Source organism: Citrobacter sp. Ce006 (genome assembly GCF_030336535.1).
Lineage (GTDB): Bacteria > Pseudomonadota > Gammaproteobacteria > Enterobacterales > Enterobacteriaceae > Citrobacter > Citrobacter europaeus.
In genome coordinates, this window is the sequence record NZ_JAOWDO010000073.1 from 762495 (window position 1) to 820165 (window position 57671).

Annotated in this window: 52 protein-coding genes, 1 tRNA gene and 1 other RNA gene (1 of these 54 only partly in view); 23 read left to right on the forward strand and 31 right to left on the reverse strand. The window is 51.9% G+C overall.

Translation table 11 applies throughout. The features are described 5' to 3' along the window. Positions 1-299 precede the first annotated feature (299 nt). Complete coding sequence (locus OGV94_RS22260; protein WP_043018649.1) at positions 300-650, forward strand: glycoside hydrolase family protein; 351 nt, start codon at positions 300-302, stop codon at positions 648-650. A gap of 18 nt (positions 651-668) precedes the next feature. Here the strand turns inward: OGV94_RS22260 and OGV94_RS22265 are convergent, their stop codons facing one another. From OGV94_RS22265 to OGV94_RS22280, 4 genes are all read right to left on the reverse strand, one after another. Further along, positions 669-1271, reverse strand: coding sequence for a helix-turn-helix transcriptional regulator (locus tag OGV94_RS22265; RefSeq protein WP_043018650.1), 603 nt, complete (start codon positions 1269-1271; stop codon positions 669-671). Between the two features lie 360 nt (positions 1272-1631). Then, positions 1632-2480, reverse strand: a complete 849-nt coding sequence (locus tag OGV94_RS22270; protein ID WP_286524417.1) for an EAL domain-containing protein — start codon at positions 2478-2480, stop codon at positions 1632-1634. Between the two features lie 51 nt (positions 2481-2531). Then, positions 2532-4469, reverse strand: coding sequence for a methyl-accepting chemotaxis protein (locus OGV94_RS22275; protein ID WP_286514335.1), 1938 nt, complete (start codon positions 4467-4469; stop codon positions 2532-2534). Between the two features lie 135 nt (positions 4470-4604). After that, positions 4605-5045, reverse strand: coding sequence for a winged helix-turn-helix domain-containing protein (locus OGV94_RS22280; RefSeq protein WP_043018653.1), 441 nt, complete (start codon positions 5043-5045; stop codon positions 4605-4607). Between the two features lie 567 nt (positions 5046-5612). Here OGV94_RS22280 and OGV94_RS22285 point away from each other — a divergent pair. Next, positions 5613-6407 (forward strand): winged helix-turn-helix domain-containing protein, encoded by a 795-nt coding sequence (locus OGV94_RS22285; RefSeq protein ID WP_286524420.1) that lies wholly within the window; start codon positions 5613-5615, stop codon positions 6405-6407. After that, positions 6394-6858 carry a YqeJ family protein gene (locus tag OGV94_RS22290; protein WP_286524427.1) on the forward strand — a complete coding sequence of 155 codons (465 nt, stop codon included), beginning with the start codon at positions 6394-6396 and terminating at the stop codon, positions 6856-6858. The genes OGV94_RS22285 and OGV94_RS22290 overlap by 14 nt, the downstream gene beginning before the upstream one ends. A gap of 15 nt (positions 6859-6873) precedes the next feature. Here the strand turns inward: OGV94_RS22290 and OGV94_RS22295 are convergent, their stop codons facing one another. After that, complete coding sequence (locus tag OGV94_RS22295; RefSeq protein WP_043018655.1) at positions 6874-7632, reverse strand: SDR family NAD(P)-dependent oxidoreductase; 759 nt, start codon at positions 7630-7632, stop codon at positions 6874-6876. Between the two features lie 119 nt (positions 7633-7751). Here OGV94_RS22295 and OGV94_RS22300 point away from each other — a divergent pair, with 119 nt between their 5' ends. The 3 genes from OGV94_RS22300 (at position 7752) to OGV94_RS22310 (ending at position 11397) form a co-directional block, all read left to right on the forward strand. Continuing rightward, complete coding sequence (locus OGV94_RS22300) at positions 7752-8651, forward strand: LysR family transcriptional regulator (RefSeq protein WP_043018656.1); 900 nt, start codon at positions 7752-7754, stop codon at positions 8649-8651. Between the two features lie 47 nt (positions 8652-8698). Continuing rightward, positions 8699-9724 carry an inner membrane protein YhjD gene (gene yhjD, locus OGV94_RS22305; RefSeq protein ID WP_047408025.1) on the forward strand — a complete coding sequence of 342 codons (1026 nt, stop codon included), beginning with the start codon at positions 8699-8701 and terminating at the stop codon, positions 9722-9724. A gap of 350 nt (positions 9725-10074) precedes the next feature. Continuing rightward, positions 10075-11397, forward strand: coding sequence for an MFS transporter (locus OGV94_RS22310; protein WP_003023312.1), 1323 nt, complete (start codon positions 10075-10077; stop codon positions 11395-11397). A gap of 43 nt (positions 11398-11440) precedes the next feature. Here the strand turns inward: OGV94_RS22310 and OGV94_RS22315 are convergent, their stop codons facing one another. Together OGV94_RS22315 and pdeH are read right to left on the reverse strand one after the other, a co-directional pair. Further along, entirely contained in the window at positions 11441-13501 is a 2061-nt protein-coding gene (locus OGV94_RS22315; RefSeq protein WP_043018658.1) for an AsmA family protein, read from the reverse strand. Positions 13502-13578: 77 nt separating this feature from the next. Beyond that, positions 13579-14346: a cyclic-guanylate-specific phosphodiesterase gene (gene pdeH, locus OGV94_RS22320; protein WP_043018659.1), complete on the reverse strand. Its 768-nt coding sequence runs from the start codon at positions 14344-14346 to the stop codon at positions 13579-13581. A 230-nt stretch (positions 14347-14576) separates the two neighbouring features. Between pdeH and kdgK the strand changes: the two genes are divergently transcribed. Further along, on the forward strand, positions 14577-15506 hold the full coding sequence (gene kdgK, locus OGV94_RS22325) for a 2-dehydro-3-deoxygluconokinase (RefSeq protein ID WP_172862489.1): 930 nt from the start codon (positions 14577-14579) through the stop codon (positions 15504-15506). A 49-nt stretch (positions 15507-15555) separates the two neighbouring features. On the opposite strand, the gene OGV94_RS22330 is transcribed toward kdgK, so the two are convergent. The 4 genes from OGV94_RS22330 to OGV94_RS22345 form a co-directional block, all read right to left on the reverse strand. Continuing rightward, on the reverse strand, positions 15556-17049 hold the full coding sequence (locus OGV94_RS22330) for a M16 family metallopeptidase (protein ID WP_043018661.1): 1494 nt from the start codon (positions 17047-17049) through the stop codon (positions 15556-15558). A 222-nt stretch (positions 17050-17271) separates the two neighbouring features. Beyond that, positions 17272-18558 (reverse strand): C4-dicarboxylate transporter DctC, encoded by a 1287-nt coding sequence (gene dctA, locus OGV94_RS22335; protein WP_003827429.1) that lies wholly within the window; start codon positions 18556-18558, stop codon positions 17272-17274. A 157-nt stretch (positions 18559-18715) separates the two neighbouring features. Beyond that, a complete protein-coding gene (hmsP, locus tag OGV94_RS22340; protein WP_047408009.1) occupies positions 18716-20722 on the reverse strand; it encodes a biofilm formation regulator HmsP in 2007 nt (668 codons plus the stop codon). Positions 20723-20947: 225 nt separating this feature from the next. Beyond that, positions 20948-21055, reverse strand: a complete 108-nt coding sequence (locus OGV94_RS22345; RefSeq protein WP_043018663.1) for a type I toxin-antitoxin system toxin Ldr family protein — start codon at positions 21053-21055, stop codon at positions 20948-20950. 426 nt (positions 21056-21481) lie between these two features. Between OGV94_RS22345 and megL the strand changes: the two genes are divergently transcribed. Together megL and OGV94_RS22355 are read left to right on the forward strand one after the other, a co-directional pair. Beyond that, positions 21482-22678 (forward strand): methionine gamma-lyase, encoded by a 1197-nt coding sequence (megL, locus tag OGV94_RS22350; RefSeq protein ID WP_043018664.1) that lies wholly within the window; start codon positions 21482-21484, stop codon positions 22676-22678. 117 nt (positions 22679-22795) lie between these two features. Next, the gene (locus OGV94_RS22355) at positions 22796-24094 is read left to right on the forward strand and encodes an aromatic amino acid transport family protein (RefSeq protein WP_043018665.1); all 1299 of its coding nucleotides are present in this window, start codon (positions 22796-22798) and stop codon (positions 24092-24094) included. Positions 24095-24129: 35 nt separating this feature from the next. Here OGV94_RS22355 and OGV94_RS22360 read toward each other — a convergent pair whose 3' ends face one another. The 7 genes from OGV94_RS22360 to OGV94_RS22390 all read right to left on the reverse strand — a co-directional run bounded on the left by OGV94_RS22360 (position 24130) and on the right by OGV94_RS22390 (position 31360). Continuing rightward, positions 24130-25332, reverse strand: a complete 1203-nt coding sequence (locus tag OGV94_RS22360) for a sigma-54 interaction domain-containing protein (RefSeq protein WP_221922599.1) — start codon at positions 25330-25332, stop codon at positions 24130-24132. A gap of 176 nt (positions 25333-25508) precedes the next feature. Next, positions 25509-26513 carry a dipeptide ABC transporter ATP-binding subunit DppF gene (gene dppF, locus OGV94_RS22365; protein WP_043018667.1) on the reverse strand — a complete coding sequence of 335 codons (1005 nt, stop codon included), beginning with the start codon at positions 26511-26513 and terminating at the stop codon, positions 25509-25511. After that, complete coding sequence (gene dppD / locus OGV94_RS22370; RefSeq protein ID WP_005133837.1) at positions 26510-27493, reverse strand: dipeptide ABC transporter ATP-binding protein; 984 nt, start codon at positions 27491-27493, stop codon at positions 26510-26512. Before dppD ends, dppF begins: the two co-directional genes overlap by 4 nt. 10 nt (positions 27494-27503) lie before the next feature. Beyond that, the gene (dppC, locus tag OGV94_RS22375; protein ID WP_043018668.1) at positions 27504-28406 is read right to left on the reverse strand and encodes a dipeptide ABC transporter permease DppC; all 903 of its coding nucleotides are present in this window, start codon (positions 28404-28406) and stop codon (positions 27504-27506) included. 9 nt (positions 28407-28415) lie between these two features. Continuing rightward, positions 28416-29435: a dipeptide ABC transporter permease DppB gene (gene dppB / locus OGV94_RS22380; protein ID WP_003837733.1), complete on the reverse strand. Its 1020-nt coding sequence runs from the start codon at positions 29433-29435 to the stop codon at positions 28416-28418. A 166-nt stretch (positions 29436-29601) separates the two neighbouring features. Beyond that, the gene (dppA, locus tag OGV94_RS22385; RefSeq protein WP_043018669.1) at positions 29602-31209 is read right to left on the reverse strand and encodes a dipeptide ABC transporter periplasmic-binding protein DppA; all 1608 of its coding nucleotides are present in this window, start codon (positions 31207-31209) and stop codon (positions 29602-29604) included. Then, complete coding sequence (locus tag OGV94_RS22390; RefSeq protein ID WP_162267364.1) at positions 31124-31360, reverse strand: hypothetical protein; 237 nt, start codon at positions 31358-31360, stop codon at positions 31124-31126. The genes dppA and OGV94_RS22390 overlap by 86 nt, the downstream gene beginning before the upstream one ends. 563 nt (positions 31361-31923) lie before the next feature. Between OGV94_RS22390 and OGV94_RS22395 the strand changes: the two genes are divergently transcribed. Continuing rightward, positions 31924-33291 carry a hypothetical protein gene (locus OGV94_RS22395; protein ID WP_221922598.1) on the forward strand — a complete coding sequence of 456 codons (1368 nt, stop codon included), beginning with the start codon at positions 31924-31926 and terminating at the stop codon, positions 33289-33291. A gap of 323 nt (positions 33292-33614) precedes the next feature. After that, positions 33615-34976 (forward strand): hypothetical protein, encoded by a 1362-nt coding sequence (locus OGV94_RS22400; protein ID WP_221922597.1) that lies wholly within the window; start codon positions 33615-33617, stop codon positions 34974-34976. Positions 34977-35022: 46 nt separating this feature from the next. On the opposite strand, the gene OGV94_RS22405 is transcribed toward OGV94_RS22400, so the two are convergent. The 5 genes from OGV94_RS22405 to OGV94_RS22425 form a co-directional block, all read right to left on the reverse strand. Continuing rightward, positions 35023-35155: non-coding RNA, RtT sRNA (locus OGV94_RS22405), on the reverse strand. Positions 35156-35189: 34 nt separating this feature from the next. Beyond that, positions 35190-35266: transfer RNA gene (locus OGV94_RS22410), tRNA-Pro, on the reverse strand. A gap of 91 nt (positions 35267-35357) precedes the next feature. Further along, positions 35358-37052 carry a kdo(2)-lipid A phosphoethanolamine 7''-transferase gene (gene eptB, locus OGV94_RS22415; protein WP_100193732.1) on the reverse strand — a complete coding sequence of 565 codons (1695 nt, stop codon included), beginning with the start codon at positions 37050-37052 and terminating at the stop codon, positions 35358-35360. Positions 37053-37263: 211 nt separating this feature from the next. Then, positions 37264-38466 carry an L-lactate MFS transporter gene (locus tag OGV94_RS22420; RefSeq protein ID WP_043018673.1) on the reverse strand — a complete coding sequence of 401 codons (1203 nt, stop codon included), beginning with the start codon at positions 38464-38466 and terminating at the stop codon, positions 37264-37266. A gap of 251 nt (positions 38467-38717) precedes the next feature. Further along, positions 38718-39419 (reverse strand): autotransporter outer membrane beta-barrel domain-containing protein, encoded by a 702-nt coding sequence (locus OGV94_RS22425; protein WP_075145504.1) that lies wholly within the window; start codon positions 39417-39419, stop codon positions 38718-38720. A 159-nt stretch (positions 39420-39578) separates the two neighbouring features. Between OGV94_RS22425 and tag the strand changes: the two genes are divergently transcribed. After that, positions 39579-40148, forward strand: coding sequence for a DNA-3-methyladenine glycosylase I (tag, locus tag OGV94_RS22430; RefSeq protein ID WP_003846107.1), 570 nt, complete (start codon positions 39579-39581; stop codon positions 40146-40148). After that, a complete protein-coding gene (locus OGV94_RS22435; protein WP_047407975.1) occupies positions 40138-40578 on the forward strand; it encodes an N-acetyltransferase in 441 nt (146 codons plus the stop codon). The genes tag and OGV94_RS22435 overlap by 11 nt, the downstream gene beginning before the upstream one ends. On the opposite strand, the gene OGV94_RS22440 is transcribed toward OGV94_RS22435, so the two are convergent. After that, positions 40547-42880 carry a molybdopterin guanine dinucleotide-containing S/N-oxide reductase gene (locus tag OGV94_RS22440; RefSeq protein ID WP_100193735.1) on the reverse strand — a complete coding sequence of 778 codons (2334 nt, stop codon included), beginning with the start codon at positions 42878-42880 and terminating at the stop codon, positions 40547-40549. The two genes, OGV94_RS22435 and OGV94_RS22440, sit on opposite strands and share 32 nt — an antisense overlap. Positions 42881-43039: 159 nt before the next feature. Between OGV94_RS22440 and OGV94_RS22445 the strand changes: the two genes are divergently transcribed. The 6 genes from OGV94_RS22445 to ghrB all read left to right on the forward strand — a co-directional run bounded on the left by OGV94_RS22445 (position 43040) and on the right by ghrB (position 48956). Then, positions 43040-43702 (forward strand): OmpA family lipoprotein, encoded by a 663-nt coding sequence (locus OGV94_RS22445; RefSeq protein ID WP_043018678.1) that lies wholly within the window; start codon positions 43040-43042, stop codon positions 43700-43702. Between the two features lie 104 nt (positions 43703-43806). Then, positions 43807-44823, forward strand: a complete 1017-nt coding sequence (locus OGV94_RS22450) for a LacI family DNA-binding transcriptional regulator (protein ID WP_047407969.1) — start codon at positions 43807-43809, stop codon at positions 44821-44823. A 99-nt stretch (positions 44824-44922) separates the two neighbouring features. Then, the gene (locus OGV94_RS22455) at positions 44923-45672 is read left to right on the forward strand and encodes a sugar phosphate isomerase/epimerase family protein (protein WP_043018680.1); all 750 of its coding nucleotides are present in this window, start codon (positions 44923-44925) and stop codon (positions 45670-45672) included. A 3-nt stretch (positions 45673-45675) separates the two neighbouring features. Beyond that, on the forward strand, positions 45676-46614 hold the full coding sequence (locus OGV94_RS22460) for a sugar kinase (RefSeq protein WP_043018681.1): 939 nt from the start codon (positions 45676-45678) through the stop codon (positions 46612-46614). Between the two features lie 64 nt (positions 46615-46678). After that, positions 46679-47959, forward strand: coding sequence for an MFS transporter (locus OGV94_RS22465; protein WP_003827389.1), 1281 nt, complete (start codon positions 46679-46681; stop codon positions 47957-47959). Positions 47960-47981: 22 nt separating this feature from the next. Continuing rightward, positions 47982-48956 carry a glyoxylate/hydroxypyruvate reductase GhrB gene (gene ghrB / locus OGV94_RS22470; protein WP_087050767.1) on the forward strand — a complete coding sequence of 325 codons (975 nt, stop codon included), beginning with the start codon at positions 47982-47984 and terminating at the stop codon, positions 48954-48956. 58 nt (positions 48957-49014) lie between these two features. Here ghrB and OGV94_RS22475 read toward each other — a convergent pair whose 3' ends face one another. Further along, entirely contained in the window at positions 49015-49725 is a 711-nt protein-coding gene (locus OGV94_RS22475; protein WP_016154915.1) for a DUF3053 domain-containing protein, read from the reverse strand. A 380-nt stretch (positions 49726-50105) separates the two neighbouring features. Here OGV94_RS22475 and OGV94_RS22480 point away from each other — a divergent pair, with 380 nt between their 5' ends. From OGV94_RS22480 to cueP, 3 genes are all read left to right on the forward strand, one after another. Further along, entirely contained in the window at positions 50106-50396 is a 291-nt protein-coding gene (locus tag OGV94_RS22480; RefSeq protein WP_005133819.1) for an HTH-type transcriptional regulator, read from the forward strand. Between the two features lie 279 nt (positions 50397-50675). Continuing rightward, entirely contained in the window at positions 50676-50888 is a 213-nt protein-coding gene (gene cspE / locus OGV94_RS22485; RefSeq protein ID WP_000014594.1) for a transcription antiterminator/RNA stability regulator CspE, read from the forward strand. 186 nt (positions 50889-51074) lie between these two features. Next, positions 51075-51614 carry a copper-binding periplasmic metallochaperone CueP gene (gene cueP / locus OGV94_RS22490; protein WP_043018683.1) on the forward strand — a complete coding sequence of 180 codons (540 nt, stop codon included), beginning with the start codon at positions 51075-51077 and terminating at the stop codon, positions 51612-51614. 66 nt (positions 51615-51680) lie between these two features. Here cueP and glyS read toward each other — a convergent pair whose 3' ends face one another. The 3 genes from glyS to OGV94_RS22505 form a co-directional block, all read right to left on the reverse strand. Beyond that, on the reverse strand, positions 51681-53750 hold the full coding sequence (gene glyS / locus OGV94_RS22495) for a glycine--tRNA ligase subunit beta (protein ID WP_043018684.1): 2070 nt from the start codon (positions 53748-53750) through the stop codon (positions 51681-51683). A gap of 9 nt (positions 53751-53759) precedes the next feature. Further along, positions 53760-54671 carry a glycine--tRNA ligase subunit alpha gene (gene glyQ / locus OGV94_RS22500; RefSeq protein WP_001168551.1) on the reverse strand — a complete coding sequence of 304 codons (912 nt, stop codon included), beginning with the start codon at positions 54669-54671 and terminating at the stop codon, positions 53760-53762. Positions 54672-54766: 95 nt separating this feature from the next. Beyond that, positions 54767-55075, reverse strand: coding sequence for a YsaB family lipoprotein (locus OGV94_RS22505; protein WP_193145673.1), 309 nt, complete (start codon positions 55073-55075; stop codon positions 54767-54769). Between the two features lie 172 nt (positions 55076-55247). On the opposite strand from OGV94_RS22505, the gene OGV94_RS22510 reads away from it, so the two are divergent. Further along, entirely contained in the window at positions 55248-56243 is a 996-nt protein-coding gene (locus tag OGV94_RS22510) for an acyltransferase (protein WP_193145675.1), read from the forward strand. Positions 56244-56283: 40 nt separating this feature from the next. On the opposite strand, the gene yiaA is transcribed toward OGV94_RS22510, so the two are convergent. From yiaA to xylB, 3 genes are all read right to left on the reverse strand, one after another. Continuing rightward, positions 56284-56721: an inner membrane protein YiaA gene (gene yiaA, locus OGV94_RS22515; protein WP_075145496.1), complete on the reverse strand. Its 438-nt coding sequence runs from the start codon at positions 56719-56721 to the stop codon at positions 56284-56286. Beyond that, positions 56722-57090 (reverse strand): inner membrane protein YiaB, encoded by a 369-nt coding sequence (yiaB, locus tag OGV94_RS22520; RefSeq protein WP_047407954.1) that lies wholly within the window; start codon positions 57088-57090, stop codon positions 56722-56724. A 167-nt stretch (positions 57091-57257) separates the two neighbouring features. Next, positions 57258-57671, reverse strand: partial view of a xylulokinase gene (xylB, locus tag OGV94_RS22525; RefSeq protein WP_193145677.1) — the 3' portion only. The gene runs 1041 nt beyond the window's last position; the window shows 414 of its 1455 coding nt (coding positions 1042-1455); its start codon lies off the right edge, out of view; it ends in the stop codon at positions 57258-57260.

The following is a 57671-nucleotide window of genomic DNA, read 5'->3' on the forward strand; positions in this document are numbered from 1 at the left end:
TTTTTATAAACGCAGCGCTGTGACGCCGACCAAAACATATTCATATAGTAAATAAAAGTGTTTTACAGTGACTTCCGCACAATCATTGCAAATTATTCAGGGGATAAGCCAGTGCCTGTACTGCACACCTCGCGTCTCATCAGTCAACCGCTGCAAGATGATGACTGGATTTTTGGCCTGTTAAAACATGAATATCAGCCGCCCGCGCCATAAGGCATATTGCGGTAAAAACTGGCTGGGTGGCAACTGGCGTAACGCTGAGCATTACTTAGAATAGGTCTCTTTGCACAGAGATTATTATGCCGCTGCGTTCGACGCCTTTCACGCCCGCCTGTGTCACATTTATTAAGCAATGGCAGGGCCTGTCGCTGGAAAAGTATCAGGACAAAAAGGGAATTTGGGTTATTGGCCACGGGCATGAAATCACCGCAAACGAAACCTTTGCTACCCCAATAACAGCGATGCAGGCAGAAACATTGCTGCTCGCGGATATGCGTATCTGCGAGGCATTTATCCATAAGGAAATGCCGCAAATAAAAGACAGGTTTCAGCTGGAAGCATTAATTATATGGATATTCAGCGTGGGGATTGCCCGATTTTGCGCTAAAGAAATCTGGCCGGTGGCTATTTCACAGCCAGAAACATTCTGACTGTGAAATATGTGCCCACTACATGGCGTCGTTTAACATCATTGCCGCCTGGGTACGGTTTTTTACTTCCAGGCGCTGATACAGCGATTCAAGATGGGCTTTTACCGTTCCGGTGCTGATATTTAACAATCGACCAATTTGTTTATTAGATTCTCCGGCGGCCAGCATCGTCAGAATCTCCCGCTGACGCGCGCTGAGCAATCTGATATTTTGCCCACCGCTTTCGGTAGCAGTTATGCAATCTCTGGGGATAAACATCATCCCCATCGCGACGCTATTGAGAGCCAGCGTGAAGGTTTCCGCGTCCGAATCACGCGGAACAATGGCCAGCACATTTAATTGCGTGACCTCCTGCAGCCACTTTTTACGGCAATCCGTTGCGGTTACCAGCACTTTTACCGTCGCAAAGCGTTCTGCTATCTGTTGCAGCAAGCTACGGCAGAACTCTGCATCAAGGTCGCCATCCAGCATAACCAACGCATCAGGGCTGTCTTCCAGCATCTGCCAAAGGTCATCTGCCTGACTGACACCCTGAACATCCACTCCTGGAATATGCTCTTGCAAACTTACATTCATTCCATGAATAAATATTGACTGCCTGTCAAACATTATTACCTGCATTATTTATCTCCGTCTGAATAAGATATTAGCCTTAACACGCGGAAGGGTATTACCCGAGGGGTAAAATAAGAAGTCACCATTTGGCGGAGGCCATTTTACCGATAGACGGAAAAGAAAAAAGGAGAAGTTATGAATAGTTACAGCTCAAACCAAAGAATCACACAAAGGATCAAAAACGTGGTCCAATATTAAGAAAATCCTTAATACTGGAGGTTCAAAATCGGAACGTTAATATTAATTTTCAGAGTCTATATTCTTAGCTAAAAATAAGGAACTCACAATAACAGACAAATATGTTACAAAACGAAATGTCGCATCAAATGATCATCACCTGTGGTTTACCCGGGCAGCATTGCCGTATCAATCGACGCTAAAGATTGCGGGTGATTGCATTACTCCAATCAGCTCTTCAGGCGGAACGGGTCTGCATAAATAATACCCTTGTAAAAAATCACAGCGTTTTACGCGCAGATAGTCAGCCTGAGCCCGATTCTCAACGCCTTCGGCAATCATGCGCAGATTCATCTTTTGCGCCAGCTCAATAAGCGTATCGATAATCCTGGTATCACCTCCCTCGCCAATCTGGCCGACAAACAGTTTGTCTATCTTGATGAACTCCGGTTCCAGCGCGTGGAGGTAACACAGATTCGAGTATCCCGTCCCAAAGTCATCTAACGCCACGGCGATATTGGATTTTCTCAACGAGGCAAACCACTCGCTTAACTGAGGGGTAAAGTGCAGAGGGCGGCTTTCGGTAATTTCGATAACCAGTTGAACCTGACCCGGGGCAAGTTTTTGCATGAGCGCCACGGCGTCCGATTCAAAGCGCGGATCGAGGCAGTTTTCGGGGCTCAGATTCAGGTTAAGGTAAAGTCCTTTGGGGAAAAGAGGGAGTCGTGGCTGCAGATCGGCAATGACCTGCTGGATAAGTTGATGCGTCAGCGAGGCAATCAGGCCCTGCTCCTCCGCCAGGGGAATAAATACATCAGGGGGAATAATGCCATACTGAGGATGCGTCCATCGGGCGAGCACCTCAATACCTGCTATTTTACCCGTCTGGCTGTTAAAAATGGGCTGATACACCGGTCTGAACTGGCGCTGAGCAATGGCTGTCTTCAACGCTTTTACCGGCGCACAGGTAAGGAAACGGGCCAGCAAGCCACTGGCGTCAGAGAATAATGTCGGGAGTTGCCTGGTTATGGTAATCATCACGAGCCTCAAGCGTGCGGCAGCCGGTCCAGAACAGCCGCACGGCAATCATCAGAACTTGACCCAGTCGTCCTGGTCGTTAGAGGAAGGACGTACCATCGAGGTCGGCCTGACGGTGTTCCCACCTTTTACCTTGTGGTTTCGCGCAATGGCGCTTTGATCGTTCGACACGCGGAAGATTGACACCACTTTTTCAAGTTGTACGGCCTGTTCCTCCAACGAACTGGCCGCTGCTGAAGACTCTTCAACCAGAGCGGCGTTTTGTTGGGTGGTGGTATCCATCTCCGCCATGGCCTGCGCAATTTGCGAAATCCCGCGGCTTTGTTCATCGGTCGCGGCGGCAATTTCATTCATGATATCGCGCACCTGAGACACGGAAGTCTCAATCCTGGTCATCGCAACGCCCGCGCTCTCCACCAGGTGAAAACCGTTATCCACATACACCACGGACTCATTAATCAGGTTTTCAATCTCTTTTGCTGACTGAGCGCTGCGTTGGGCAAGCGTACGCACTTCAGCCGCAACCACGGCGAAACCTTTCCCCTGATCGCCCGCACGGGCAGCTTCTACCGCGGCATTGAGCGCCAGAATATTAGTCTGGAAAGCAATACTGTTAATGACGGTGGTGATTTCAGAAATACGGTGCGAACTGTCGCGCACGCTCTTCATGGTCTCAATCACCTGCAGTGAGATCGTGCTTCCTTCCGTCGCGTTCTGTGAGGCTTCATCCGCCAGCAGTCGCGCATGGTTAGCATTTTCAGCGTTCAGCGCGACGGTCGAGGTGAGCTCTTCCATACTGGCGGCAGTTTCCACCACCGCGGCAGACTGTTGCTCAGTGCGGGCCGATAAATCCATATTCCCCGCCGCAATTTCTGAGGACGACCTGGCAACACTATCCACGCCGTCACGCACATCGTTAATAATGTTTTTCAGGTTGCTGTTCATGGTGGAAACCGCCTGCATGAGCAGGCCCGGCTCATCACGACGCGTACTGGTCAGGGTGCTGGTTAAATCCCCCCTGGCGATAAGCTCCGCCACGCGCAGGGTTTCGTTCAGCGGACGAGTAACGGATAAGGTAATCCCCATTGCCAGCAGGACGCCCAGCGCGATACCAATAACGGCGACTATGCCCATCTGCAGTTGGACGCTCTCTACCGTATCGGTGACCTTTTTCTGCTGCATGCTAAATAAGGTCTGAATCGCCTGGGTCAGCGTGACCGCTTTGCCGGTCAAGGTATCGGAGAGCGCTGCCTGTTGATCCCAAACGCTTTTGTAATTGACCAGCTCAGCCGCTACGCTCTGCATGTTTTCACGCCCGGACTGCAACCAGACCTTTTGATCTTCAGAAGCAACCAACAGCAGTTGCCCGGTATCGGACTTTGCCGTCTCCAGACGTTTGCGGATCCCATTCATTAACTCATCTGTCGGATGCTGTTTATACAGCGACATCTGTGAGTCAATGTCACTCATGATAAATGCGATTTGCGCCGCAACAAGCGCATGTTGGGCGTCCAGCGTACCATTCCGGCTCAGCGTTGAAGCCAGCTCAGAGTTATCGCACAGTCCCTGGGTATTCAGTTTTTGTTCGCTGATTTTCTTTTCAGAAAGCGCTTTCGTAAAGGGTTCAAGGCTCGCAACGTAGCTATTGACTGCATTTACCGTATCGTCCAGCGCCTTTTTCCCCTCCTGGGACCAGGACAACGTATCCATCTCAACGGCAATACCCTGCATGCGTTTGGTGGCGGCGTTGATTTGATCCAGATATTTCTGGTCCAGCGTATACTGAAAATTCGTGCGTCCCAGGCGTACCTCGGACAGCGCGTTAAACAGATCGGTGGTATGTCCGTTTTTTCTCACTTTGTCCTGGATATTTGCCAAACCAAGCAAGCCCGAAACCAGAATAGCAAGCGTAACAAGCAGGACGATTGAAAATCCAAAGAATAATTTCTTACTGACTTTTAAATTGGTAAACCGATTAATTATGCCCATATATTACCCCAGAGTCGGTATATACCGAACAACAATGCTATTTAACGAACATTAATAGAAAATAGATATAGAAAAGGTAACGATAAAAAAAAGCCCCTCACACCTGCGTGCTCAGGGCAAATACCTGGGTTGACATCACTCACTCAGGTTATCTGTCTTCTCCCTTTTTTTAACGGCGTGAGTCGGGAGTTCGCTCACTCTATAATAAACGGGGATGACATCAGGATAATTGATAATATACCCCCGCCCTCTTATATTAAGAATAAAATCCCTGGGTAACCCCAGCAGGCTAAGTTTATTATTAAGATTGTGCAGAACCTGCCATAATCTTTGCGTGGAGGGGCTCAGACTGTGCGCCTCCCAGATTTTTTCAAATAACTCTTCTTTCGTTACCGGCTGGCTCCTGGCATTCATTAATAAATACAGGAAAAGCCTTAACATTGTTTCATTAAAATAAATTGACGCAAAAGCGAGGCTTTTCTCGGTATGGCTACCTGTAAGCCGATACAGTCGGCGATTAGAAATGTCAAAATGAATTTCATCACCGATCATAAATCCATATAGACGATAGCCCATATCTTATACCCACGTTAAATGAAGACTAACATGCACCTCTACATATAAGCGTTGAGATAATCCATACCGTTTATGTGGTGGATTATATGGCTGCTATGAATGCTTTCCAATCCACAACCCGATGTACTATAAGGAACCGGTCGTTTAGCATTCGTTTATGGTAGATTAGAAGTTATAAATTAAATTCACGGTTTATTATTCTTCATATGTGAAATTTTCAGAGTATGTACCCTGTTTGCGCATAAGCGATCGAACACTCAACTTTTAATGTCGAATTTTTATAATTCTAAAGAATTAAATCCTTAACCCCCTGACTCGCTGTATCGTCTGCTCCCTTTATCACATTGACGCCACGATAAGAGCAATCGGCCACAAGAAGCAGTGATATTTTTTGATTTATAATGAATCATAGCGCACAACTTGAGGGGAAACGCGTGAAACACGCTGACAGATATAACGATAATTATTTGATTTACAAACTAAAAAATCTGAATCAGAAGTTTTGCGCGCAAGCCAGTTAAACATCGCGGACAATCCGGCCCCTGAACGGCCGCAAATGGTCATGTCATGAATAAAGTGTTTCTGATAAACGAAACGGTAATATTTGAACCGGAACTTCGCCGCCTTGGGTCATTAGCGAGTTACCCGGAACGCGTGGTCACTCTGCATGGCCCGGTAAATGAATGCCTGGCGCAACTACTTGAACACAATGGAGAAGTGCTTACACAACGTTATCTTTTCTCTGCCGTATGGGAAAAGCAGGGAGCGGTTGTCACGACCAATGCGCTTTATCAGACGATTTCATCCATTCGCAAAGCGCTGAAGACGGCGGGTCTGGCTGATGATGTGGTAAAAACGCTGCCCAAGGCGGGCTTTAAGTGTATTGCCCGGGTTGTTGCGGGTGAGCGGGACAATTTTATTAAACCGCAGAAAATATCTGCCGACCCCGTTTTAATCGCACCATCATCTGAACAAACAGAAGCATTTGTCGAGGCCACTAAAACATCACCAAAGCGTTTGTGGCCGTACTGGGTAGCTCTCCTGCTGTTTATTCTCTCCTGCAGCGTCCTTTATCAGACCTGGAAATATGAAGTGCCCATTTTTGCTCGCTATCACCCTGTTGGCCAAATGAACGGATGCACGGTTTTCTCTTCCTGGTACGATCGTGACAAAAGCCAAAGCGCATTTGAAGCGTTGTCCGGTCGCTATCCATTCAGTTGTCATGAAGGCGAAAATGCTTATTTAACCCTCAACCATGCGCAGCGTGGTGTAACGGTGTTAATTTGCGATAATAACCCACAAAAGAGCGCCACACGTTGCCGCTCCATTTATTACAAGCAGCAATATAATGAAAATAAATAAGGGTCTTCTAATCTGGTCGCTAATTGCTCTGGCGATTGCGGCACCGCTATTGGCCGCCATTTATATTCAACATCAGCGAGCGAATTTTAGCTGTGAGATCCACACCGCCATTGTGTATGACAATTCGGTACTGGATATGATCCTGGACTTTAATCTTAATAACGGTAATGGTAACTATGAAGCCGTGGGGGAATATACAAAAGATGGCGCTCAGTCTCAGTCCGTCAGTAATAAAGTGACGTTTAAATACTGGCATGAGGATGGGGAAGTGATCATGGTTTCTGATGAAACAAATCCACTCCCGAAGAAGAATGAACTCTTCAGAACGTTTATCCCCGATTTCTTTCAGCACCGCGATCGCGGGATCAGATTTCAGATAATACCGGCAAACGCCACCAGCTATATTTTTAACTATGATGGCGCGCCAGTTTTCTATTGCTCCAAAGGCTGACCAAAAGAGGGTCGATTACAGGAACATCCCGCCAGAGACTTCGATACGCTGCGCCGTCATCCAGGCCAGCTCATCGCTGAGCAACGCAGCAATAGCGTCGCCAATATCATCCGGTAACCCAACGCGCCCCAACGCCGTTTGCGATGCGATGTACGCATTCAGTTGCGCATTATCCCGCACGTTTCCGCCGCTAAAATCCGTCTCTATTGCACCAGGCGCTATAATATTCGCCGTAATACCGCGCTCGCCCAGCTCTTTTGCCTGATAACGGGTTAATACCTCCATCGCGCCTTTCATGGCAGCGTAAGCGCTGTAGCCTGGCAGCGCAAAGCGCGCCAGCCCGGTCGAAACATTAAGGATCCGTCCACCGCTGTTGATCAACGGCAGCAGGTTCTGCGTCAGGAAAAAAGGACCTTTAAAATGGATGTTCAAAAGCTGGTCAAATTGCGCTTCGGTGAACGCCGGATACGGTGCGTTAATGCCAATCCCGGCGTTGTTCAATAAATAATCAAAGGTGTCGCTTTGCCAGTGCGTCCGTAGGGTTTCCTGCACCTGTTTAACAAACTGTGGGAAAGTCGAAATATCGCCGACATTCAACGGCAATGCCGCTGCTTTACTGCCAGATTGGCGGATCTCCTCCACAACCTGCTGCGCTTCTTTTTCATTGCTGTTCCACGTCAGGATGATACCAATTCCTTTACTCGCCAGCTTCAGCGCCGCGTTTTTACCGAGTCCACGGCCGCCGCCGGTCACCAATGCGATACGTTGCGTCATAAGAAACCTCATTTCAGGTGTTGTGAAGATTGAGACAAAGCTTATTAGGTGGTAGAAAAACAATAAATACCGCTGACTGCGCATTACTGTTTCATTTAGAACAACAATAGGGCATGAGAATGGATAAAATTCACGCAATGCAGTTGTTCATCCGCGTCGCAGAACTGGAGAGCTTTTCACGCGCGGCAGACACCCTCGGACTTCCTAAAGGTAGCGTATCGCGCCAAATCCAGGCCCTGGAAAATCATCTGGGCACGCAGTTGTTGCATCGCACTACCCGCCGCGTTCAGCTCACGCAAGACGGCATGATTTATTACGAACGTGCGAAAGATCTGTTGAGCAACCTGGATGAACTGGATGGGCTATTTCATCACGATCCGGCCAGCATCAGCGGCAAGCTGCGCGTCGATATGCCAGTTGGCGTGGCGAGAAATCTGGTGATGCCCCGCTTACCGACCTTCTTGCATCAATATCCGGGCCTTGAGCTCGAACTCAGCAGCAGCGATCGTCTGGTGGATTTGATCCGCGAAGGCTTCGACTGTGTAGTACGCGTGGGAACGCTGAAAGATTCAGGGTTGATTGCACGCCCGCTGGGAAAACTCACCCAGATTAACTGCGCCAGCCCACAATATCTCGCCCGCTTTGGTTATCCGGAAAGCCTCGAGGATTTAGCCTCCCATGCGGTGGTGCACTACTCGGTCAATTTGGGAACGCGTGCGCAAGGCTTCGAAGTGGCGACAGACAACGGTGCTAAATGGGTTAAAACCGGCGGTATGCTGACGGTGAACAGTACCGAAACGTATCATGCGGCATGTCTTGCCGGTCTGGGCATTATTCAGGTACCGCGCGTGGGTGTACGTGAAGCCCTGCGCGCCGGTACACTGGTCGAAGTATTGCCGCAATATCGCGCCGAGCCATTACCGGTTTCATTGCTCTATCCGCATCGCCGCAACCTCTCCCGCCGGGTACACCTGTTTATGGAATGGTTGACCGGCGTGATGAAAGACTACGTGGACTGACAAGCTATACTGTCTTGAGAATGAATAAAACAAGGATTACTGCCCTGATGACGCAGGAAAAAGAAATTAAACGCCCCATTCAGGAACTTGAGCACGCACCGATCCCAAAAATTGAGACCCAGGAGCGTAAAAAAACAGAAACCGACGGTACGACCAATCAGGCGTTGAAAACCGCCCTGACCTTCGCCGATAAAATTCAACGTCAGCCCGTCATCGCCCATATGATTCGTGCCGCAGAGCGTTTTAATGACCGCATGGGAAACCAGTTTGGCGCCGCCATCACCTACTTCTCGTTTCTGTCGATGATCCCCATTCTGATGGTGTCGTTTGCCGCCGCAGGTTTTATTCTCGCTTCGCACCCTACGCTGTTGCAGGATATCTTCAGCAAAATTCTGCTCAACGTCAGCGACCCGACGCTCGCCTCCACGTTGAAAAACACCATCAATACCGCCGTTCAGCAACGTACCACCGTGGGTCTGGTAGGGCTTGGCATTGCGCTCTATTCCGGAATTAACTGGATGGGAAACCTGCGCGAAGCGATTCGTGCCCAGTCGCGGGATGTCTGGGAGCGTACCCCACAGGATCAGGAAAAAATTTGGGTCAAATATCTGCGTGATTTTGTGTCCTTGATTGGCTTATTGATTGCGCTGATTGTTACTCTGTCCATTACCTCCATCGCCGGTTCCGCCCAGCAGATGATTATCTCTGCGCTGTATCTCGACGGTATCGACTGGTTGAAGCCCGCCTGGCGACTGATCGGCCTGGCCATTTCTATTTTCGCCAACTACCTGCTGTTCTTCTGGATTTTTTGGCGGCTACCGCGTCACCGACCGCGTAAGAAAGCGCTCATTCGCGGTACGTTTATCGCGGCGCTGGGGTTTGAAGTCATCAAAATGATCATGACGTACACGCTGCCATCGTTGGTCCAATCACCGTCAGGCGCGGCGTTTGGTTCCGTGCTTGGACTGATGGCATTTTTCTACTTCTTCGCCCGTCTGACGCTGTTTTGCGCAGCCTGGATTGCCACGGCGGAATACAAAGACGACCCGCGAATGCCGGGGAAAACTCAATAGCCACCGCCGGATTAGTTGTGAATTGCCGGATGGCGACGCACGCGTCTTATCCGGCCTACAGGTGAGTTTTGTAGGCCGGATAAGCGCAGCGCCATCCGGCAATTATAATGCCGCCTGTTCTTACTGATTTAGTGAATAAATCCAGCCTGTAACTTTTATTTAACCAAAAACCAGTTTTATCATCCAAGTTTTAAATTTTGTGAAGCATTTCATGGAAGTGAAATCTCCAGCCTAAAAATTATCCCCTTTTTGCTCCATTTTTGACCAACGCCAAGGTTTGTTACAGATTGAAATGTCTCTTTTGCTGTGCGTAATATGACCTTTCGTTCGACCTAAAATAAGAAAATATTATGCAAGCAACAGCCACAACGCTCGACAACGAACAGGAACATACCCCGGTCAACTCGCGCAATAAAGTCGTCGTCGCCTCGCTCATTGGCACCGCCATTGAGTTCTTCGACTTCTATATTTACGCCACCGCTGCGGTAATCGTGTTCCCGCATATCTTCTTCCCCCAGGGGGATCCGACCGCTGCTACGCTGCAGTCGCTCGCCACCTTTGCTATCGCCTTTGTGGCACGGCCGATCGGTTCCGCTGTGTTCGGCCATTTTGGCGATCGCGTAGGGCGCAAAGTCACGCTGGTTGCTTCGCTACTCACCATGGGGATCTCGACGGTTGTCATTGGCCTGCTGCCGGGCTATGAAACTATCGGCATTTTCGCCCCGCTGCTGCTGGCTCTGGCGCGTTTTGGCCAGGGGTTAGGTCTGGGTGGTGAATGGGGTGGTGCTGCGCTGCTGGCGACGGAAAACGCACCGCCGCGTAAACGCGCGCTGTACGGATCATTTCCGCAGTTGGGCGCGCCTATCGGCTTCTTCTTCGCCAACGGCACTTTCCTGTTGCTCTCCTGGTTGCTGACCGACGAGCAGTTTATGAGCTGGGGTTGGCGCGTGCCGTTCATCTTCTCTGCGGTGCTGGTGATTATCGGTTTGTACGTACGCGTCTCACTGCATGAATCTCCGGTCTTTGCCAAAGTGGCTGCGGCGAAAAAACAGGTGAAAATCCCGCTGGGAACCCTGCTGACAAAACATGTCCGCGTGACGATCCTCGGCACGTTCATCATGCTGGCGACCTATACGCTGTTCTATATCATGACCGTCTATTCGATGACGTTCAGCACCGCTGCAGCGCCTGTAGGACTTGGCCTGCCGCGTAATGAAGTGTTGTGGATGCTGATGATGGCGGTTATTGGCTTTGGCGTTATGGTGCCGGTGGCGGGTCTGCTGGCCGACGCGTTTGGTCGTCGCAAGAGCATGCTCATCATCACCACGCTTATCATTCTGTTTGCGTTGTTTGCCTTTAAACCACTGCTCGGCTCTGGCAATCCGGTGCTGGTTTTCGCCTTCCTGTTGCTGGGCTTGAGTCTGATGGGACTGACATTTGGTCCGATGGGCGCGCTGCTGCCGGAGCTGTTCCCGACCGAAGTGCGCTACACGGGGGCATCGTTTTCATACAATGTTTCATCGATTCTTGGCGCTTCCGTTGCCCCTTACATTGCCGCATGGCTGCAGGCGAATTACGGTCTGGCGGCGGTCGGTACGTATCTGGCATCGATGGCGGCGTTAACGCTGATTGCGCTGCTGTTAACCCACGAAACCCGCCATCAGTCATTGTGATTCTATTGCCGGATACGGTGTAACCACCGCATCCGGCCAGACGTCACTTCTTCATCTGCGACAGGATCGTCCGGCACTGATTCGCGTCACTCTCTGACGGCGAAATTAGCGCCAGCAAGGCCGCCGCTGGCGTCACCAGTGTTGCCAGCGCGGCAGCAACCGCACCGCGCGCAATCAGCGGCCCGGCCTTCACGCCAGCCTGCGGATCCTTAAAGGTGCCGCGAACATACAGCGGCGAACGCAGCGTAATAATACGAATGCCTTTGCTCTCTGGATCGATGGTTAAATCCAGTTGCTCCGACGCAAAGCTCGCCGTACCGGTGACATTGATGACCGCGTTTTCCGTGTCGAAAGCAAAAATCTGCGGACGCGCCACGCCGTTCACAATATCCAGATTCGCCGCCGCGCAGTTCACCCGCACCTCGTCATCACCAAATATCTGCCCGACGATATAGTTACCCAGATTCAAGCCCACAATTTCCATCAGATTCCGGCTGATCAAACCATCGTTCATCAGTAGCTTGAGGTTGCCATTGCTGTTACCAAGCAGCGCAGCGACCGAGTTTCCGCTCCCACTAAACCTGGCGTCACCATTCATTTCACCAAGCGTTTTTTGCATCAGTTCCACATCCGGCATCAGCGCTTTAAGCTTCAGGCGGCGAGCCTGGATATCCGCCTGCCCCCGCATCGGCTTTTTATCCCCTTCCAGATGGATGCTGGAAACAATACTGCCGCCCGCAAGACCGAATTTCAGCGGCTGCAGGCGCAGGTCGGCATTTTTCAGGATGATATGGGTGGAGAGATCGCTGATCGGCAGGCTGCTGCCGTGCTCAATACGCCGTCCTTTGAAACGCACGTCAGCGTCCATCACGTTCCATTTGTCGGTTTCAAAACGGTCATACGGCAAGACCTTGCCCGCAGGTTGAACGCTCTTCTCACCTTTGCGCTGTTCAGATTGTTTTGCCCGTTCTGCCCCTTTACCTGAATCCACACCGATCAACGGACCCAAATCAGCCAGCCTCAGTTGGCGAGACTCAACATCCCCCTTCAGCATGGGTCGCGGTTTACCGGTGGTATAGGCCAGCGTTCCGTGAATATCGCTATCGCCAATGCGGCCATTAAAATCGCGATAATCAAAAACAGAGGATTTTTCCGGATCGATTTTTGCCACCAGACGCCCGTCGGTTTCAAACGGCGGCGTATCCGGGAGCAGTACGCCGGTCAAATCGTACAAATCCCCTAGCGAATCTCCCGAGAATTTAAGCCGCAGATCCGCCCCGCCCATGTTCAACGGATCGTTTATCGTGCCGATAAACGCCACGCGCGTATTGCCCGAACGGAAATCAGCCTGAATCGGGAAAGGGGTATCTTCGCCACGCAGCGCCAGCATTCCGCCTATTTTCCCGCTACCGCTTAGCGGTTCGCCGTTATATCGCCCTTGCGCTTTCAGCCCAAATACGTAGTCCTCGACGCGGGCGTTGCTCTCTTTACCCTTTGCGCCGGTCACTTCGCTAAAGGGCAACGGTTTACCCAGCGGATCGACCAGGATCTCAAGCTCTGACTTCGTCACCTTATCGTTAATGGCGATACGTCCCTGATCGAACAGAATGTTATCCAGCCGGAACGACCACGCGGATGGCGGCGCATTGGGATCGCGATTTTCATCCCCTGCTAAGTTAAAGGTCCAGTTATTGTTTTTCTCCGACAGGCGGATAAGCCGCGCATCGGGTTTGACCAGCTTGATCCACGGGAGCCAGACGGTTTTTGTCAGCAGCGCCAGTGGGGCGAGCGTGGCTTCAACGCGCGGGAGATGCACCATGGTAACGTCAGGAATATCTGGCGGGTTGCCGAGGATAATATCTTCGGCATGGATATGCGGCCACGGAACCCAGCTACGCCAGCCGGTTTCCTGCTGCTGGCGCTGCCAAACCACGCCCAGATCCCCTCGTATGGCGAAGGGCCGGTTGAGTTCTGTAGAGACTTTCTGGTTGATGGTCGGTTTGAGCCGGTTCCAGTCAAATGTCGCAATCACAATGATGAGTACGACGATCAACAACAAGAAAACCCCTATTACTGAAGTGGTTATTTTACCTGTTCTCGTCATGTCTAACCTCCTTACTTCCTTCCTTACCTGTCCTAAAGATAGTCCAGTAGAAGAAAAGGAGGCGCTCTACATCCTCATCAAAGGGACAGAATAACGTCTTCGAGGGTATCCAGGGGCACTGGACGAGAGAGAAAATAGCCTTGGGCCGCGAAAGCCGGTGAGTTTTGCACATCACGCCACTCTTCCAGCGTTTCGACGCCTTCAACAATTACGCCGCGGCAATAGCGGTTCATCAGCTGTAACAGTAGCGTGAAGAGATTGCGGCCTTCCGGCGTCTGGCGCAGCATGACAAACAGATCCCGCGCCACTTTGATATAGTCGTAACTCACTTCGCTCAGGGCCGAGAAGTTCGCCATACCGGTACCGAAATCATCCAGCCAGAGCGGGCCAAATTCACACATTGAGGCGAACGACGAGCCCTTCGGCAAACGGATATGCTCCACCAGTTCAAAGCGCAGCCACGGCAGGCATTCGATGATTTTCAGGATTTCGGGATCCTGGCGCATGGCAATAAGTGTTGGCCCGTCGACATTCACTGATGCCAGCAGATTATTGACCCGGAAAAACGCTGCTTTTTGTTCAAGCTGTAAAAGCTGCTCTTTCACCACATCGACACGATGTCGGACGGCTACTTCGGCAAAATAGCGGTCTGGCGCGATGCGTTGGGAGGGGTTTTCAGGATGGCTCACGACGGTCAGCAGCTCAACGGCCATCAGCCGACCATTGGTCTGGTAAATCGGCTGGTAGGTGTAAGCACGCTCGCACTGCAGCCAATAGCGTCTCTCCTGCAAGCTTTCAATACTCGCATCGGGCGTAATTAGCTGCTGGGTAACCTGCTTTATCATCTGAGATGTCCTGTAAATAAGAGTGTGACTGACCGGACTCGTCAAAGGTTATCGGCGCTCAGGCGCAGAACTTTACGTTCAGCCGTACGCAAAATAGAAACTAAGCGGCAAAAAACGACGCAGAACACGTGCTGGCTCAAAAAAATAATGGAACGATGTTTTAATATAGTTGACCACTTAACACCCACAGCGCACACTAACGCTAATTTTTTTCAGAGCAGGTTACGACTATGTCCAGAAAGATTGCCGTGATTGGCGAATGCATGATTGAGCTGTCACAGAAAGGCGCTGACGTTCAGCGCGGATTCGGTGGCGACACGTTGAATACATCCGTTTATATCGCCCGTCAGGTCGATGCTGCGGCACTTTCCGTACACTATGTGACTGCACTGGGTACCGACAGTTTTAGCCAACAAATGTTGGAATCCTGGCAGGGCGAAAACGTCGATACCTCATTAACTCAGCGCATGGAAAACCGCCTGCCGGGCCTCTATTACATTGAGACCGATAGCACCGGCGAGCGCACCTTCTATTACTGGCGTAATGAAGCCGCCGCAAAATTCTGGCTGGAGAGCGAACAGTCCACCGCGATTTGCGAAGAGCTGGCGACATTTGACTATCTGTATCTGAGCGGAATCAGCCTGGCGATTTTAAGCCCGGCAAGTCGTGACAAGCTGCTGTCATTGCTGCGTGAATGCCGTGCCAACGGTGGAAAAGTCATTTTTGACAATAACTACCGTCCACGCCTGTGGAGCAGTAAAGAAGAGACCCAGCAGGTGTATCAGCAGATGCTGCAATGCACCAATATTGCGTTCCTGACGCTGGACGATGAAGACGCGCTGTGGGGTGAAAAACCCGTTGCCGAGGTGATTGCCCGTACTCACGCTGCTGGCGTTCAGGAAGTGGTTGTGAAGCGCGGCGCAGACTCTTGCCTGGTTTCCATTGCAGGCGAAGAACTGATCGACGTTCCGGCCGTAAAACTACCGAAAGAGAAGGTGATCGATACCACCGCTGCGGGAGACTCCTTCAGCGCCGGGTATCTGGCGGTACGTCTGACCGGTGGCGATGCCGCTGATGCCGCAAAACGCGGTCACCTGACGGCAAGCACGGTGATTCAGCATCGCGGGGCGATTATCCCCCGCGACGCCATGCCGCAATAACGTGTTGTTCTTGTAGGCCGGGGGCGCTTAGCTTGCCCGGCCTACAGGTCTACTGTACCGGCGGGATGTCCGACACTTCAGGATGTGATTCATCCGTCTCAACCGAGGTTGCCGCTGCGGTAACCGGCGCCATAATGCTATCCCACGTCGCCTGCAGATCCTTCATATTGAATTCAGGCTCACCCTTTGGCTGCAGCAGGATTAACGCCATGTCTTGCGACAGTTGCTGACGCAGGTCCTGATTCAGCATCTCAACGCTCAGGCTGTTCAGGAAGCTCTGGCGTAAACGCTGATACTGTTCAGGCGCAATATCCACCACCTGATTTTGCAGTGAGCGCAAACGCTGGCTGATCAAAATATCGGTATCGGTGCGACCATAGGTGGCAAACAGCTTCTGCAGTTCCAGATTCTTTTGCGCCACCAGCGCATTAAACTCTTCTTCCGGCAGCCCCTTATCACGCACTTTGGCCAGCTCACGCGCAACCGTACCGAGGTTCGCATTCAGCTTACCGTTCGGTGATTCAACGTTGATGGCGCACTGCGCGCGCAGGAACAGCACCCGACAGTCGAATCCAAGGCCAATGTCTTTGGCATTGTTTTTGGTGAGCTCCTGCTGAATGTGCCAGAACAACGCTTCGCGAGCTAAATCAGCGCGCCAGTAACGTAGCAGTGCGGCAGATTCACGGATCGGCTGCCACGGCGTATCCCACATAATAGACAGACGATCCTGACGTACCGCATCAGTCATGATGCTCACAGCCTCTGCACGCAGCGGAGAGAGCGTCGGTACCGGCGCCGGGGTTTCGCGTTTACCTTTTAACTCGCCAAAGGTTTTGTTGATTTGCTCAGCCACGCTGCGCGCATCTACGTTACCGACGATAATCAGCGTCATCGCATCCGGGGTATACCATTTCTGGTAGAAGGACTGGATTTTCGTCGCATCGACAGGCGTTTTCAGCGGATCGGCTGGATCATGACCCAGCAGCGTCGATCCCTTCAGGCGATAGCGCCACCATCCCTCTTTGGTATCTGACGGCCAGGTTGCCACCATGTCTTCACTACTCAGCGCATGATTGACCGTTTCAGGGGTAATGCTCAAATTGCCGGAAATATTGGCCAGATATGAAAGCGACTCTTTCAGCAGATCGTTACGGCTGTTAGGCAGACTGAGGTTATACAGCGTGGAATCATAGGAAACGATAACGGGCGGCATGGGACGTTTGGGATCGAACCCCTGCTGCCAAAGTGAACGGGCTTGCGTGGCGTCGAGGCCGCCGCTTTGCGTCAGCGCGATACGTGGGATCGCATGGCTGAAACCACTCTGTTGCGTACTTTCGGTGAGTGAACCGGTATTAACCAGCAGGCGAACCTCAATACGGTCGCTGGGGCGCTGGGGAGTGGCCAAGACTTGCCACTGTAAACCATTTGCCAGCGTACCCTGTTGCCACGCCGGGTCAGGCTGGAGCGCATCTGCCTGCACATAGCCGGCAGTGGCCATCATCAGCAAGCCGCCCGCTAAAAGTCGAATTTTTGTGCCCTGCATGTGAACCCCTGATCAACTATCCTGGAAATAAAAAGACAGCCCGTGAAAGGACTCTCTGAATATGACGTTAAAAACACTTCGTGTTAGACCGCAAGAACATAAAAATGTCACGGAGGAAGTGAAAAAATCCCGACGCCGCCGAATCGGCAGTTTCAGGCACAGGGGGTAATTATGCGCAAACACCCGCAGTCCTGGAAGGGACTACGGGCATAAGTGACGAGATTAAGAGGATAAATCGTGCGTTTTGCCATCCGGCGCACGGTTATTCAACGTATCATCCAGCTTTTTGGTGTCCAATTCTTTCACCCATTTAGCCACAACGACAGTTGCAACACCGTTACCAATCAGGTTGGTCAGCGCACGGGCTTCTGACATGAAGCGGTCAATACCGAGAATCAGCGCCAGACCTGCAACCGGCAAATGCCCCACCGCAGAGATAGTCGCGGCCAGAACAATAAAGCCACTCCCGGTCACACCCGCAGCACCTTTTGAGGAGAGCAGGAGTACTACCAACAGGGTTATCTGATGGAAGATATCCATATGGCTGTTGGTGGCCTGTGCGATAAACACCGCCGCCATCGTCAGATAGATTGATGTCCCATCAAGGTTAAACGAGTAGCCCGTGGGTATAACCAATCCGACAACCGACTTCCGACAGCCCAGTTTTTCCATCTTATCGAGCATGCGCGGTAGCGCGGACTCGGAAGAGGAAGTCCCCAGAACGATCAGCAGTTCTTCACGGATATAGCGGATGAATTTAAAGATACTGAAGCCGGTTGCGCGCGCAATTGAGCCCAGCACCAGCACCACGAACAAAATACAGGTGATGTAGAAGCAGATGATCAACTGACCCAGTTGGACCAGCGTCCCGACGCCATATTTACCGATGGTAAAGGCCATGGCACCGAAAGCACCGATCGGCGCCAGGCGCATGATCATATTGATGATGCCGAAAATAACCTGTGAGAAACTTTCAATCACGTTGAAAATCATCTGGCCTTTGCTACCCAGACGATGCAGCGCAAAACCAAACATTACTGCAAACAGCAATACCTGCAGGATGTTACCGCTGGCAAACGCGCCAATGACGCTCGCCGGGATAATATCCATCAGGAAACCTACGATCCCCTGGTCTTTTGCCTGCTCTGCATACATTGCAACCGCTTTGGCATCCAGCGTCGCCGGATCGACGTTCATCCCGGCACCGGGTTGCACCACGTTGACGATGATAAGGCCGATGATCAGCGCAATCGTACTGACAATTTCAAAATAAAGCAGTGCAACCGCACCGGTGCGGCCTACGGCTTTCATACTTTCCATGCCTGCAATGCCGGTAACGACAGTACAGAAGATGACAGGTGCGATGACCATTTTGATGAGCTTAACGAAAGCATCACCAAGCGGCTTCATTTGTGCGCCTAATTCAGGATAGAAATGGCCAAGGAGAATACCTATGGCAATTGCTGTCAGGACCTGAAAGTAAAGGCTTTTGAATATAGAGGTTTTCATAGGGTGTCCTTAAAGTAAAAACCACAGGTCTTGTAAGGTTTTGTTTAACCTGCGGCCTTAAAGTAACACCCACTCAACATGACAGAAATGCACCTGGATCATAATTGATACAGAAATGTTAAAAATTTTGAGCTGGCTCGCACAAGCGAGACCTTTTTTAACTTTTGTAATCAGCGTTTTCCGGCGTCAGATAACGTTCTTCGAAGATATTTGCCGGGACCGGCCTTGCAAACAGGAACCCTTGCGCCACTTCAACTCCGGCTTGTGATAACCATTCGCGTTGCGCTTCGGTTTCGACGCCTTCGGCGATCATCTGCAAATTAAGGCTATGAGCCAGCTGAATAATGGCGGAGATCATGCTGCAATCTTCAGGAACGCCATCGACAAACATCTTATCGATTTTAAGTACATCTACCGGTAACGACTTCATATGCTGCAGCTGTCGCAGACCGGCATACCCCATGCCAAAATCGTCCAGTGCGATACGCACGCCTGCGTTGCGCAGTGGGCGTAAAATAGCCACAGCGGCATTAGGATCATCAATATGCCGGCTTTCGGTCACTTCCAGAATCAACGTCCCTGGCTTGATGCGATAGCGATTTAACAATTCCAGCAGATCCGACACCATACTCGGGTGCATCAGCTGTAGCGCAGACAGGTTCACCGACAGAGGCAGCATCAGGCCGCGTTCCTGCCAGGCTGACAGCTGGCGGCATGTCTCTTCCAGCACCCAGTAACCGACCGTTACCATCAGACCACAGGACTCAATCCTGTCGATTAACCCTTCTGGCAGCTCCCAACTTCCGTCCGGCTGCTGCATTCGCAATAATGCTTCTGCGCTCAATACCTTACCGCTAGACATCTCCACCTGCGGCTGCATCCAGAGCGCAAACTGACGGTTATCCAGCGCGGTAAGAATATCGTTCTCTTCCGTCAAACGCTGCTGCGCCTCTTCCATTTGCAACGGATCAAAGAACTGAATCTGGTTTTTACCTTTGTGGCGCGACGTTAACACGGCTGAGAGCGCCCGGCGGTATAGCTGTTCTGCGGTCAAATCGCCATTAAACATCGCCACCCCAATGTTGCAGGCAGGACGGAGTTGAATACCCTGAATCGGTAATCGCTCATTAACGATAGTAAGTACTTGCTGACCTAGCGTAATCGCGTGCCAGGGCTCTTTTACGCCATGTGCGAGGATGGCAAAGTCATAGCCGCTCACCTGGGTAAGCACCATTCTGGGGGCCAATACTGACTTCAGCTTTTCAACCAGCGTAAGCAACAGGATTTCCCGCTGGGTCTCGGATAACACACCCGCGGTATCACGCAGGGTTTCGCAGGTGACAATCATCAGCGCCGTCGTCTGCTGGCGGGTAACAACCTGCTCCAGCAGTTCCATCAGAAACGACTTGTTGGGCAGTTCGGAAACCGGGAACCGCATTGAATTGTCGCTTTGTTCTTCACTGTGGCGCTGAATCAGCTGCTGATTGAGGTTGTAGCTACGCACCAGCAGGCCAATCTCATCATCCTGATGCAGACGCGGCAGCGTCAGCTGATAGCCAATCAGATTCTGTTGGGGAATATCGTTTAACTCACGTGCTATTTTACGTAATGGATGCAAAATCAATCGGTTAATACACCATGAGATGGCTATTGTGAGGATTAACGATAGAAGTAAGTAAATGGTCACTAACGTTGAGAGCGTACTCATCACGAACTTATACATGCGGTAAGAATCCGCCTGCAGCACCAGATACGCCAGCGGTTGCGGGTTCGCTGAACGCTCAAGAGAATAGACCGGTAGCGAGATTTGTACCGGAAGCTCAAACAGACGGGTCACCGTAACCGGAACCGGACGCTCAGGGATAAAGCTCATGCGCAACGCCTGAAACTGATTGGGCAGCACCACATCGGCACGACTGACCACGCCTGCAGGCCGAATACTTCTTAAAATGGCTTCCGCTTCGGGAATATCCCCTTTCAGGATTGTGCCCGACAGAGGCTCACGGACGGAGCGAGCGATACTTTCCAGTTGCGTAGCCGTGTTATAGCGGTTCTGCTGGACCAAATGGAACAACAAAACGGTGCAAAAAATAAACACAAACACCATGACAACGGCCGCAACCATTGCCATCTGCTTAATTGTTAACGAGCGACTGACACGCAAACTGACTCTCCACGGATAGACGAAACTGCCGTCAGAGTATACCCGATCGTGGCGGTATTAAGAGAGGCGGTATCTGAAAACTTCCCAGCATGCATTATCGCGACAGGATAGGCACCTGACGACGAGATTTATCTGCATTTAAGCCGAAAAAGGCCGCAAGGTCGCCCCTGCGGCCTGGTTCGGGCGCATGTTGCCATCGCGGCAGACAGACGCCCACAAAGCGCATTACTTTCTGTTACGCAGCCAGCTCACAATCAGGCTGGCAATAATGCCAGCGATGACTGGAGCCGCTAAATCGTGCCAGAAGGCCACGCCTAACTGTGCGAGCGTCATATAGCCGCCTGTGTTGCAATGGCAACTGTTCACGGCTATCCTTGAGTTGTTCAGGTTCAAGTCAGCCCCCGTTTTGTTGCCAGGTTTATACCGAACAACGTGCGGGGGTTTTCTCTTTCCAGCAACCGATGCCGCCGGGGATCAAGCCCCCGCAACATTGCGCCTCACCGGGAATTCCCGGCTTGCCGCTGATTCTACGGTAGCCCACTAGCCATATCACTGCGCAATATTCCGCTCTGCGTAGCGCCTCGCATTTCACCCTTTTTTCTCGCCAGTACGCTGGAAAGATTCTTGCCAGTTGGCAACATTCCTGCCGACTATCAATCCAGGAAAACACATAACCCATTGATATCTATTAATTCAATTTCTGGCACAGCGATTGCTATTTGACTGTGAGCTGTTCTGTTCCGAATTAAAGGAGATATCATGTCTGACTGTCGTACTTACGGATTCAACACCCAGATCGTTCACGCGGGGCAACAACCCGACCCTTCAACTGGCGCGCTCAGTACGCCTATTTTCCAGACTTCAACGTTTGTTTTTGACAGCGCCGAACAAGGTGCCGCCCGCTTTGCGCTCGAAGAGTCCGGGTACATTTACACCCGCCTGGGTAACCCCACCACCGATGCGCTGGAGAAAAAGCTGGCGGTACTGGAAAGAGGTGAAGCCGGGCTGGCAACCGCGTCCGGTATTTCTGCCATCACCACAACGCTGCTGACGTTATGCCAGCAGGGCGACCATATTGTTTCCGCCAGCGCGATTTACGGCTGTACCCACGCGTTTTTGTCGCACAGCATGCCGAAGTTTGGCATTAACGTCAGCTTTGTCGATGCGGCTAAGCCTGAAGAAATTCGCGCCGCCATGCGTCCGGAAACCAAAGTGGTGTATATCGAAACACCCGCTAACCCGACGCTCTCATTGGTTGATATTGAAACGGTGGCCGGCATTGCCCATCAGCAAGGCACATTGCTGGTGGTGGATAACACCTTTATGTCGCCCTACTGTCAGCAGCCTTTGCAACTGGGCGCAGACATCGTGGTGCACAGCGTCACTAAATATATCAACGGCCACGGGGACGTGATTGGCGGCATTATCGTCGGCAAGCAGGAGTTTATCGACCAGGCTCGGTTTGTTGGGCTGAAAGATATCACCGGCGGCTGCATGAGTCCGTTCAACGCCTGGTTGACGCTGCGCGGCGTTAAAACGCTGGGTATTCGTATGGAGCGCCACTGTGAAAACGCGTTGAAAATCGCCCGCTTCCTCGAAGGGCATCCGTCCATTACCCGGGTCTATTATCCTGGCCTGTCTTCGCATCCGCAGTATGAGCTGGGTCAGCGGCAGATGAGCTTGCCAGGAGGAATCATCAGCTTCGAAATCGCTGGTGGCCTCGAGGCTGGCAGACGGATGATCAATTCTGTAGAATTGTGCCTCCTCGCGGTCAGTCTCGGTGATACCGAAACCCTCATTCAGCACCCAGCGTCTATGACACATTCGCCCGTTGCGCCAGAGGAGCGGCTTAAAGCAGGTATTACCGACGGGCTTATCCGTCTTTCTGTGGGTCTTGAAGATCCAGAAGATATTATTAACGACCTTGAACACGCCATCAGAAAGGCAACATTCTGACCATTATGACCTGAACCGACGCAGATCGGTTCAGGTTGTTGAGAATCAAGGCACAACAGTCTGGCAATACGCGCAATCCTGTTTCGGGGGGAGCGCGTATTTTGGGCAGGGGGTTCTATGCAGGACAACACACTACAACTAAGCAACAATACAGCAACCGCCGTACCATTCTCAAAGAAAATACCATTCACGAAATACGATTTTGGCTGGGTATTGCTGTGCATCGGCATGGCAATTGGCGCCGGAACGGTACTGATGCCGGTACAAATAGGTTTGACAGGCATTTGGGTATTCATTGTCGCCTTTATTATTGCCTATCCGGCAACCTATATTGTGCAGGATATTTATTTAAAAACATTATCAGAAAGTGAAACCTGTAATGATTATACTGATATTATTAGTCATTATCTAGGCAAGAACTGGGGCGTATTTCTTGGCGTCATCTATTTTCTGATGATTATTCACGGCATATTTATCTATTCCTTATCCGTGGTTTTTGACAGTGCCTCATATATCAAAACCTTCGGCTTGACCGAGGCCGATCTTTCACAGTCGATAATCTACAAAGTGGCCATTTTTGCCGTGCTGGTCGCCATTGCTTCCGGAGGAGAAAAACTGCTGTTCAAAATCTCCGGTCCGATGGTGGTAGTCAAAGTGGGTATCATCATCGTGTTTGGTTTTGCGATGGTTCCGCACTGGAACTTCGCTAATATCAGCGCATTCCCTGAAGCATCGGTCTTCTTTCGCGACGTGCTGCTGACCATCCCGTTTTGCTTCTTCTCAGCGGTGTTTATTCAGGTGTTGAACCCAATGAACATCGCCTACCGCAAACGGGTGGCGGATCGGGTGCTGGCCACGCGTATGGCAATCCGTACGCATCGGATCAGTTACATTACGCTGATTGCGGTCATTCTGTTTTTCTCTTTCTCTTTTACCTTTTCTATTAGCCATGAAGAGGCCGTTTCGGCCTTTGAACAAAATATTTCCGCACTGGCGCTGGCGGCGCAGGTCATTCCAGGGCAAATTATTCATATCACCTCCACGGTGCTGAATATCTTCGCCGTATTAACCGCATTCTTTGGTATTTATCTGGGGTTCCACGAGGCGATTAAAGGTATTATTCTTAACGTTCTGAGTCGCGTTATTGACGTCGAGAAAATTAATCCCCTGGTGCTTACACTGGGTATTTGCACCTTTATTGTTATCACCCTGGTCATTTGGGTATCGTTTCGCGTCTCGGTACTGGTGTTCTTCCAGTTAGGTAGCCCACTGTACGGGATTGTGTCGTGTATTATTCCGTTTTTCCTGATCTATAAAGTAACGCAACTGGAAAAACTGCGCGGGCTGAAAACCTGGCTCATCCTGCTGTACGGGATCCTGCTGTGCCTGTCGCCATTATTGAAGCTGATTGAATAATCCACGTATACTGCGCCGTCAGCCACTGGCGGCGCTTAATCCACACTCTCCAGTTGATAGCTGCGAATTTTATTCAGTACCGTGGTATGTGATACCCCCAGCGCTTTGGCAATATGCCGCGACGACACATTCTCTTCCACCATCTGTTCAATAAGCTGACGTTCAGCACACAAAACCTGTTCTTTAAAAGGACGTTCTGTCGGTGCCTGCTCAACGGCGGGCAAATTCACCATCCCTAATTCTTCCCGCGTAATAACATCGGATTCCGCCATCAGCATCAGGCGAATAATGGTATTTTCCAGTTCACGCACGTTTCCCGGCCAGCTGTGATGATGCAGGGCATCAAAGCAGGCTTTATCCAGAATGATCCGCCGCTGGAATTCCTTCGCGTATTTCTGCACAAAGTGGCGAATCAGCAGGCTGATATCCTGCGGACGCTCCCGCAAAGGCGGAATAGTCAGTGAAAGTACGTTGATGCGGTAATAGAGATCCGCGCGCAGCAGACGTTGTTCCACCCTCTCTTCCAGATTGGCGTTGGTGGCCACAATAATGCGCACATTGACCGGAATAATTTGCGCCCCGCCAACGCGACGGATCCCGCCATCCTGAAGAACACGCAGTAATTTAGCCTGTAAACTCAGCGGCATTTCACCAAATTCATCGAGAAAAAGGGTGCCTTTATCGGCCATTTCAAACAGCCCTTTTTTGCCTTTACCGTCTGCGCCGCTAAAGGCCCCTTTCTCGTAGCCAAAGAATTCACTCTCCATCAGCGACTCAGGTAGCGCAGAGCAGTTGACCGGAATAAACGGATAAAACCGCCGCTGCCCGGAATTATGGATAGCCCGGGCTAACAGCTCTTTGCCGGTACCCGTATCGCCGCGGATCAGAACAGTGTATTTGCTGTCGGCAATTTTTATCGCCTTTTCGATAAGCAAGTGCATGCTCTGGCTGCTGCAAATAATGTCAGAGAAATAGCGCGGGCGTTCCGGCTCAGACATCGACAGCTCGCTTATCTCTTCGCACAGGTAAGCGACGTTAATAATATCGGTGCGCTGGCTTAAACAGGATTGCACGCAGGAAATATCCTGTAACTGGCGGCACCAGGATTTAATCAGGATCCGTCCAGGCGTGACTTTCATCGAGATGATATTGATATCGCAGCAGGAAAATTCCTTCAGGACATCCTCAACCATCGACAGACGATCAATTGTTTTAATATCCCAGCGTATCGTGACCACATTTGCTCCTGATAGTTAGCAACTGCGAAACAGATATTTCTGTGACGAGAGAAAATCTGACTACATTTTAGACGCTATGGAATAATGTTCTGCCAGAGGACTCACATTGTGGGCGTAAAAACAAAATATAAAAAAACCGGAGCACAAGGCTCCGGTTATTGGGTCATAACCCACGTTTATTGCTGCGGGTTTTCATCCTGGTCAACGGCGAAACAGGCGACCAGTTGACCGCCGTAATCTTTCAACTGTGGCTGAAGCTGGGTACACGGACCAAAGCGACGACGGCAGCGCGCGTTGAACGCACAGCCCGGCGGCGGATTCAGCGGGCTTGGCAGCTCACCGGTCAGCTTGATACGCTCACGACGATCGTCAGGGTTCAGGCGCGGCGTTGCGGAAAGCAGCGCCTGCGTGTACGGATGACGCGGATTATTGAAGATCTGATCCTTCGTTCCTTTTTCCACACAGCGGCCTAAGTACATCACCATCACTTCATCGGCAATGTGCTCAACTACCGACAGGTCGTGGGAGATGAAGACGTATGACAACCCCAGTTCCTGCTGCAAGTCCATCATCAGGTTTAGCACCTGCGCACGAACGGAAACGTCCAGCGCCGAGACCGGTTCGTCGGCAATCACCACGTCCGGGTCAAGCATCAGCCCGCGAGCGATGGCAATACGCTGACGCTGACCGCCGGAGAACATGTGCGGATAGCGATCGTAGTGCTCAGTTTTCAGCCCCACTTTCGCCATCATCGCCAGCGCCTTTTCACGACGCTGCTCTTTGCTCAGCGTGGAGTTGATTAGCAGCGGCTCTTCCAGAATCTGCCCGACTTTTTTACGCGGGTTCAGGGAACCGTACGGGTTCTGGAACACAATCTGGATTTTCTGCCGACGCAGCTTCTGCGCCTGCGGGTCGTGCTTAAGCAGATCCTGCCCCTGGTAATACAGCTCACCGCCGGTCGGAACTTCAATCATTGTCAGCAGGCGGCCAAGGGTGGATTTCCCGCAGCCCGACTCGCCGACCACCGCCAATGTTTTACCGCGTTCTAAGGTAAAGGAGACACCGTCCAGCGCTTTCACCAGGCGTTCCGGGGCGAACATGCCCTTTTTCACCGGGTAGTGTTTTTTCAGGTCAATTGCCTGCAACAGCGGCTGTGGCAAAGCGGCCTTTTGCGTACTCATAGCCCAGGCCTCCCGGCATCATCAAGTGGGTAGTGGCATTTCGACTGACGACCGCCTTCCAGCAGGTTCAGTTCAGGTTCTTCAGCGCGGCATTTGTCGGTCGCATAGGGGCAGCGCGGATTCAGCAAACAGCCGTTCGGGCGGTCATATTTACCGGGCACCACGCCCGGCAACGAAGCCAGACGCGCTTTATCCTGAGCAAACTCCGGCAACGCGCGCAGCAACGCCTGGGTATACGGGTGACGCGGCGCGCGGAAAATATCCTGCGCGGCCCCGGTTTCCACAACCTGCCCGGCGTACATCACGATAATTTTGTGCGCTGCTTCGGCCACCAGCGCCAGATCGTGCGTAATCAAGACCAGCGCCATGTTCTCTTTTTGCTGCAACTCCAGCAGCAGCTCGATGATTTGCGCCTGAATAGTCACATCCAGCGCCGTGGTCGGTTCGTCGGCAATCAGCAGCTTTGGACGACAGGCTATCGCCATCGCGATCATGACGCGCTGGCTCATCCCACCGGACAACTGGTGCGGATATACATCCAGACGCGAGGCCGGATCGGGGATCCCGACCAGCGTCAGCAGGTCAATCGCCCGCTGAATACGCGTTTTTTTGTTGCCGCCCTGGTGCACCTTGATGGCTTCCATAATCTGGTAACCAACGGTATAGCACGGGTTAAGGCTGGTCATCGGGTCCTGGAAGATCATCGCGACTTCCGCGCCCACTAACTGGCGACGCTCTTTCTCTGAGATGCGCTTCAGGTCGCGACCATTAAATTCCAGATTTTCGGCCATTACCCGGCCTGGGTAGTCAATCAATCCCATAATCGCCAGCGAGCTGACGGACTTACCAGAGCCTGACTCCCCAACAATGCCAACCACTTCACCCTGGTTCACACTGTAGCTAATGCGGTCTACGGCGCGGAATTCGGAACCGACATCGCCGAAATGCACCGATAATTTATCTACATTTAATAACGCCATCTCGAACCTCTTACTGCTTCAGTTTGGGATCGAGCGCGTCACGCAGACCGTCACCCATCAGGTTAAATGCCAGCACCGTCAGCAGGATTGCCAGCCCCGGGAAGGTCACGACCCACCAGGCGCTTTGCGCAAACTGCAACACGTCAGAGAGCATGGTGCCCCATTCCGGCGTAGGCGGCTGTGCGCCCATCCCCAGGAAGCCGAGAGCAGCCATATCGAGAATGGCGTTAGAGAAACCCAGCGACGCCTGAACAATCAGCGGCGCAAGACAGTTAGGAAGAATATTGACGAACATCTGGCGCATCGCACCGGCTCCCGCCACGCGGGATGCGGTGACGTAGTCGCGGTTAACTTCCACAAGGACAGCGGCGCGCGTCAGACGTACATAGTGCGGCAATGCCACGAACGTCAGCGCCAGCGCGGCGTTGCCAATCGAGGGGCCAAACACCGCCACCAGCACCAGCGCCAGTAACAGGCTCGGCAACGCCAGCATGATATCGACCACACGCATAATGACGTTATCGACAATCCCGCCAAAGTAGCCGGCGATAAGCCCGAGAATCACGCCCATCAGCAGGGAGAGCACCACCACCAGACAGCCGACCAGCAGCGACAGACGCGCACCGTACATCAGGCGGGACAGCACATCGCGGCCCACATCATCTGTACCAAACAGATGCGCCATGGTACCGCCTTCCTGCCACGCAGGTGGTGCCAGCAGCGCATCACGGAACTGCTCAGCCGGATTATACGGGGCGAGAACATTCGCAAAGACCGCAATCAGGATCATCACCACAACGTACACCAGCCCAACAACCGCACCTTTGTTGCGTTTAAAATAGTGCCAGAACTCCTGCAGCGGAGTCATTGGCACCGGTGCAGCAATAACTTTATTTTCAGTAACCTGTGACATGATGGCCCCTTACTTCTTATGCCGAATACGCGGGTTCACCACGCCGTACAGCAGGTCTACCAGCAGGTTGACGAGAATAATCATCGTCGCGACCAGCAGCACCCCGCCCTGTACCACCGGATAATCACGGCGTTGCAGCGCATCGATCAGCCAGCGCCCCAGCCCCGGCCAGGAGAAGATGGTCTCGGTCAGGATTGCTCCGGCCAGCAGCGTACCGACCTGCAGGCCGATTACGGTTACCACGGGCAGCATCGCGTTACGCAGAGCGTGAATAATGATGACGCGCATACGGGTCAGGCCTTTGGCGCGCGCGGTGCGAATGTAATCCTCGCCCAGCACTTCCAGCATCGATGAACGGGTCATACGCACAATGACCGCCAGAGGAATGGTACCCAGCACCATCGCCGGCAGAACCATATGCGCCAACGCATCAATAAAGTTGCCCTCTTCCCCCCAGATGGCGGTGTCTATCAGCATAAAACCGGTCAGGGGATTGGAGTCATCAAGGAACACCATGTCGCTCACCCGACCGGAAACCGGCGTCAGGTTCCACTGCACGGAAACCAGCATGATCAGCATCATGCCCCACCAGAAGATCGGCATGGAGTAACCGGTCAGCGCCAGGCCAACGGCGGTGTGATCGAAAATAGAGCCGCGCTTCACAGCAGCAAGTACGCCCACCGGAATACCCACCGCAACGGCGAAAATCATCGCACAAACGCCGAGTTCCAGCGTTGCTTTAAAGCGAGGAACGAACTCTTCCCATACCGGTAAGCGGCTTTTCAGCGAGATACCTAAGTCACCATGCATAACCCCCCAGATATAGTGGAGGTACTGCTGCCACATCGGTTTATCCAGACCGAGTTCAGCCAACAGTTGAGCATGACGCTCAGGGGAGATTCCACGTTCACCCGCCATGATCATTACCGGATCGCCGGGGATCATATGGACGAAGGCAAAAGTGAGAAGAGTGATACCGATAAACGTGGGGATGACGAGTCCCAAACGTCGGAGAATGAACTGCAACATAACCCGGATTCTCTCTAATGACGCACGGCCTGGAACCGTGAGTCTGTATTGCTCACAAATCTTATCCCACGCAAACTGCATCGCGGGTAAAGCATTACGCCGGATGGCGCTGCGCTTATCCGGCCTACACAATACCGGGGCGCAGCGCTTCCTTAATTGCTTTTAATTATTCGACAGAAACGTTTTCGAAGTGGTGTTTGCCCAATGGATCAACCACATAGCCTTTCACTTCTTTACGCACTGGTTCGTACACGGTGGAGTGAGCAACAATCAGAGCCGGAGCCTGATCGTGCATAACTACCTGCGCTTGCTTGTACAGTTCAATACGTTTGTTGTGATCGTCAGTCGCACGCGCCGGCTGAATCAGGTCTTCAAACGGCTTGTAGCACCAGCGAGAGTAGTTGGAACCGTCTTTCGCTGCCGCACAGCTGAACAGGGTGGCGAAGAAGTTGTCCGGATCCCCATTGTCACCGGTCCAGCCCATCATCACCGCCTGATGCTCACCCGCTTTGGCGCGTTTCAGATACTCGCCCCACTCGTAGGTCACAATTTTGGCCTGAACGCCAATTTTCGCCCAGTCGGCCTGAACCATCTCCGCCATACGGCGAGCGTTCGGGTTGTACGGACGCTGTACCGGCATCGCCCACAACTCAACGGTAAAGCCTTTATCCTGACCGGCTTCCTTCAGCAGCGCTTTGGCTTTCTCAGGGTCGTAGGTGTAGTCTTTAACGTCGTCGTTATAGCCCCACATGGTCGGCGGGATCAGGTTCTTCGCGGCGACGCCAGCGCCCTGATAAACCGCTTTAATGATCGCTTCTTTGTTCACCGCGTAGGTCAACGCCTGACGGACTTTCACGTCATCAAACGGTTTCTTCTCGGTGTTGAAAGAGAGGTAGCCAACGTTCAGACCGGCCTGCTCCATCAGGTTGATGTTTTTATCCTGCTTCATGCGCGCGATGTCTGCCGGGTTCGGGTACGGCATCACCTGGCACTCGTTCTTCTGCAGCTTGGCGTAACGCACGGAAGCGTCAGGCGTAATGGAGAAAACCAGACGGTCGATCTGCGGCTTGGTGCCCCAGTAACCTTCGAATGCTTTATACAGAATACGGGAGTCTTTCTGATACTGCTGCAGCTGGAACGGACCGGTACCGATAGGGTTCAGATCCACTTTCTCCGGGGAACCGGCTTTCAGCATGTTATCCGCATATTCTTTGGAAAGAATAGAAGCGAAGTCCATCGCCAGGTCAGCCAGGAACGGTGCTTCCGGGCGAGTCAGGACGAACTGAACGGTTTTATCGTCCACTTTTTTCACTTCGGCGATCAGGTCTGGCAGACCCATCCCTTCGAAGTATTCATAGCTGCCGCCGGACACTTTGTGGTACGGGTTCTGGGCATTTTTCTGACGATCGAAAGAGAACACCACGTCATCGGCATTTAAATCGCGCGTCGGTTTGAAATCTTTGTTGTCTTGCCACTTCACGCCCTGGCGCAGGTGGAAAGTATAGGTTTTACCGTCTTCGCTGATTTCCCACTTCTCAGCAAGGCCCGGGATGACTTCAGTTGTACCCGTTTTGAACTCAACCAGGCGGTTATAGATCGGTACGGAGCTGGCATCATAGGTGGTGCCAGAGGTGAAAAGCTGCGGGTTAAAGCCTTCAGGAGATCCTTCTGAACAATAAACCAGAGTTTTAGCCTGTACGCTTGCTGCGACGGTCATGGCCACCAGGCTCAGACCAAGCTTCAGCATCCCTGACTTCTTCAAGGAAATACTCATTCTTCTGCTCCAAATGTGATGTTTGTTGTTTTACCCTTTGCAGTGGGTTTGCACCGCCTGGCCTTTTTTGTTTTTTACCCGGCCGGGTCGGCGTTAAGAGGATGGGGATTCCGTTCACATAAGCGACTGAGTTGCAGTGCGGATTCTCCATGAAATGCCCCTCATGCCCTACAATCTGTCAACAGAATGTGTAAACGTCAATAAGGGAGCCTTGATTTACGCGGAGGATGAGAAATCCCGAACAAAGATAAAAAAAACATTTCTGAAACATTTCCAGCAGGGAAATTTATGCTACGCCCTCTGACTCAGCATAAAAAACCAAACATATTGCAACACTTAGAGTATAAATTTTACGCAGATTATGAAAAATAACTCACATTTTGCTGAATATGTGAGCATGACCTTCTGTGAACGTTAAAACGCACAGGTGAAAATGCTACTTTCAGACATAAGTTCAGACACCTTTCTCAGCGCAAGCTCATACATAAAATCAATAGAAGATGTCACAAAATGGCACGTTATCCTCACTAGCCGACATCATCTCCTCTCGTAAAATCTCACAGCATCATTGAGGGGATGGCGTTCTTCTATAAATATATAAATAAAGCCATTTTTATCTGATGTGATTTCATTCATTGCTGTTACCTCCATTAAATTTTATTCACGGCCAACAACCCGCCGTATCCAAAATTAAATATGAAATGGAGAAATACAATGAGTGACATGATTTTTTATACTGAAGCTAATTTTCAGGGAGAGAGTTTCACTTTATCATCACGTGACACTATTAACTTATTTTTAGTTAAAACGTGGAATTATCGTTCGGCAAAGCTGAATGGCAATAAATTGTTTACTACCGTGACTTTTGAAACCTACGATCCCGTAGGTACCGAGGAGATGTATTTCAATGAAGACATTACCGATTTTACTACTATTATCGGTGACACGGCGAATGTACTCAAAATCAATGCCATTAACTTGCTTAGTAACGATATCATCGTAAGCATGGAATCAACAACAGCCTTTGCAGGATATTGCTCTCAGGGAGACGCCTGGGCTCCAGTTACTACAAATAATACTGGAGTCTGCTATGACCAGTTTTCGACAGAAACTATTCCGGGTACAATGGCAATTATGAATCCGGACAGTTTAACAACACTCAAAATGACTCTGAGCTCATATACCAGACCAATTCGTCTCGCTGAAAAGCTAACAAATACGACAGTTGGAATGGATACACCACTTACGCTCAACTATGATTCAGTCGATAAATCACTCTCTGTCGATTTTACAAGTGATGTTATCACTCTCAGCGTAGATAAATTTGACGATTACCACTTTATGGTGCGCTTCCGCTTCCAGCCCAAGGGCGACATTCATGTTTGTTACTACCCTGGTGACGAGTATCGTGGAGCTATTGATATTCAGCTTGAAAACACTCTGGCAGAACTCCGTGACGCTGATGGAAACTTTATTTATAACTCAGCAAAACTGATTCATGATGTTAACTATCCATTCTATTGGGCGCAAACCACTTATAACCCTGGTGATGTAAATTATGATTTCAGCACCTATAAGAGCCAGGTTATTACCGATGGCGTACCCAATTTAGGCGCTATTTTTGATTCTACGACCTCTAACGCAGTGAGATCCATAGTCAGTGCAAACGTCATTCCGGTTTTCCTACGCCTGACCAATATCACCAACCCGAATGACTGGAAGGGCTTTGTCATTGAGAGCGAGTTTGCAACATCAATGTTAGTGGAAAGCTCGCAGCCGACTGTCTACACCACCTTCTGCTCAAACAATCCAGCCCGAACCCAGCCGGGGATGATGTGCGTCACCTCTTATGAGGACCAGCGCCAGGATTACCGCATTTGTGTCTTACGCTATGGCTCTCTGGATGAAACGGATTCCACTGCGACCTGGAAGGGTACAACATCGGTTAATATTGAATATGCTTCCACTGATACTCTGACCCTGTCGCTGGGTAGTGATGCTCCTGCAGATTGGGTGATTACAGCCGTAACACGCGGTGACGACTGCTGGTACGTTGATCTGAGCGGCTCTGTTCCTGCCTGATAGGCAATCATCTCCTTTTATAAGACGACAAAAGCCTCATCGATTCTCTGATGAGGCTTTTTTATGCTTTCAAACTTATCTCCAGTTCGCATTATAAGGGGCAAAACCTGAGTGAAAATTGGCGCGTTGGCCTCAACAGCCGACATCACATCCTCCCATTAAATCACACAGAATCATTGAGGCAACCGCCTTTTTCTATAAAAATTATAAATAAAATGATTTTTATCGGATGTGATTTCATTCAACTCATCTTTCTCCATTAAATTTGATTCACGGCCAACAACCAGCCGCATCCACAATTAAATATGAAATGGAGAAATATAATGAGCGATATGATTTTTTATACTGAGACCAATTTTCAGGGCACATCCATTACCCTGCCAGTGCATAAAGTATTAGATGTCTTTGAGTATGGTATCTGGGCATTTCGTTCGGTTAAGGTAAACGGGAATAAACTTTTTCTTCAGAGTATTGATGCTGTTCAGGAAAATGAGTATGTTGTTCCTTATCGTTCAGAGCTTTTTATTAATGAGGATGTCAGCGACCTGACAGTACTGACAAATAATATTGAGAACTTATCTGGCGTTTTTGCAATTTCCCTACCTGAAAATGAAATTATTGTCAGCATGGATGTGACTAACAAACTCAATAACTTCAGGACATCTATTGATTCATCTGTTTCGTCATTACCCCATATTAACACGGATTGTTATTTTAATCATACCCAGCAAAACATCCCTGGCGTTATGGTTTTTTTAAACCCGGAAACGCAGCTTTCTGAGTCTACCTCACTGACTGCCGAGGCTACGACGGCAAAATATCCCGATGGCTGTCAATCCAGTTACGATAAATTAGCCAGCGTTACCGTCACTTATTTACCTGAATCAGAGACGATTACCCTAACGCCAGATGTCAGTGTATTGCCCTATACAATTGAGAAACTGAGTGATAACCATTTTATTGTTCACTATGAATACATTGTAGAAAACTACGACCATAGTTTTTTTTACGATCAAGAGGAATATCGCGGTGACATGTCAGTTTTAAGCACTCAGTTCAGCGTGAATTTAAAAGATGATGCAAATAACTGGCTGTACCAATCAGCATCAATTTTTAGTACAGCAAATTCACCGCTGTTTTTTTTCACAACACCTTACCCTACAGATGGCGTAGGTTTTGACTTCAATGAGTTCCGAAACTTGATCACCAATACGGGTGTGGATAATATTCCTGTCGCATTAAACCACACCTCAGCTGCTGTAACCGCAGTTTATACAAGTAATGCCGTGCCGGTTTTTGTGCGCCTGACGAATACAGTAGACGCCGAAAACTGGGAAGGTTTTGTCCTCCAAAGCGAGTTTATTACCGATCTTATCCAATTCAACCCGCGAGATTATACCTCTTTTTGTATGAGCAAACCGGATACCCAGCCTGGCTTGCTGTGCATTGCCCCCTATAGCGCCTCTAAACTTGATTACCATGAATGCAACCTGCGTTATGGTTCGCTGAGTGAGGATGGCTCGACCGTCACCTGGACCGGCGACTGCGGGCTTATCATCGAGAATGCTTCAACCGATGAACTAAACGTTTCACTACTGAATGCCCCGGCTGACTGGGAAATCACAGCGGTAACGCGCGGTGATGACGGCTGGTATGTTGATCTGAGCGGTTCAGCCGTTGCCTGATGGCGCTAAAGCAAAAAACCCTGCTCGTTGAGCAGGGTTTTGAATTTGGTCGGTGATAGAGGATTACTCGCCACTGCGTGGCTCGCCCTGCGGGCCGTTGCTGGCGCAACGTTCTCTCACTACGCTCGAGTCGAACCTCTTGCCCCCGGAGGTTCTCATCCTCGTGGATTCCGGAATGCAAAAAGCCCGCTCAAAGAGCGGGCTTTTCTAATTTGGTCGGTGATAGAGGATTCGAACCTCCGACCCCTTCGTCCCGAACGAAGTGCGCTACCAGGCTGCGCCAATCACCGAATGCGGGGCGCATCTTACTGCTCAGCAGCGCGCCCGTCAATCCCTTAGCATCAAAATGCCATTTGATCGGTGAGAAAGTCAGCAGCCCAATTACTGAGCCTTAACCTTCTTCGCGTCCGGAATGCGGCACCAGTTGTTATTCTCGTTAATACCGCCATTTGGCGAGGTATAACCGAGGCAACCCAAAATAGTGTCGTACAGTTCCACATGACGACGCGGCACCTTCATATCAGCTTCTTGCTTCAGATGTGCAAACGCCTTCGCGTGGTCTGGGTCTTCCAGATATTTGTCTGACATCCACACCATCATAGGAACGCGGAACTGCTCTGGCGGCGCCATTTTACGCGGCGTACCGTGCAGGTGCTCACGCTCGTTAATCGACTCACCGTGGTCGGCGGCGTAGAACACAATCGCTTTCTTATCGCGCAGTTGATCAAACACTTTGGTAATAAAGTGATCAACATAGGTTACCGAGTTATCAAACGAGTTGATCATCTCGGCCTTCGAGCAGCCGCTATCAACATTGACGCACTCCGGCTTCCACTGCGCATATTCGCGGGTGTAGCGCTGAGTGTAGTTAAAATGCGAGCCTTTGGTGTGCAGAATAATCAGATGCTTGTCACCATCTTCATTATTCTGCAAAGACTGCTGCATCTCGGTAATCAGCAGCATATCGTCAACGTTTTTGCCACGGTTACGCGGCTCAGCGCCAATCTGCTCACGGTAAGCGATGTTCTCCGCCATGGTATTACTGTAGAACCACATCTCGCTTTGCATCGCGTAGAGGTCTGTCTTGAACCCTAACTGGCTGAGCACAGCAAAGACGTTTTGTTCCTTCAGGGTACGCTGCGGGTTTTCTTCCGCCCCGCCCTGGCGTACAAACATACAGCGCAGCGAAAGTTTAGTTGCCGTATCGCAGGAATATCCCCGGAATGCGGCCAGATTTTTCTCCTGGGCGAGTCTTGGCGTAGTATTGCGCTCATAGCCAAAAATCCCCATATGATCCCAACGCGTGGTTTCCCCGATAATAAAGACCACATAGGTGTCGTCGAGATTTTTGGGCGCAACGTAGGTGAACTTCTTCGCCGGGTTCATCAGCGATTTGTTGTCTGAAGATTCATCCACCTGTGCCCAGGCGTACAGACCCAGCGCTGAAAGCCAGTTTGACGGCAAATAAGAGTTCGCCACAACCCCGCCATAGCTGGGTAGATCGATCCCCGTTTCACGTTCAACGCTTCTCTGTTGCATGCTCAGCAGGCGAATCGGCGCCCATACCAGCAGGCCAGCTAACAATACTACCCCCACGCTACGCCATCTCATACCCGGCGTACGAATCTGTCTCATCAGGGTATAGCGGCAGCGGTTACTCCAGATCAGCACCAATGGGATAATACTGACCGAAACCAGCCACACGATGAAATGCCAGCCGACGACTTCTTTCGATAAATCAATATCCGTGGTCATAACGGAGGCGATAATGCCGTAGCCAATTACCACGTTCAGGAAGGTCATATAATAACTGGCGCCGGCAGAACACAGCACCACAAAGGTTGCCAGCACACGCCAGGCGCGTCGGCCAAATAACGAGAGAAGTCGGAGTAAAAAGAAGGTCACCAGCACAGTGCCGGCCAATTCAACAACCGCGGAGAGTCCTTTCCAGACGGTAAACTCGTGCGCATATCCGCTAAAGCGACGGAAAAATACGGCACAGTTCATAAACAAACCGATATAGATTGCCAGCAAGAAACTGAGTTTCTGCTGCGTCATCGACTTAATGTATCTCATGCAAACAAACCCTGGAAATCGGGATAAAAACACCCTGTGCAGCGATCAATCAGACCGGACAGAGGAAAAATGCGACAACAGCAGAAGTGAAATGTCTACGGGCGCGGGTAAGTAGACCACAGGAGGGAGAAAAAGTGCTTATAGAGAATGAAAATGGCGCATATATTTTTGTAAATATATGCGCCAGGTATTAATCAGACTACTAATAGATTTAGGCGTGCGCCTCGGTGTAGACGCTACGTTGTGGCTGACGAATGGTGGTAGAAAGCGCCAGCGAAATGATTAACAACGCAAAGATAACGCAGAAGGTCACAAAGAACCCGCCAAACAGCGAGGCGATAATGGAACCGCAAATACTGCCAATACCGAAGCCCAGGTAGATAACACCGTAGTTTTTAGCCAGGTTATTCAGACCGAAGAATTCGCTCACCAGTGACGGGAACACGGTGATGGTGCCGCCAAAGTTAAATGCGACACAGGCAATCGCCATAAAGAAGGTGAGGTCATTCAGTGGCGCGAACAACAGAGCAGCCATACCCACCAGCGAAACAACCTGGCCAATGGTGATAACGCGAATACGGGAGATTTTATCGGACAGAATCCCCAGCACCAGACGGCCCGACAGGTTCGCGATAGAAATCACGGTAACCGCATTTGCCGCCGTTGCCACATCCATATGCGCCAGGCTTTGTGCGATATCTTTCGCCACGCCAATCACATACAGGCCGCTCATACACGCCGTCAGGAACATGACCGCCAGCATCCAGTACTGCGGTTTACGCATGGACTGCGCCAAGGTGAAGTCATTCTCGACCACGCCATTTTTCGTTTTCACTTCCTGATTCGGCGCATCTTTCATCAGCGTGGAGCCAAAGACGATCATTACCAGCACAATCGCGCCCCAAATCATGAAGGTTTTTTCCAGGCCTACGGTACTCAGTAACTGGCTATCGATAAATTTAAAACCGAGGCTGCCAAGGCCATAAGAACCGATGGCAAAGGCGGAAATCAACCCTTTACGCTCCGGGAACCATTTTACGCAGTTGGAAAGCGTTAACAGGTAACCTGCACCATCCGCCAGACCAACCAGCACACCGGCGCTCAGCCACAGCATAATCAGGCTGTCGGAGTGGGCGGTTAAGAAGAAGCCGACGCCGAGTAAAACACCGGAGGCCATGGTGACGCGTTTCACGCCAAAACGTTCCTGCAGCTTGCCGGCAACGGAAGAGGAAATCGCCAGCCCAAGGCTCAGCAAGCCAAAGGAAAATGCAACCTGGCTCACTGGCGCATCAAGCTTAGAAGAGAGTGCGCCATTAAACAGGCTCCAGGTATAAACAGAACCTAAAGCAAATTGGGTAATAATGGTGCCGATCAGAGTCAGCCAGCGGGTACGCTGATAATCAGAAGTTTTCATGGCAGTCTTCCTGCATAAACAAAATGGGAAATTCTCTGCCAACAACCATACCGAAGCGCTTTTATGAGCAGGAGAAAACGGCATGAAATGCCGCCAGGACGGAATGAAATGCCTGGATTGTGGAATGAATGACGAGACAAAAAGTTGGGTTACTGAATTTTATCGCATGAGTTAGTACACGCTATCGCTGAGGCGCGTGTGATTGTTGATCTCAATATGTAACAGAGATGTTTTCCTGATGATTTTTTACGTTAAAATTTGGCGCTCACACCCATGGTGTACATATAGTCGCTGTTGTTGGTGCTATTTTCCGCCTGCGAGAGCGCCGCATAAGCCGCCATGTGCGGGTTCAACAGCATGTCTGCACCGACGGTAACATCCAGCCAGTTACCGTCCTGACCCGCCGCCGTCATGCGGCTGAGGCCCGACTGCGCTTTCCAGATATTCTCGCCAAACTGCTGGTTATAGCTGATTTGCGCCCACGGTCGCACATCACCGAACTGGGAGTTTACTCGCCAGCCTAACGTGCTGACGCTGGCATGCCACAACGGATCGTTCTGCGCTACCGACGTCGCGCTATCGCCAAACTCGTTGTAAGTAGACGTGGTTGAACCGTCATAATGCAGCGCGGCAACCGGACCGGTTGTCACCTGCCTTGAAAGCGGGAAGTTCCAGCCCATACTCATGCCGCTGGTCGCCTCCATAGGCGTCTCATCCGCCAGATTCACCACGGGCCCCGCTACGTTTTGAGTGGAGCGGATACGTTCTTCCAGAATGTCGTTATAACGTGGTTGGTGATCGCTGTCCCATGTATAACGTTCAGCCGTATGCCCTGACATCGCATCAACGATATATTCTTGTTGCCAGCCATATGCTGTATTGATGGACAGCGCACAAACTATGACGCTCGCCAGAGTTAACCTTTGGCGACCACTACTGTTTCTTATAATCATCAACGCGACTCCAGAAAAGAGCCGAATTCGGCGATATTATTATCATTGTGTGAAGGATATCGGGCCCATCAGGCCCTGTATTAAATATTGTCTTTTTAGCTGGCGCGTCAAGGCGGGCCGAATGAAATTTTTACGCCAGTAAAAACAGCGAGGAAGAATATGCAGCGTTGCGGATGGGTCAGCCAGGACCCACTTTACATTGCCTACCACGACAAGGAATGGGGCGTCCCCGAAACCGATGGCAAAAAGCTGTTCGAAATGATCTGCCTTGAAGGCCAGCAGGCCGGATTATCGTGGATTACCGTACTAAAGAAACGGGAAAATTATCGCCACGCCTTCCACCATTTTGACCCGGAAAAAGTGGCGGCCATGACTGAAGAGGATGTGGAGAGGCTGGTACTGGATGCTGGCATTATTCGCCATCGCGGAAAGATTCAGGCCATTATCGGCAACGCTCGCGCCTTTTTGACCATGGCGCAAAACGGAGAGTCGTTTAGCGAGTTCGTCTGGTCATTTGTTGATAACCAACCGCAAGTGACCCGCGCCGCCAACCTGAGCGATATCCCCACCTCAACGCCTGCGTCAGACGCGCTGTCTAAAGCGTTAAAAAAACGCGGGTTTAAATTTGTCGGCACCACCATTTGTTACTCCTTTATGCAGGCGTGCGGCCTGGTCAACGATCATGTCACCAGTTGCATCTGCTATCCGGGAGAACAACATGATTCGTGAATCAAAGGCTGACGATCTACCGGCGATTCTGGCGCTATGGATGGAAAGCACAATCCATGCCCACCCGTTTATCGAAGAGCGCTACTGGCGCGAAAGTGAATCCATCGTGCGTGATGTTTACCTGCCCGCCGCGCAAACCTGGGTGTGGGAAGAAGAAGGCGAGCTCAAAGGCTTTGCCAGCGTTATTGATGACCGCTTTCTCGGCGCGCTGTTTGTCGCGCCTGCCGCCATCAGAAACGGGATCGGCAAAGCGCTGGTGCAGCATGTGCAGCAGCGCTTTTCGATACTCAGCCTTGAGGTCTACCAGAAGAACCAATCGGCGGTGAACTTCTACCATGCGCTGGGTTTTCGCATTGAAGACGGCGCATGGCAGGAGGAAACTCACCATCCCACGTGGATTATGGGCTGGCAGGCGGATCAAACGCCGTAAGGGTCAACGTTGGTCCGCTGTATTTTTCGAGCCACGCCAGCGCAGTGTTGCCCGCGCAGCCATTCCCCAGCTTCGAGCTGGGGAGATCTTTGGTCAGCACGTTGACGGCGCCATTTTTACAAATACCGTTAGCAGCGAGATCCAAATCAGGCCAGGCGCCTTCATGAATACAGATGACGCCAGGTTTAATACCTGCCGACACCACCGCTCCCGCCAGAACTTGTCCTCGCTGATTCCACACCCTGACCGTGTCGCCATCCACAATGCCGCGCGCGTGGGCGTCCTGCGGGTGGATCGTGACCGGCTCACGATCCGCTACCGCATACTGTTCGCGCAACGCGCTGTAGTTAAGCTGGCTGTGCAAACGGTGAGCCGGATGAGCGGAAAGCAACTGTAACTGCTCCGGCTCTGCGTTACCGAACCACTCATCAGGCTCCAGCCACATCGGGTGTCCCGCACAGTCTGCGTAGTCGTAACCGGCAATCCTCTCACAGTAGATTTCAATTTTTCCGCTGTCCGTTTTCAGCGGATGCGCCTGCGGGTCGCGGCGAAAATCCGCGAAACGGATAAACTGCGCGCTGGCGGCGTTTTCTGGCATTTCGATCAGGGCGTTGCGCTGCCAAAACTCGGCGAAAGGCGGCAATGTCACCTGCTGACTGGCCCCGCGTTGCCCGGCAATATTGTAAAAGGTCTCCAGCCACGCCAGTTCGCTTTTACCTTCGGTAAATCGGTCATATCCGCCTTTTTCCCAGCGTTCACTCAGCTCGGCAAAGACATCAAAATCATTTCGCGCTTCGTCCTGCGGCGGTACGACCTGCTTCATCGGCACCAGATGCTGGTTGCTGTAATCGCCGGTCATGGTCAAATCATTACGCTCAAACGACGTTGTCGCCGGCAGCACGATATCGGCATGCTTCGCTGCGGCAGTCCAGAAACATTCCGAGATAACCACCAGCTCCGGTTTCTGCCAGGCGCGAATTAAACGGTTGGTGTCCTGGTGATGAGTGAAGTTAGCGCCGCCCGCCCACCACAGCATGCGGATGTCCGGGAAATGGCGGTCCATTCCATTATGCTGGTAAAAACCGCCGGGGTTCTCCAGCGCGTCGACAATACGCGCCACCGGGATTTTATCCACCGCGTCGGTGCCGCCTTTAATGCTGCCCTGCATTGAGGCCAGCACCGCAGAGCGGCGCGTTGGGTTGCCGCCGTTGGCAAAATGGTACGACAGCCCAAAGCCACCGCCTGGCGTGCCGATTTGTCCGAGCATGGCGGCCAGGGTGACGATCATCCAGTGCTTCTGCTCGCCATACTGCTGGCGCTGCATCCCCCATCCTGCCATCAGCATGGTGGTGTTTTGGTGAAATATCGCCGCCAGCTCACGTATTTTCGCTGCCGGAATACCACAAATGTCGGCTGCCCACTCTGCCGTTTTTGCAACATCGTCAGATTTACCCAGCAGATAGTCGGCAAAACGGGCATAACCGGTCGTGCACCGGGCGAGAAAGTCCTCGTCGTGCCAGCCGTTTTCCACCAGCGTATGCGCGATACCCAGCATCAACGCCACGTCAGTCCCCATATGCGGGGCGATCCATTCCATCTTATCGCCAAAGAAATCGACGCTTTCCGATCGCATCGGATCGATACAGATCAATCGTTTCCCGCTGTCGCGTAAAGCCGCAAAGTAAGCGATCCCCTGTTCGTCAGAAGCGTTCCAGGCAATCTTCAGGGTATTCAGCGGATTGGCGCTCCATAACACCACCACCTCGCTGTGCTCCAGCACCACCGGCCAGCTGGTTTGCTGCTGGTAAACTTCGTTGCCGCCCACCACGTACGGCATGATGGCCTGCGCAGCCCCCGTCGAGTAATCCCCCAGATGCCCGGTATAACCGCCCGCCAGCGCCATATAACGCTGTAACAGCGTCGCGGCTTTGTGTAACACGCCGTTGGAACGCCAGCCGTAGGAACCAGCAAAAATCGAGGCCGGGCCGTAGCTGTCACGGATGCGTTTATGCTGCGTATGGATAAGATTTAGCGCGTCATCCCAACTGACGCGAACAAATTCATCCTGCCCGCGCACCCCCTGTGGGTTATCCGGCGAGGCGAGAAAGCCTTTACGCACCATCGGAAAACGTACCCGCGTTTTACTGTGAACCTGGTCGCGCACCACGGTTTGCAAAGAGTTGGGATGGGTGCCAGGCAGCGCGCCACGCGAGGAGAAAACCGTCTCCCCATCGGTTTCGACAAGGACTGGTCCCCAGTGAGCGGCGGTTAATACCGAGTAATGTGCGGGTGAATTAGCCAAGATGGTGCTCCTGAATGCGATGTGACGGCTTATTTATTATGCCGTTCAATGTTACTTACAAATTTCAGAGTCTTCCCTGGAATTTTCTTCATGTTCACACGTCATAATCAACCGCCACGGTCGCTGTGGCAAAGAAGAAAAAGTCATTAAGGAATTAAGATGAAGAAACGTGTTTTTGTTATTGCTGCCATCGTGAGCGGCGCCCTGGCGGTTTCTGGCTGCACAACAAACCCTTACACCGGCGAACGCGAAGCGGGTAAATCCGGCATTGGCGCGGGTATTGGCTCTCTGGTCGGCGCGGGCATTGGCGCACTCTCTTCTTCGAAGAAAGATCGCGGCAAAGGCGCACTGATTGGCGCAGCGGCTGGCGCGGCCGTTGGCGGCGGTGTCGGCTATTACATGGACGTGCAGGAAGCAAAACTGCGCGAAAAAATGCAGGGAACCGGCGTCAGCGTGACGCGTAGTGGCGATAACATCATTCTGAATATGCCAAATAACGTCACCTTCGACAGCAGCAGTGCCAACCTGAAACCTGCTGGTGCCAACACCCTGACCGGCGTAGCAATGGTACTGAAAGAGTACAATAAAACCGCCGTCAACGTGCTGGGCTTCACCGACAGCACCGGCAGCCAGGATCTGAATATGCGTCTGTCGCAGCAGCGCGCGGACTCCGTCGCCAGCGCCTTAATCACTCAAGGGGTCGCGGCTAACCGTATCCGCACTCAAGGTATGGGCCCGGCAAATCCGATCGCCAGCAACAGCACGGCAGAAGGTAAAGCGCAGAACCGTCGCGTAGAAATCACCTTAAGCCCACTTCAGTAACGTTTTGTGCCGGGTGAAGACAGGTCGAATCCATCCGGCATGAAGCACTTGCCATCGTTGATTTTCGCGTTAAGGTGTTGTCACCAAACTCAGGGAAATCAGCGATGAGCAAATCAACACGAGCAACCATCAGCGATGTGGCGAAAGCCGCAAAAACCGGCAAGACCAGCATTTCACGTTATCTCAACGGTGAAAAGCACCTGCTTTCCGACGCGCTGCTGGCCCGCATTGAACAAGCCATTGCCGATCTCGACTACCGCCCCAGCCTGATGGCAAGAGGCCTGAAACACGGTCGTACCCGCCTGATCGGCCTGATCATCGCCGATATTACAAATCCCTACTCCGTCAACGTGTTAAGCGGTATTGAAGCCGCCTGTCGCGATAAGGGCTTTACCCCGCTGGTGTGTAACACCAACAACGAAGTGGATCAGGAGCTGCATTATCTCGACCTGCTGCGCAGTTACCAGGTCGAAGGAATTGTGGTCAACGCCGTCGGGATGCGCGAAGAGGGGCTGAACCGCCTGCAGCAGTCTGCGCTGCCGATGGTGCTGATTGACCGTAAAATTCCCGATTTCGCCTGCGATATGGTCGGGCTGGATAACACCCAGGCGGCAACGGTTGCCACCGAGCATCTGGTCGAGCAAGGTTTTGAAGCCATCCTGTTCCTCAGCGAACCGCTGGGCATGGTGAATACGCGCCGCGAACGTCTGAGCGCTTTTCGCGCCACGCTCGCGCAGTACCCCGGCGTTATCGCGCAAAATGCCGAAGTCCCGCTAACGGACAATACGCAACTGGATGACACGCTGCGCCAGTTCCACCAGCAGCATCGGGGCATGCGTAAAGCCGTTATCTCCGCCAATGGCGCCCTCACGCTACAGGTTGCCCGCGCCCTGAAGCGCATTGGCCTTAACTGGGGCAGCGATATCGGCCTGCTCGGTTTTGACGAACTGGAATGGGCAGAGCTGGCGGGCGTCGGTATTACCACATTGAAACAACCCACCTGGCAGATTGGCTACACTGCCGTTGAGCAGGTTGTAAGCCGAATTGATGGCGGCTCTTCTGCCATTCAGGAACAGGTCTTCTCCGGCGAGCTGATCGTGCGCGGCTCTACCGCCCGTTAAATTACCTTCGTGATGGTGATCATAAATTCGACATCCCAGGCTTTTCTTTGGAACCGGTTCCATCTAGCGTTATTACAACAACGCTAGTCTGGAGTTTCCATGAAAAGAAAAATTATGGTGGTCACCGCCGCTTACGGCCAAGACCAGGTGCGGGCCGCAGGCGGACAAACGGCATTATTGCCTATCATTGCCGAAGCCGGTGCTGACGGCGTTGAAATCCGCCGCGAGTTATTAACCGATGCCGAGCTGAAAACGCTCCCTACGATGGCTTCTGCTATCGAAATCTTCGGCCTGCTGGCCTGTTACTCAGCACCTGAGCCATTGTTCCTTGCGAACGGTAACCTCAACCCCCAACTTCCCGCGCTACTTGAAGAAGCGCAGGCCCTGCAGGCGCTGTGGTTAAAAGTCTCCCTCGGCCATTTTTCCCATACCGAACAGTTCAACGTTTTACGCGAATGGCTCGACAACAGCGGAATGGAGCTGGTTGTTGAGAACGATCAAACCGCCTGCGGACGCCTGCAACCGATGCAGCGCTTTAACGAAGCCTGTCAGACGCAAAACCTGCCGATATCTTTAACCTTCGATATGGGCAACTGGCTGTGGGTGGGCGACTCCCCGGAAGAAGCAGCACAAAACCTGGCGTCAACCGTTGGCTATATCCATGTCAAAGCCGCTGTCACACATCGCGACAGCTACCGCGCCGTACCGCCAGATGCAGCAGACTCGCGCTGGATGGCGCTGCTAAAAACGCTGCCCAACGACGTCCCGCGCGGCATTGAGTTCCCCCTGGAAGGGCAGGATCTGACGGCGGTTACCCGCCACTACGTCGAGCTGTTACGCGAGGAGTAACGTATGAAAAATTCACTGGATGTGGTCACTATTGGTGAAGCGATGGCGATGTTTGTCGCCACGCAAACTGGCGAACTGGCGGATGTGGAGCAGTTTATCAAGCGCGTTGCAGGCGCGGAGCTTAACGTGGCGACCGGTCTTGCCCGTCTGGGCCTGAAGGTCGGCTGGGTGAGCCGCGTTGGCAACGACAGTTTTGGCCGTTTTATCGTTAAGTCGCTGGAAAAAGAAGGGATTGATGCGCAGGGAGTCACCCAGGACGGGCGTTACGCTACCGGCTTTCAGCTTAAATCTAAGGTCGAAAATGGAACCGATCCCATTGTGGAGTATTTCCGCAAAGGTTCCGCTGCCAGCCGCCTCAGCGTTGAGGATTACCACGAGGCCTATTTCGCCAGCGCGCGCCACCTGCACCTGAGCGGCGTAGCAGCCGCGCTTTCCTCCAGCTCTTATGAACTACTGGCGCATACCGCCCGCACCATGAAGGCCCAGGGGAAGACCATCTCGTTCGACCCGAATTTGCGCCCGGTACTGTGGAAAAGCGAAGCCGAGATGGTGGAAAAACTGAACCGGCTGGCATTTCAGGCTGACTGGGTTCTACCCGGGTTAAAAGAGGGCATGATTTTAACCGGTCAGCAAACGCCTGAAGCCATCGCCGACTTTTATCTGCGCCATGGCGTGAAGGCCGTGATCGTTAAAACCGGGGCTGATGGCGCCTGGTACAAAACTGCCAGCGGTGAACAAGGCTGCGTTGCGCCGGTAAAAGTCGACAACGTGGTCGATACGGTCGGCGCAGGCGATGGCTTTGCCGTGGGCGTTATCAGCGCCCTGCTCGAAGGCCGCTCGCTACATCAGGCAGTGACCCGCGGCAATAAAATTGGCGCACTGGCCATTCAGGTTCAGGGCGACAGCGAAGGATTACCCACACGTGAACAATTAGGGGAATAAATTCCCGGCCAACTCTGTACCCTACATACAGAGGCGGCGTAACAGCATAACCAGAGGGCAGTCTATGAATAGCTCAACTAATGCAGCAAAACGCTGGTGGTACATCATGCCAATCGTGTTTATCACGTATAGCCTGGCGTACCTTGACCGCGCGAACTTCAGCTTCGCCTCCGCCGCAGGTATCAACGAGGACCTCGGCATTACCAAAGGGATCTCTTCCCTGCTGGGCGCGCTGTTTTTCCTTGGTTATTTCTTCTTTCAGATCCCGGGCGCAATTTATGCCGAACGCCGCAGCGTACGAAAACTGATTTTTGTCTGTCTGATCCTCTGGGGTGCCTGCGCGTCGTTAACCGGGATGGTCAGCAATATTCCAATGCTTGCCGCCATTCGCTTTATTCTTGGCGTCGTTGAAGCCGCCGTGATGCCGGCAATGCTGATTTATATCAGCAACTGGTTTACAAAATCCGAGCGCTCGCGCGCTAACACCTTCCTGATCCTCGGTAATCCGGTCACCGTCCTGTGGATGTCCGTGGTTTCCGGTTACCTGATTCAGGCGCTGGGCTGGCGGGAAATGTTTATCATCGAGGGCTTCCCGGCCATCATCTGGGCATTCTGCTGGTGGGTGCTGGTAAAAGACAAACCGTCTCAGGTCGGCTGGCTGTCAGAATCTGAAAAAGCCGCGCTTCAGGCGCAACTGGAAAAAGAGCAGCAAGGCATCAAAGCCGTACGTAACTACAGCGAGGCTTTCCGCTCACGTAACGTTATCCTGCTGTGCATGCAGTATTTCGCCTGGAGTATTGGCGTCTATGGTTTTGTCCTGTGGCTGCCGTCGATTATCCGCAACGGCGGTGCAAATCTGGGGATGGTAGAGGTTGGCTGGCTGTCATCCGTACCGTATCTGGCGGCGACGGCGGCGATGATCCTCGTCTCCTGGGCCTCCGATAAGCTGCAAAATCGCAAACTGTTTGTCTGGCCGCTGTTACTCATTGCCGCTTTCGCTTTTATCGGCTCATGGGCCGTGGGCGCAGACCACTTCTGGATTTCTTACACGCTGTTGGTTATTGCGGGTGCGGCAATGTATGCCCCTTATGGCCCCTTCTTCGCCATCATTCCGGAAATGCTGCCGCGCAACGTCGCCGGCGGGGCAATGGCGCTGATAAACAGCATGGGCGCGCTAGGCTCATTCTTTGGTTCATGGTTTGTCGGCTACCTAAATGGCGCAACCGGCAGCCCGTCCGCCTCGTACATTTTTATGGGGGTAGCGCTTTTTGTCTCAGTATGGCTAACTTTGATCGTTAAGCCTGCTAATAATCAACAGCTACCTATTGGCGCACGCCACGCTTAAATTTTAACTTACGGAGATTCGCATGAAGCCGTCCATTATTCTCTATAAAGCGTTACCTGACGATTTACTGCATCGCCTGGAAGAGCATTTTACTGTGACTCAGGTGCCTAACCTGCGCCCGGACACGGTCGCACAGCACGCCGACGCTTTTGCCAATGCAGAAGGTCTCCTAGGCTCCAGTGAAGCCGTCAATACCGCCCTGCTGGAGAAAATGCCCAGGCTGCGTGCGACATCCACAATTTCCGTAGGCTATGACAACTTCGACGTCGATGCTCTCAACGCGCGTAAGGTGCTGTTGATGCACACGCCAACCGTGCTGACGGAAACCGTCGCCGATACGGTGATGGCACTGGTGTTAAGCACCGCTCGCCGCGTGGTAGAAGTCGCTGAACGAGTTAAAGTTGGCGAATGGACCAAAAGTATCGGGCCGGACTGGTTTGGTACCGATGTACACCACAAAACGCTGGGGATTGTCGGCATGGGCCGTATTGGCCTGGCACTGGCACAACGCGCGCATTTCGGCTTTAGCATGCCAATCCTCTACAACGCGCGTCGTCATCACCAGGAGGCGGAAGAGCGCTTCAATGCACGTTACTGCGATCTTGATACGCTGTTGCAGGAGTCTGATTTTGTTTGCCTGATCCTGCCGTTAACCGAAGAAACGCATCATCTGTTCAGCACCGAACAGTTCGCCAAAATGAAGTCTTCCGCCATTTTCATTAATGCCGGACGTGGACCAGTGGTAGATGAAAAAGCGCTGATTGCCGCCCTGCAAAATGGGGAAATTCATGCCGCAGGCCTGGATGTTTTTGAGCAGGAGCCATTACCGGCGGACTCACCGCTGCTGTCGCTGCCAAACGTGGTTGCCGTGCCGCACATTGGTTCAGCCACGCATGAAACACGCTATAACATGGCAGCCTGTGCGGTGGATAATTTAATCGATGCACTGCAAGGACGCCTTGAGAAAAACTGCGTGAACCCGCAGGTTGCGCCATAAACAAAAGGCCGGGTAGCGCTTACGCTCACCCGGCCTTTCATGTATTACAGCGTCTTAATTACTGAGCGGCATTCACCGCAGCAGTCCAGGCCTGATTAAATGCCTGATGCTGAGAAGCCAACGGGCCAATCAGCGTGTTGTACTGACTTGCCTGCTGTGACGTTGGGAACTGGATACCGTTGGCGACAAAGCTCACCTGTGTATCCTGCTGCGCGACAAAATCACCGACCTGCACTAACTGCTGCGTGAAGATTTGCGCGGCAGGAATCAGCGGCTGTAACGCCTCTGAAGGTACAGTGACGACTTTGTTGTAGACCTGGTCAAAGACCGGCTTCAGATCCTCGCCCTGCTTCAGCGCGCCATGCGCAGCATCCGCCTGCAGTTTCGCATTCTGCAACTGTTGCCCTAACACGCCCAGCGCACCATTTGCCTGACGCAACGGTTCACGCTGAGTCACATAATCCTGAGGAACACGAATCGCATTTACGCTATCAACCACCGGACGCAGACCGGAGTCCATCGCCTGATTAACCTGCTGTGAATAGCCATACAGAATCGCGTAATCGGACACAAACGGGCCAAACTGTTTTTTCTGATCGGCGGTCAGCGTTGGTAAACGCTCTCCGCTACGCATTGCAGTATTCTGCAGAAAATCGATAAACGCTTTGCGTTGATCGCCTTCTTTATCAAAACACCCACTCAGGCCAACTACCATTAAGAGCGCCAAAACAGGCGCAAACCAGCGAGAGCAGGACTTACCTGTCGCCATTTTAATACTCCTTTCACCCAAAAATGCGCACAACGACACCCGCGTGCCTGACGTTGACAAGGATAGTCCAGGTCAGCCCCGCAAGATACCCTTTCCGCGTAATCTTGTGGGGGAAAATAACCACTCCCGCCACCCTTCGTTTTGCTAAACAATGCTGCATTTGCCCCACGGCGTCATATTTTAGTCATCTTTACAATCGGGTTCGCTCGTTCGGAGATCCCGACCGTTATCAGTTCGTTAGCCTGCAAAAGATTATCGGCCACGATCCGCTGAAACGAATCCATCACGCAAAGCTTAAATCCGGCTTCATTTTTTCCGACTACTCTTAATGAGCTTCGATGAAATTCACGATCCCGCTGTGTGATTTGTAGGAGTTCTCAATGGAATACAAAGATCCTATGTTTGAACTGCTGAGCAGTCTGGAGCAGATTGTTTTTAAAGATGTATCGCAGACGGTCACTCTGACGCAAAAAACCAACCCTTTCACCGAATTTGAACAGCTACGACGAGGGACAGGTTTAAAAACAGACGATTTTGCCCGGGTGATGGGCGTGACGGTCGCAATGGTTCATGAATGGGAGTCTAAACGCGTAAAGCCTTCCAGTACCGAATTGAAGTTAATGCGCCTGATTCAGGCAGACCCAAGACTAAGTAAGCAATTGATGGATTGAACTATTTTTCAATTTTACCTAAGAACGGTCCGGTAAAAGGACCGTTCCCTTACGGAGAGTATCCACAAATAAGAAAATAGTAGTTGCATCCACATGCGTAAAATGAGTTAATGCCCTCAACGGTTTGACGTACAGACCATTACAGCAGTTAGTAAGGCAAGTCCCTTCAAGAGTTATCGTTGATACCCCTCGTAGTGAGCATTTCCTTTACTGTTAAAAAATCTGTAGAGCACGCCATATCGCCGAAAGGCACACTTATTTTTTAAAAGGTAATACACTATGTCCGGTAAAATGACTGGTATCGTAAAATGGTTCAACGCTGACAAAGGTTTCGGCTTCATCACCCCTGACGATGGCTCTAAAGACGTGTTCGTACACTTCTCTGCTATCCAGAACGATGGCTACAAATCTCTGGACGAAGGTCAGAAAGTTTCCTTCACCATCGAAAGCGGCGCTAAAGGCCCGGCAGCTGGCAACGTAACCAGCCTGTAAGCTTAAAAAGCTCAAAATTCTGAATCCCTGCCATACGGCGGGGATTTTTTTTATCTGTACTTCGCAAGACTTCCCCCCAAACGCTTCTTTGCATTACTTTACCCGTCGTCCCTTTGACCTTTCCCTAAGGGCAAGCTTTATAGTGAGCCAGTCTGTATTCCACAACATTCACAAGGAATTGAAGCTATGTCGAAATCCTCACTGCTGCTGATATTAGGTTTACTCACAACCGGTAGCGCGTTCGCTGCAACCCCGCCAGCGACTTTTCTGGCGGAGAATGGGCTCAGCGGTAAATCCGTCGAGCAAATCGTCGAAACCATTGACCAGTCGCCGCAGAGTCGCCCGCTGCCGTACTCCGCATCCATCACCAGTACCGAATTAAAGCTCTCGTCGGGCGATCAGATTTATACCCTGCCGCTCGGTGACAAGTTCTATCTGTCATTTGCCCCTTATGAATGGCAAACACATCCTTGCTTCAACCACAGCCTTTCTGGCTGCCAGGGTGAAATGCCGGAGAAAACATTCAATGTCAAAGTAACGGATAACAAGGGGGGCGTGGTGGTCCAAAAAGAGATGAAGAGCGGTCGAAATGGCTTCGTCGGGATATGGTTACCGCGCAATATGACAGGTACCATCGCAGTAAGCTACAACGGTAAAACAGCGCAGTATCCCATCACGACGATGGAAGACAGCCAGACCTGTCTGACAAAATTACAGTTGCGCTAACAGCATAAAAAAATGCCGGATAAGGCACAGCCGCCATCCGGCATTTTCTAAGTCAGCTCAGGACCATTACTGCAGCAGAGAAATATCCGCCACGCGCAGGAACAGTTCGCGCAGTTTTTCGAGCATAGACAGACGGTTAATACGCAGATCTTTATCTTCCACGTTAACCATCACTTTCTCAAAGAACGCATCAACCGGTTCACGCAGCGCCGATAGCTCAACCAGCGCTTCCTGGTAATGACCGGCTGCAAAAACAGGCTCCAGCTTATCGCGCAGCACCACAACCTGCATCGCCAGCGCAATTTCTTCCGGCTCCTTCAGCGTTGCCGCATTTACGCGGTCATTCAACGTCTCTTCAGACTTCGCCAGGATGTTCGATACACGCTTGTTCGCGGCAGCCAGCGCGGACGCGGCTTCCAGCGTACGGAAGTGCGAAACCGCCTTCATACGTGCGTCAAAATCAGCCGGACGAGTCGGACGACGCGCCAGTACTGCCTGGATGGTATCGACGGTGTAACCTTCATCCTGATACCAGGCGCGGAAGCGACCAAGCATAAAGTCGATAACGTCATCCACCACGTTGGCGTTAGTCAGCTTATCGCCATACAGACGAACCGCTTCCTCGGTCAACGTTTGCAGATCCAGGTTCAGGTTCTTCTCAACGATGATACGCAGTACGCCCAGCGCGGCACGACGCAGCGCAAACGGGTCTTTGTCACCTTTCGGATGCTGACCGATACCGAAGATACCCGCCAGAGTATCCATCTTATCGGCAATCGCCACGGCACAGGCAACCGGGTTAGACGGCAGGTCATCACCAGCAAAACGCGGCTGATACTGCTCGTTCAGCGCCACAGCCACATCTTCCGCTTCACCATCGTGACGCGCGTAGTGCATGCCCATTACGCCCTGGGTATCAGTGAACTCGAAGACCATGTTGGTCATCAGGTCGCACTTAGACAGCAGGCCAGCACGCGTTGCGTGGTTAACGTCAGCGCCAATCTGACCAGCAATCCAGCCCGCCAGCGCCTGGATACGGTCAGTCTTGTCGCGCAGCGTACCCAGTTGCTGTTGGAACAGCACGGTTTGCAGACGCGGCAGATGGTCTTCCAGACGTTTTTTACGGTCGGTATTGAAGAAGAACTCGGCATCCGCCAGACGTGGACGAACCACCTTCTCGTTACCGGAGATAATCTGGCTCGGATCTTTCGATTCGATATTGGCAACGAAGATAAAGTTCGGCAGCAGTTTGCCGTCGTTCGCGTAAACCGGGAAGTACTTCTGGTCACCTTTCATGGTGTGTACCAGCGCTTCAGACGGAACCGCGAGGAATTTCTCTTCGAACTTCGCAGTCAACACTACCGGCCATTCCACCAGCGAGGTGACTTCTTCCAGCAGGCTTTCGCTCAGGTCAGCGTTACCGCCAATCTTACGCGCCGCTTCTTCAGCATCGGCTTTGATTTTCGCTTTACGCTCAGCGTAATCTGCAATCACTTTGCCGCGCTCACGCAGGATTTCTGGGTACTGATCGGCAGAATCGATGGTGAATTCCGGCTCGCCCATAAAGCGATGTCCGCGGATCACGCGATCTGACTGAATACCCAGAATAGTTGCCGGAATGACTTTGTCGCCCAGCAGCAGGGTCACGGTGTGAACCGGACGCACGAAGTGCACGTCAGACGCGCCCCAGCGCATCAGTTTCGGGATAGGCAGTTTCGCCAAAGAGGTGGCGATCATATTCGGCAGCAGCGCTTCAGCGCTTTCACCTTTCACATGCGCGCGATACAGCAGCCACTCACCTTTGTCGGTGGTCAGACGCTCAGCCTGGTCAACCGTAATGCCGCAGCCACGCGCCCAACCTTCTGCCGCTTTGCTCGGTTTTCCTTCAGCGTCAAACGCCTGGGAAATGGCCGGGCCGCGTTTTTCAACTTCACGGTCAGGTTGCGCTTGCGCCAGATTCGCGACTTTCAGCGCCAGACGACGCGGCGCGGCGAACCACTCCACGTTGCCGTGCGCGATGCCAGCGTTATCCAGCTCCGCAGTAACGTTCGCAGCAAAGGACTCAGCCAGGCTGCGCAGTGCTTTTGGTGGCAGCTCTTCAGTGCCGATTTCCACCAGAAAAGTTTTCTCAGACATGGCCGCCTCTTATTTGTCTTTGTTGCACATCGGGAAGCCAAGGGCTTCACGGGAAGCGTAGTAAGCTTCTGCCACTGCTTTGGTCAGGGTGCGAATGCGCAGGATATAGCGCTGACGCTCGGTGACGGAGATCGCTTTACGCGCATCCAGCAGGTTGAAGCTATGGGCGGCTTTCAGGATACGTTCATACGCAGGCAGCGGCAGCGGATTTTCCAGCGCCAGCAGCTGCTGCGCTTCTTTCTCGTACTGCTCGAAGCAGGTGAACAGGAAGTCCACGTCGGCGTATTCGAAGTTGTAGGTGGATTGCTCCACTTCGTTCTGATGGAACACGTCGCCGTAAGTGGTTTTACCCAGCGGGCCGTCGCTCCAGACCAGGTCGTAAACGCTGTCTACGCCCTGAATGTACATGGCCAGACGTTCCAGACCGTAGGTAATTTCCCCGGTCACAGGTTTACACTCCAGACCACCAACCTGCTGGAAGTAGGTGAACTGCGTCACTTCCATGCCGTTCAGCCACACTTCCCAACCCAGACCCCAGGCACCCAGCGTCGGGTTTTCCCAGTTATCTTCCACGAAACGGATATCGTGAATGGTCGGGTCCATACCCAGCTCTTTCAGAGAACCCAGGTACAGCTCCTGAATGTTGTCCGGAGACGGCTTAATCACTACCTGGAACTGATAGTAGTGCTGTAAGCGGTTCGGGTTTTCGCCATAGCGGCCATCGGTCGGACGACGAGAAGGCTGCACATAAGCAGTCGCCATCGGTTCCGGCCCCAGCGCACGCAGGCAGGTCATTGGGTGAGATGTGCCCGCGCCGACTTCCATGTCCAATGGTTGAACGATGGTGCAGCCCTGGCGAGCCCAGTAATCCTGTAAGGTCAGGATCAAGCCCTGGAAGGTCCTGGTATCAAACTTTTGCATATTATTTCGTGCTGGATACGTGTGGATTTAAAGGAAGCGGTCAGTATACCCGCTGGCTGCAAGATATACAGTACGAAACGGGAAAAAGGGGGAACTTAGCGCATGGAAAGGTGCAAAAACTGCCCGTCTGCATCAAAAGAGCAGACAAAATTCTCTTTACGGAAGGTCGAACCACGCATCTCATAGCTGCCCTGGAATTGTTCCAGGCCGGAGATATCAATTTTCTGCGCGCCGGTGTTATAAAGTTGTGCCGCCTCATTTTTGCACAGCGACTCCATATCCAGCGAGCGTGTTGCACTGACCTTAACCTTTTGCGCCTTCTGCGCGGGTGCAGGCGGCTGTGTGTTAGCGCACGCTACCAGCATGAGGGTAGCAATCGCGGGAAAGAAATACTTCATCATCATTTTATTACCGCCTGGTTTGCTGGTCAGTCTTATTATTAGTGTCTGGAAACTGATCCTATTTTGAGAATCTCATCAGACCATCTCAAGCTTTAGCGTAAGAACTCGGATTATTCCAGTGAGCTACGCGCGCAAAATTTCGGTCAGACTTTTTTTAACGGATACAGAGGAACTGATGCAGCCCAAAATTTTCTGGATTGATAACCTGCGCGGGATAGCCTGTCTCATGGTCGTGATGATCCACACCACGACCTGGTACATCACCAATGCGCAAAGCGTCAGCCCGTTGAATTGGGATCTGGCCAATGTGCTCAATTCAGCCTCTCGCGTCAGCGTCCCGCTGTTCTTTATGATTTCGGGCTATCTTTTTTTTGGCGAGCGCAGCGCCAAACCGCGCCATTTCACGCGCATCGCGCTCTGCATTTTGTTTTACAGCAGCGTGGCGCTGGCCTATATCCTGCTGTTTACCTCGATCAACGCCGGGCTGTCGCTGAAAAACCTGCTGCAAAAGCCGGTGTTCTATCACCTGTGGTTTTTCTTCGCGATCGCCGTCATCTACCTGGTTTCACCGCTGATACAGGTGAAAAATATCAGCGGCAAGATGCTGCTGGCGCTCATGGTAGTGATTGGGGTGATTGCCAATCCCAACACCGTTTCGCAAAAAATTGGCGGTTTTGAATGGCTGCCCATCAATCTGTACATCAGTGGCGACACTTTCTATTACATCGTGTACGGCCTGCTGGGTCGGGCGATTGGCATGATGGATACGCAAAAGCGCGCGCTCACCTTGCTCTGTGCGGCGTTGTTCATCACCGCGGTGTTTGTTATTTCTCGGGGCACGTTGCATGAACTGCGCTGGCGAGGCAATTTTGCCGATACCTGGTATCTCTACTGCGGTCCGGCAGTATTTATTTGCGCCGCCTCGCTCCTGACGCTGGTCAAAAATACGCTCAGCACGCGCACTTTGCCGGTACTGGGCCTTATTTCCCGCCACTCGCTGGGCATTTATGGCTTTCATGCGCTGATCATTCACGCGCTGCGCACCAACGGCCTTGAACTCAAGAGCTGGCCACCGCTGGATATGCTGTGGATTTTCAGCGCTACGCTGGCTGGTAGTTTACTGTTGTCCATACTGTTGCAGCGTATCGATACGCGCAGGCTGGTGAGCTAAAAAGAAAAGCCCTCGATCGGTAACCATCGAGGGCAAGCGATCATTCTGTAAAATCTTCCGCTACTGCTGGCGTTTCTTTTGATTGATCCAAACCACCATCACGGATATTTTTCTGTACCGCAACGGTACCAAACAGGCTCAAAAAGAAGGCCAGGCCATAAAATCCTTTCTCGTTTAGCAGCAGCGTGGCATTCCACAAACCGATAACCAACAACGCCACCGCAATAACAAACGCGGCCAGGCAGGTTACGTAGTAAATCGGCGTAGTCGGGATCCCTTCATATTTATCCCGTACCGTTTTTTGATAAGACGCAGCAGAAAACAAACCAAGCACCAAAACAGCAAAGTAATACCCCTTTTCGTTCAACTGCATATCGGCGTTCCACAACCCCAACAGATAAACCACAATACCGCCGAGCAGCGCGACCCACGACACAATGCTAAATGCGGGTGAATAAGTTGATGTCCTGTTTTCCATTTAGAGTTCCTGTCCTTTAGATAAATATTCTGCTGGGCGCATGAGTAAAACTTGCCCCAGTAAACACACAAAGAATGCCGCCGGGTACAGCCCCATTTCGATGGGTGCTAACGGGGTATTCCACACCCCCACCAGCAACAATCCGATCGTTATGAGCGCCACCATCTGACACACGGAAGCGAAGCGTTCGTCGTTCTGATTGAGATTTTCAGCACGCTGATAAGCGTACGTCACAAACATGCCCGTCATCAGCGCACCAAAAAAATAGCCTTTGCTGCTCAATAACGGGCATGCTCGCCATAAGCCAATAACGTAAATCAACGCGCCAGAGAGGAATAATATCCATGGCAACAGCCTTGTCGTCTTCATTGGGATCTCCTTATCCATCATGGATACAATATGAATAACCCGCTAAAGACAACACAGAAAAATGACACTACGCCGGACTTTCAGAATAAATTCATGCACGCTAATTATTTATTAGATTGAAATATATATTTGATAAATCCCCGCTGTTTACCAGAGGGGATTTAGGGTCAGGACATCAGCGGTTTTAATTGCTGATAGATTTGGCGGAAGGTTTCCCGACGCTGTTGGTAAAGCGCGTGGCGCCCGGCATCCGGATAATGCGCTTGTTCCAGCGTAAGCTGAGGCAGAAGGTCTGATAAAGGCCGCTGCGGATTCATGGCAATTTGCGCCAGTCGCGCCGCGCCGAGTGCAGGGCCGACATCGCCGCCGGTACGGTAATCCAGCTGCAATCCGCTGATGTCAGACAGCATCTGACGCCAGTATTCGCTGCGCGCCCCGCCGCCAATCAGCGTGATGCTGGCGGGCTGCACGCCGCAGGCATGAACCACGTCCATACCATCGGCCAGCGCAAAACCCACGCCTTCCAGCACCGCCTGCGCCAGTTCCGCCGGCCCGTGCTGATGCGTCAGACCGAAAAATAC

Coding starts and splice junctions, on each gene's coding strand:
- OGV94_RS22260 (WP_043018649.1), top strand. CDS start 300: ATGCCGCTGCGTTCGACGCCTTTCACGCCCGCCTGTGTCACATTTATT.
- OGV94_RS22265 (WP_043018650.1), bottom strand. CDS start 1,271: ATGCAGGTAATAATGTTTGACAGGCAGTCAATATTTATTCATGGAATG.
- OGV94_RS22270 (WP_286524417.1), bottom strand. CDS start 2,480: ATGATTACCATAACCAGGCAACTCCCGACATTATTCTCTGACGCCAGT.
- OGV94_RS22275 (WP_286514335.1), bottom strand. CDS start 4,469: ATGGGCATAATTAATCGGTTTACCAATTTAAAAGTCAGTAAGAAATTA.
- OGV94_RS22280 (WP_043018653.1), bottom strand. CDS start 5,045: ATGGGCTATCGTCTATATGGATTTATGATCGGTGATGAAATTCATTTT.
- OGV94_RS22285 (WP_286524420.1), top strand. CDS start 5,613: ATGAATAAAGTGTTTCTGATAAACGAAACGGTAATATTTGAACCGGAA.
- OGV94_RS22290 (WP_286524427.1), top strand. CDS start 6,394: ATGAAAATAAATAAGGGTCTTCTAATCTGGTCGCTAATTGCTCTGGCG.
- OGV94_RS22295 (WP_043018655.1), bottom strand. CDS start 7,632: ATGACGCAACGTATCGCATTGGTGACCGGCGGCGGCCGTGGACTCGGT.
- OGV94_RS22300 (WP_043018656.1), top strand. CDS start 7,752: ATGGATAAAATTCACGCAATGCAGTTGTTCATCCGCGTCGCAGAACTG.
- yhjD (WP_047408025.1), top strand. CDS start 8,699: ATGACGCAGGAAAAAGAAATTAAACGCCCCATTCAGGAACTTGAGCAC.
- OGV94_RS22310 (WP_003023312.1), top strand. CDS start 10,075: ATGCAAGCAACAGCCACAACGCTCGACAACGAACAGGAACATACCCCG.
- OGV94_RS22315 (WP_043018658.1), bottom strand. CDS start 13,501: ATGACGAGAACAGGTAAAATAACCACTTCAGTAATAGGGGTTTTCTTG.
- pdeH (WP_043018659.1), bottom strand. CDS start 14,346: ATGATAAAGCAGGTTACCCAGCAGCTAATTACGCCCGATGCGAGTATT.
- kdgK (WP_172862489.1), top strand. CDS start 14,577: ATGTCCAGAAAGATTGCCGTGATTGGCGAATGCATGATTGAGCTGTCA.
- OGV94_RS22330 (WP_043018661.1), bottom strand. CDS start 17,049: ATGCAGGGCACAAAAATTCGACTTTTAGCGGGCGGCTTGCTGATGATG.
- dctA (WP_003827429.1), bottom strand. CDS start 18,558: ATGAAAACCTCTATATTCAAAAGCCTTTACTTTCAGGTCCTGACAGCA.
- OGV94_RS22345 (WP_043018663.1), bottom strand. CDS start 21,055: ATGACGCTCGCACAGTTAGGCGTGGCCTTCTGGCACGATTTAGCGGCT.
- megL (WP_043018664.1), top strand. CDS start 21,482: ATGTCTGACTGTCGTACTTACGGATTCAACACCCAGATCGTTCACGCG.
- OGV94_RS22355 (WP_043018665.1), top strand. CDS start 22,796: ATGCAGGACAACACACTACAACTAAGCAACAATACAGCAACCGCCGTA.
- dppF (WP_043018667.1), bottom strand. CDS start 26,513: ATGAGTACGCAAAAGGCCGCTTTGCCACAGCCGCTGTTGCAGGCAATT.
- dppD (WP_005133837.1), bottom strand. CDS start 27,493: ATGGCGTTATTAAATGTAGATAAATTATCGGTGCATTTCGGCGATGTC.
- dppC (WP_043018668.1), bottom strand. CDS start 28,406: ATGTCACAGGTTACTGAAAATAAAGTTATTGCTGCACCGGTGCCAATG.
- dppB (WP_003837733.1), bottom strand. CDS start 29,435: ATGTTGCAGTTCATTCTCCGACGTTTGGGACTCGTCATCCCCACGTTT.
- dppA (WP_043018669.1), bottom strand. CDS start 31,209: ATGAGTATTTCCTTGAAGAAGTCAGGGATGCTGAAGCTTGGTCTGAGC.
- OGV94_RS22390 (WP_162267364.1), bottom strand. CDS start 31,360: ATGGAGAATCCGCACTGCAACTCAGTCGCTTATGTGAACGGAATCCCC.
- OGV94_RS22395 (WP_221922598.1), top strand. CDS start 31,924: ATGAGTGACATGATTTTTTATACTGAAGCTAATTTTCAGGGAGAGAGT.
- OGV94_RS22400 (WP_221922597.1), top strand. CDS start 33,615: ATGAGCGATATGATTTTTTATACTGAGACCAATTTTCAGGGCACATCC.
- eptB (WP_100193732.1), bottom strand. CDS start 37,052: ATGAGATACATTAAGTCGATGACGCAGCAGAAACTCAGTTTCTTGCTG.
- OGV94_RS22420 (WP_043018673.1), bottom strand. CDS start 38,466: ATGAAAACTTCTGATTATCAGCGTACCCGCTGGCTGACTCTGATCGGC.
- OGV94_RS22425 (WP_075145504.1), bottom strand. CDS start 39,419: ATGATTATAAGAAACAGTAGTGGTCGCCAAAGGTTAACTCTGGCGAGC.
- tag (WP_003846107.1), top strand. CDS start 39,579: ATGCAGCGTTGCGGATGGGTCAGCCAGGACCCACTTTACATTGCCTAC.
- OGV94_RS22435 (WP_047407975.1), top strand. CDS start 40,138: ATGATTCGTGAATCAAAGGCTGACGATCTACCGGCGATTCTGGCGCTA.
- OGV94_RS22445 (WP_043018678.1), top strand. CDS start 43,040: ATGAAGAAACGTGTTTTTGTTATTGCTGCCATCGTGAGCGGCGCCCTG.
- OGV94_RS22450 (WP_047407969.1), top strand. CDS start 43,807: ATGAGCAAATCAACACGAGCAACCATCAGCGATGTGGCGAAAGCCGCA.
- OGV94_RS22455 (WP_043018680.1), top strand. CDS start 44,923: ATGAAAAGAAAAATTATGGTGGTCACCGCCGCTTACGGCCAAGACCAG.
- OGV94_RS22460 (WP_043018681.1), top strand. CDS start 45,676: ATGAAAAATTCACTGGATGTGGTCACTATTGGTGAAGCGATGGCGATG.
- OGV94_RS22465 (WP_003827389.1), top strand. CDS start 46,679: ATGAATAGCTCAACTAATGCAGCAAAACGCTGGTGGTACATCATGCCA.
- ghrB (WP_087050767.1), top strand. CDS start 47,982: ATGAAGCCGTCCATTATTCTCTATAAAGCGTTACCTGACGATTTACTG.
- OGV94_RS22475 (WP_016154915.1), bottom strand. CDS start 49,725: ATGGCGACAGGTAAGTCCTGCTCTCGCTGGTTTGCGCCTGTTTTGGCG.
- OGV94_RS22480 (WP_005133819.1), top strand. CDS start 50,106: ATGGAATACAAAGATCCTATGTTTGAACTGCTGAGCAGTCTGGAGCAG.
- cspE (WP_000014594.1), top strand. CDS start 50,676: ATGTCCGGTAAAATGACTGGTATCGTAAAATGGTTCAACGCTGACAAA.
- cueP (WP_043018683.1), top strand. CDS start 51,075: ATGTCGAAATCCTCACTGCTGCTGATATTAGGTTTACTCACAACCGGT.
- glyS (WP_043018684.1), bottom strand. CDS start 53,750: ATGTCTGAGAAAACTTTTCTGGTGGAAATCGGCACTGAAGAGCTGCCA.
- glyQ (WP_001168551.1), bottom strand. CDS start 54,671: ATGCAAAAGTTTGATACCAGGACCTTCCAGGGCTTGATCCTGACCTTA.
- OGV94_RS22505 (WP_193145673.1), bottom strand. CDS start 55,075: ATGATGATGAAGTATTTCTTTCCCGCGATTGCTACCCTCATGCTGGTA.
- OGV94_RS22510 (WP_193145675.1), top strand. CDS start 55,248: ATGCAGCCCAAAATTTTCTGGATTGATAACCTGCGCGGGATAGCCTGT.
- yiaA (WP_075145496.1), bottom strand. CDS start 56,721: ATGGAAAACAGGACATCAACTTATTCACCCGCATTTAGCATTGTGTCG.
- yiaB (WP_047407954.1), bottom strand. CDS start 57,090: ATGAAGACGACAAGGCTGTTGCCATGGATATTATTCCTCTCTGGCGCG.